We start from the raw sequence: 55,185 nt of genomic DNA, 5'->3' as shown, positions 1-55,185 counted from the left end.
GAGGCCCTGAAGGTGCTGGCGGCAGAGGGCCTGATCGATATCTCGCCCAACCGCGGGGCAACCGTTTCGCGCCTGTCCGGGGCGGAGATCCAGGACACGTTTGAGCTGATGAGCGGGCTGGAAGCGTTTTCCGGCGAACTGGCCTGTGAACGCATCACGACCGTGGAACTGGCCGAGATCAAGGCCCTGCACTATGCGATGCTGGCCTGCCGGGCAAATGACGACCTGCCCGGCTATTACCGCATCAACCACCAGATCCATGACCGCATCAACCTGGCGGCCCGCAATTCGGCGCTGCGCCAGACCTATCTGTCTGTGAACCGGCGACTGCAGGCACTGCGCTTCCGCTCCAACTATCAGAAGCCGAAGTGGGACAGCGCCATCCGCGACCACGAAGAGATGCTGCAGGCACTTGAAGCACGCGACGGCAAGCGGCTTGCGGCCATCCTGCGCCAGCACCTCCTGGACAAGCGCGACGCGGTGCTGCTGATCCAGGCAGGCGATGCCGTTGGCACGCCCCAGGCATAGGACGCTGGCGCCACCCTCACCCCAAGAATCCGAATAGCCCCATCAGCATTCTTTGCCCCGCTGTCACCACGGTGACAACCCCGGTTCTTACTCTGCGAGCGCATTGCGGCAAACGCAATCCGCCATGCGGCACCTGCCGCAGCGCACAACAACGCAGATGAACAGGGGAATCAAAGATGGCAGGGAACCTTGCACCGGACAGGCTGGCGGGGATGTCGCGCGGCCGTGTGCTGGCCGCCACCATGATCGCCGCACTGGCGGCAACACTGGCCGGCTGCGGCGGCGGCGATGACACCGCGCCGACAACCGCACCGAACGACACCACCATCAAGACCCCGCCGCCTGCCGGTGCCGGCGGCCCGCGCGTGCTGCTGGTCGGCGTGGACGGTGCCACCTATGCCCAGGTGCAGGGCGCGCTGCTGCGGCGCGAGCTGCCCAACCTGGCCCGGCTGAACCTGGTGCCCACCGCCACCGGCGGCATGCCCGGCACCATCACCGCGCAGCCGCCGCTGGACGCGCCCAGCTGGGCCACGGTGCTGACCGGCGCCTGGGCCAACCGCCACGGCATCGAAGACGATACCGGCAGCACCGCACTGCAGGCCCCCACCGTATTCCGCTACCTGCGCGCGGCCGGCAAACCCGGCCTGCAGCAAGGCGCATCCACCAGTTCGGGGGTGCTGCCGGGCCTGCTCAAGGCCGAGCAGGAAGCGGGCATGCTCGATACGCTGGTTGACTGCGCCGGGGTCGACAGCTGCGTCACGCAGAACGCCGTGCGGCAGGTGCAGTCCGGCTATGGCGTAGTGTTTGCGCAATACAGCGCGCCGGCACAGGCGGCAGAAGCCGGCGGCTTCGGCAACGGCGCCTATGCCACGGCCCTGGCCGGCATCGACAAGGCGCTGGGCGAGCTGCTCGGCGCCGTCGCAGCGCGCAGCCAGGGGCAGCCGGGTGAAGACTGGCTGGTGATGGTCACCACCAGCCACGGCCTGGATGCCACCGGCGCCACCACCACGGTGCCGACGGTGGAGAACCGCACCGCCTTCCTCGCCACCAACAAGGCGCTCAACGGCGCGCTGGCCAAACCTGGCGCAGCAGCGCCGGACACCCCGGCGGACCTGTCGGCGCTGCCGACCGAAGCCGATCTCGTCCCGACCGTGCTGGCCCACGCCGGCGTGGCGCTTGACCCGGCCACCACGCGGCTGGACGGTTCGGCGCTGACCACCGCCAACGCAGGCGTGCGAGCCATCGGCGCCAGCATCAGCCAGTACAACGACGCCATCACGCTGAGCTGGCAGAACCCGACCGAAGCCTTCGGCGTCACCCGCGTGCTGCGCGACGGCGTGCAGATCGCCTCGCTGGGACCTGAGGTGCGGCAGTTCACCGACAAGGCCTTCAACATGGCCACGGGCCTGTACCAGTTCAACTACACGCTGGTGCGCAATGACGTGCCGGTGTCGTACCTGGCGCAGATCCACTACGTCAAGCCGGTCATGCTGGCGCCGACGCTGCTCAATGGCCTGGCCACGTACTTCAGCCTCGACAGCAAGCCGTTCGCCGATGCGAAGAACGCCGCCACGCTCGGCCCGTGGGCGGCAAGCCTTGACGGCGGCACGCTGGCTGCCGACAACTTCAGCGGCCAGTCGCTGCAGCTGGACTCGCGTGTCGACAGCTACAAGCTGGCGTACAACGCTGCCGCCGATATCACGCAGAGCCCGCAGTTCACCATCGGCTTCTGGTTCCGCACCGACTGCGCCCAGGGCAACGGCACCGGCGAGCCCATCCTGTCCAACAAGAACTACATCTCGGGCGGCAACCCCGGCATTGCCGTGGCGCTGTTCGGCAGCTGCGAGATCCGTTTCAACCTGGGCAGCGGCAGCGGCAAGCGCGACGACATCAACGGCATGAAGGTGTCGGCCAACCAGTGGGCCTACCTGGCGCTGTCGGTCGACGCGGCAGCCAGGCGCTTCAGCGCCTATGTCATCGATCCGGTGCTGGGCCTGCAGAGGACCGAGAACAAGGCGATCACCAATACCGACGTGACCAAGCTGGCCGGGCTCGGCACCGGCTGGGGCGTGAACGACGATGCCACGCACAACTACGTGGGCAACAACCCCGGCGCGCTCAAGGGCGTGATGGGCTTCAACGACCTGGCGATGTGGACGCGCGTGCTGTCGCTGGACGAGCTGAAGGCCATCACCGGCGCACGCCAGCCGCTGTCCACGCTGAATCCTTAAATCCGGCCGGAGCCCGTTTCGTCACGGAACGGGTTCCTCACCGACCCTTCCCCCCCGCCCGATCCCCTGCAGGAGATTGACACCATGACTTTCCGACCTTCCACCCTGGCGCGGCCGCACTGGCTCGCCGCCGTGCTGATGTGCGCAGCGCTCGCCGCCTGCGGCGGCGACTCCGGCGACAGCCCCACCGGCTCGCCCAACGCGGCACCGATCACGCCGGGTGCCCCGGGTACCGGCGGCAACCCCGGCCAGGGGAATGGCAGCGACCAGCCTGGCGAGACGCCCGCCGTGAAGCCGCAGCTGCGCTGCGCACCCTGAAGCCGGGCCTGGCCCGTCTCCCCTCCAGAAACCACCCGGCACAGAATCCATGAACCCGCAAAGCAGACGCAACTTCCTCAAACTCGCCGGCGGCAGCGCCGCCGCCACCGCCGCGCTGGCGGCCTTCCCGCCGTCCATCCGCCGCGCGCTGGCAATCCCGGCCAACAACGCCACCGGTACCATACGCGACGTCGAGCACGTGGTCATCCTGATGCAGGAAAACCGCTCGTTCGACAATTACTTCGGCACGCTGCGCGGCGTGCGCGGCTTTGGCGACCGCTTCCCGATCCCGCTGGCGGGCGGCCTGAACGTCTGGCAGCAGACCTATACCAACGGCAGCACCACCCGCACCGTGCTGCCCTACCACCTCGACAGCAGCGCCGGCAACGCGCAGCGCGTCAGCGGCACGCCGCACTCGTACCCGGATGCGCAGAACGCCTGGGACCTGGGCCGCATGAACAAGTGGCCCACCTACAAGCAGACCCAGTCGATGGGCTACTACACCGAGGCCGAGCTGGACTTCCAGGTGGCGCTGGCCAATGCCTTCACCGTCTGCGACGCCTACCATTGCAGCTTCCACGGCGGCACCAACTCCAACCGCCTGTTCCACTGGACCGGCACCAACGACCCCGGCGGCGCCAACGGCGGGCCGGTGATCGACAACAGCGGCGACTCGTTCACGGGGTCGGCCCCGGCCTACACCTGGAAGACCTACCCGGAGCGCCTGGAAGCCGCCGGCGTGAGCTGGAAGGTCTACCAGAACATGCCGGACAACTTCACCGACAACCCGCTTGCGGGCTTCAAGCAATACCGCGACGCCAACGCCGCGCGCGGCAACCAGGCCAACGGCAGCCCCTACCCGGCATACACCAGCGCCGACGACGCCATCAGCCCGCTGCTCAAGGGCGTGGCCAACACCATGCCTGACGGCGGCTTCCTGCAATCGCTGCGCGACGACGTTGCCGCGGGCAAGCTGCCGCAGGTGTCGTGGATCGTGGCGCCGGCGACGTACTCGGAGCACCCCGGGCCTTCCAGCCCGGTACAGGGCGCGTGGTATACGCAAGAGGTGCTGAATGCCCTGACCGCCAACCCGGCGGTCTGGAGCAAGACCGTGCTGCTGATCAACTTCGACGAGAACGACGGCTACTTCGACCACGTGCCGCCGCCGTGCGCGCCCGCCTACGACGGCGACACGCTGGCCGGCGCCACCACGCTCGACCCGCAACAGGTCAGGCCGGAGTACCACGTCGACAAGCGCCCCTACGGCCCCGGCCCGCGCGTGCCGATGTACGTGGTCTCGCCATGGAGCCGCGGCGGCTGGGTCAACTCGCAGGTGTCCGACCACACCTCGGTGCTGCGCTTCCTGGAAGCCCGCTTTGGCGTGGCCGAGACCAATATCAGCAGCTTCCGCCGCGCGGTGGCGGGCGACCTGACCTCGGCCTTCAACTTCGTCAGCCCGAACACCAACCCGCTGCCCACGCTGCCCAACCGCGACAAGGCCAGCGCCGATGCCATCCGCACCGCGCAAGGCGTGCTGCCGCAAGTGCCGCTGCCTTCGGCCAGCAGCCAGCAGATGCCGCAGCAGGACACCGGCACGCGCCCGTCGCGCGCCCTGCCCTATGAGCTGCACGTAAGCGCCCGCGAAGACGCCCGCGACCAGCGCGCGGTGTGGCTGCTGTTCAGCAACACCGGCACCGCGGCGGCGGTGTTCCACGTCTACGACCGCCTGCACCTGGACCGCGTGCCGCGCCGCTACATGGTCGAGCCGGGCAAGGAACTGCATGGCAGCTGGGACGTCTTTGCCAGCGACGACGGCAAGTACGACCTGTGGGTGCTTGGCCCCAACGGCTTCCACCGCGCCTTCCGCGGCAACGTGGGGGCCGTGACTGCGGCGGGTGCCAGCGCGCCGGAGATCCGGGTCTGCTATGACATCGCCAATGCCGCGGTGTACGTGGACATGATCAACACCGGCAGCGCCCCCTGCACCTTCACCGTGCAGCCTAACGCCTACCGCACCGACGGTCCATGGACCTACGAGGTGCCGGCCGGCATGCAGCTGCAGCAGCACTGGCCCGTGGCCCGCCAGGGCAACTGGTACGACTTCACCGTCACCACCGCGCAAGGCGGCTTCACGCGCCGCTTCGCCGGCCGCATCGAGACCGGCAAGGACAGCGTGTCCGATCCGGCGATGGGCCTCAACGGCTGACGCGCAAGTCGCCTGACGGGCAGCGCTGCGCCCGCCCCCGGCCGCTCCGGCCGCGGGCGGGCGTAGCCGTTTTGTCATATTGGCCCGCTAGACTGCGCGGTCGTCCGGGACCTGTCCGGGCTGCCCCCCAACTTTCCTGCGGATAACCATGCTCGGCGACCTGCTGATGACCTTTTTCGAAGTGGCGCGCCAGGGCAGCATCACCATGGCGGCCAGGCAGCTGCGCATCAGCCAGCCCACCGTCACCGGCCGCATCCGCCAGCTGGAAGAGACCTACGGCGTTGAGCTGTTCCACCGCCGCGCCAGCCGCGTCGACCTGAGCGACGTGGGCGTGGCGCTGATGCCGGTGGTCGAGCAGCTGATGCAGCAGGAAGGCAATGCCGACTACCTGCTGCGCAACGCCGGCAACCTGCGCTTCGGCAACCTGCGCATCGGCGCCACCGGCCCCTACTACATCCTGCGCACGATGGCGGCGTTCCGGCAGCGCTACCCGGCGATCGACGTGAGCCTGGACATCGGCAATTCGCAGCAGATGCTGGAGGCGCTGTTCGAGTACCGCATCGACGCCGCGGTATCGTCGCACCCGGTGGACGACGACCGGCTTGCCTGCATCCGGCTGGCGACGGACCCGATGGTGCTGGTGGCCCATCCGGACCATGCGCTGGCGCGGCTGGCGCAGGTCGAGCTGCCGCAACTGCGCGGCTGCCACCTGCTGGTGCGCGAGCACGGCTCGATGACGCGCAAGGCCACCGAGACGGCACTGGCCGCGTGCGGGCTGGAACTGCCGCCGCACACCGTGATCGGCAGCCGCGAGGCCATCTACGAGGCCATCCGCCAGGGCCTGGGCGCCAGCGTGGTGCCGCTGGGCGAGGTGCCACGCGACCCGCTGCTGCGCGTGGTGCCGTTCGCACAAGGCGCGCCGGTGCTGCATGAATACCTATACTGCCTGCAGAGCCGGCGCGAGACCCGGCTGGTCGGCGCCTTCCTGGACTGCGTGGCGCTGGACGAGCCGACCGCCGCCACTCACGCCGCCTGACACCCGCATGCCTGCCGCGCAAGGTAAAGCGCCAATGCCGGTATCGGAAAACTTGGGTCCTTCATCACCGCGCGGTCACCACGCCGCGCCAAGCTTGCCGGTTTCGCCAACTGAGCTATCCCGCATGCCCGCTGCCCCCCGCCTCGCCCTGTTTGACCTCGACCACACCCTGCTGCCGCTCGACAGCGAGTATGAATGGGCTCGCTACCTCGTTGCCGTGGGCGGCGCCGAGGCTGCCGAAATCGATGCGCACAACACGCGCTGGCTGGCGGCCTACCAGGCGGGGCGGCTGGACTTTGCCGCCCATGCGCGCTTTGCCCTGGGCCTGCTGGCGCGCCATCCGCGTGAACGACTGACGCAGTGGCGCGCGGACTTCATGCGCAAAGTGATCGTGCCCGCCATCCAGCCGGCGGCGCGCGACCTGCTGGCCCGCCACCTCTCCGCCGGCGACCTGTGCTGCATCGTCACCGCCACCTGCCGTTTTGTCACCGAGCCGATCGCGCGCCAGCTGGGCGTGCCGCACCTGCTGGCGGTGGAGGCGGAACACGATGCGCACGGCGAGTTCACCGGCGCGCTGGCCGGCGTGCCGGCCTTTGGGCCTGGCAAGGTGCTGCGCGTGCTGGCGTGGCTCGACACGCTGGGCATTGCGCACACGGCGCTGGCACAGGCCACCTTCTATAGCGACTCCCGCAACGATCTGCCGCTGCTAGAAAGCGTTGGCCACCCGGTCGCCGTCAATCCGGATTCGACGCTGCGGGACGCGGCCGAGGCACGCGGCTGGCCGGTCTTGCACCTGTTCGGCACGGCCGGCGTGCCGACCGCCTGAGCCCATGCATCCGCACGCCGGCTTCCCCGAGTACGACCAGCTGCTGGCCTTGCTGGATACGGGCAGCCACGTGCTGGATACGCGGGTGGTCTGCGAAACCATGGTGCAGGGCCATCGCTTCGGCGTCCATGTCGCCACGCTCGGCAGCCGCGATCCGGGCGCGCCGGCGATCGGCATCTTCGGCGGCATCCACGGGCTGGAACGCATCGGCACGCAGCTGGTGCTGGACTACCTGCGCTCGGTGCTGAGCCGGCTGGCGTGGGACGAGCTGCTGCACCGCGAACTGCAGTCGGTGCGGCTGGTATTCATGCCGATCGTCAACCCCGGCGGCATGTGGGCCGGCACCCGCGCCAACCCCAACGGCGTCGACCTGATGCGCAATGGCCCGCAGGACGCCGATGCGCGTGTGCCCTTCCTGGCCGGCGGCCAGCGCATCGGCGCCTGGCTGCCCTGGTACCGCGGCCCGGCGGGCGCGCCGATGGAAGCGGAAAGCCGCGCGCTGCTGCGCGTGGTGCAGGAAGAACTGCTGCCGCGCCCGCTCAGCTTTGCGGTGGACTGCCATTCAGGCTACGGCTGGCGCGACAGTATCTGGTTTCCGTACGCGGGCACGCGCCGGCCGATGGCGCACCTGCCCGAGATGTACCTGCTCAAGACGCTGTTCGAGCAGGCCCACCCGCACCACGGCTACACCTTCGAGCCGCAAAGCCACCAGTACCTGCTGCACGGCGACCTGTGGGACCATGCCTATGACCTGACGCCGCACGGCAACCTGTTCCTGCCGATGACGCTGGAACTGGGCTCGTGGCTGTGGATCAAGAAGAACCCGCGCCAGCTGTTCTCGCGCGAGGGCATCTTCAACCCGATCAAGGCGCACCGCACCGCGCGCGTGCTGCGCCGGCACGTGAGCCTGTTCGACTTCCTGGGCCGCGTGGCCTTTGCGCCGGATCGCTGGCGGCCGCGCGGCGCGCAGCGTGACGACCTGCTGCTGCAGGCACGCGCACACTGGCAGACGGAGCCGCCGCCATGAGCCGATGGGTATTCTTGCGGGGACTGACGCGGGAATCGCGCCACTGGGGAAGCCTGCCGGCGCGTTGGGAAGCGGCCGGGCTGGGCCGGCCGCTGCTGCCCGACCTGCCCGGCAACGGCGCGCTGTCGGCGCAGCCGGCGCCGTGGAGCGTGCCTGAGATGGTCACCGCGGTGCGGCGCCAGTTGTCGGCCACCGGCGCGCACGGCCCCTACCGCGTGCTGGCGATGTCGCTGGGTGCGATGGCCGCGACCGAGTGGGCCAGCGCCTATCCGGAGGAAGTCGGCGGCCTGGTGCTGGTCAATACCAGCATGCGGCCGTTCTGCACGCCCGCACAGCGCCTGCGGCCGCGCAACTGGGGCAAGCTGCTGCGCGTGGCGCAGCGCTGGCAGGACCGCGCGTACTGCGAGCGGACCATCCATGCCATCACCTGTGCCCGCACCGATACGCTGGCACGCGATCTCGAGACCTGGCAGGCCATTGCCGCCGACGCGCCGGTGAGCCGCCAAGCCGCGCTGGCACAGTTGCTGGCCGCTGCCCGCTATCGCGCTCCCGCCAGTGCGCCGCGCTGCCCGGCGCTGCTGCTTGCCTCGGCGGCAGACCGCCTGGTCAACCCGGTGTGCTCGGCGCGCATCGCGCAAGCCTGGGACGCGCAGTTGCTGACGCACCACTGGGCCGGGCATGACCTGCCCCACGATGACCCGCAGTGGCTGTGCAATGCCGTCGCCGGCTCGGTGATACTGACACTAAGCGGCGGCTAAGGCCTGCTCCGCCGGCATGGCGCTGGTCAGCAGCGCCGCCGCGGCATCGAGCCGGTCCGGCGTGCCAAACAGCCGCGCACTGATCAAGCCGTTCTGCAACGCCCCGAACACCACCTGCGCCAGCTGCTGCGGCGGAATCGGATAGGGCGACTTGCGCTGCGCCGCGGCGCGCTCGAACAAGCTGGCCAGCCATTGCTCATTGAGCCGGATAAAGTCCTGCATCGCGGCGCGCACCGCGTCCGGCAGCATCAGCACGTCGGCCGACAGCATGCCCACCAGGCAAGCCTGGTCGGTGCCGGCACCCGCGCGCAAAGGCGCAAGGTATTGCCGCGCCTGCTCCGCGGGCGGCAGGCTGGCGTCGATCGCATCCAGGCGCGCCCGCCTGCGGGTGCCGTATTCGCGCACCGCTGCCAGCACCAGGTCGTCCTTGGACGGGAAGTAATAGTGGATGCTCGAGGTCTTGACCCCGACCAGGTCGGCCAGGTCGCGGTAGCTGAAGCCATTGAACCCCCTGCGGCGGATCAGCACCAGCGCATGTTCGACCAGTTGCTCGCGTACGGATCGGGTGTTCATGGCATCAACTCCATCGTCTTGCTGCCGCGCCGTTCAGGCCGGCAGCGTTTGTGCGATCAGCGTGATGAGGGACCCGCTTGCGAAGCAAAGCCCTACCCATCCGCCAAGGATCAGCGCAGTGTCACGCCAACGCATGATCAACTCCTGAAGACGGGCCGCACCCAGGCGGCCCGGCGGTTTTCAATGGCCGGCATTACGCCGGCCGGCTCTCAGGCGATGGCGCCGTCGGTATAAGGGTCAGCCTTGCCCACGCGCGCACCGTCGGTGTACGGATCGAAGCTGCGCGACGGTTGGGCCGAAACACCGCTGCGGTCCAGGCCGGCTACCGTGCGGGCACCGTCGGTGTAGGGATCAGGCTTGCCAACGCGGGCACCATCGGTGTACGGGTCGAAGCTGCGCGACGGTTGGGCCGAAACACCGCTGCGGTCCAGGCCGGCTACCGTGCGGGCACCGTCGGTGTAGGGATCGGGCTTGCCAACGCGGGCACCATCGGTGTACGGGTCGAAGCTGCGCGACGGTTGGGCCGAGACACCGCTGCGGTCCAGGCCCGCTACCGTGCGGGCACCGTCGGTGTAGGGATCAGCCTTGCCAACGCGGGCACCATCGGTGTAGGGATCGGCCTTGCCAACGCGCGCGCCTTCGGTGAACGGATCAAACTTGCCGGTGCGGGCGCCTTCCGTGAAGGTGTCGAACTTGCCGGTGCGGAAGGTGTAGCCGTACTTGTCGCCGGTGAAGGTGCTGTCCTGCACGCTGGCCGCTTGCGCAACACCGCCCGCGAGCGCGGCGGCAAGGGTGGCGGCGGTAATCAGGGTCTTGGTGATCTTGGTCATGATGGGCTCCAGGGTGCGATGTTTCGGGATCGCGTCAATTCGGTATCAGTGGCTGTGGCAGATCGTTTTTTTCGATTCCGCATCTACTAGTAGATAGATACTCGGCCTCGAAAAAATGACCGCCTCCGGTCATGCAATGGGACCGCCACGTTTTCGCCTTGTCTTGCTTGTTGCCGGCGGTGCAGCGCTTCCATGAGTCAAATACTATCTACTACTAGGTAGAGAGTCAAGGAAAAACATTTCTATCGGCCCGATAGCCTATGCCTTTTCTGGCTCTATCTCGTTGTTTTAAAAGCGCTTATCACCGATTCCGAAGCGCCGGCGGCCGACCGGCTGTCTGCAAATAAAAAAGCCGCCATGCAGCTTGCGCCACATGACGGCTTCAGACGCGCCACTGATATTGCGCGAAAACCTTAGCCGGCGACGGCGGCCATCAGCGTATCCGCAGCGGCTTCCACCCGGTCGGAGGTCCCGAACAGGCGTGCCGCAATCAGCCCGCTCTGCAGCGAGCCAAACACCACCTGTGCCAGCCGCGCCGGCGGCACCGGGAACGGCGTGCTGCGCTGCGGCTGAGCCCGCTCCAGCAGGCCGGCCAGCCATTGTTCGTTCATCAGGAAGAAGCCCTGCAGCAGCTTGTGCACGGACTCCGGCAGGCACAGCGTCTCGGTCGACAACATGCCGCACAGGCAGATCTGGTCCGAGCCGCAGCTGGCGCGGAACGGCGCCAGGTAGATGGCCGCCTGCTCGGCGACCGGCAGACTGGTGTCGATGGAGCGGATGCGCTCGGCCAGGCGGGCGCTGTATTCCTTCACCGCCTCCAGTACCAGGTCCTCTTTGGACGGGAAGTAATAGTGGATGCTGGAGGTCTTGACCCCCACCAGTTCCGCCAGGTCGCGGTAGCTGAAGCCGTTGAAGCCGCGGCGGCGGATCAGGACGAGGGTGTGCTCGAGCAGTTGCTCGCGTACTGATTGCGTTTTCATGAAAGCAGTTTATCTACGCGAAGATAGGCGCTCAAGCCGAAATGCCCCGGGGCTGGGGTAATTCCCTAGCCCGGGGCATCTGAGGCATGTGCTTTAACCAGGCAGGACCTGCGCGGCGAAGGTGATCATCGAGCCACTCGTCACGCAAAGCACCAGCCATCCGCCAAGCAGCAGGACACTGTCACGCAAACTCATGATGGACTCCATCGGACGGCAGTCAGCGTGACCGCCGCCGTAAAGTTGTTGGCCGCCGGCCTCAGCCGGCAGCAATCAAGCCAGGGCGCCGTCGGTGTAGGGGTCAGCCTTGCCGACGCGCGCGCCGTCCGTGTACGGGTCGAAGCTGCGGGCCGGCCCGGCCGACACGCCACTACGGTCCAGGCCAGCTACGGTGCGGTACCCGTCCGTGTAGGGATCGGTCTTGCCGACGCGGGCGCCGTCGGTGTACGGATCAAACTTGCCGACGCGGGCGCCTTCCGTGAACGGGTCGAACTTGCCGGTGCGGGCACCTTCCGTGAAGGTGTCGAACTTGCCGGCGCGGTAGCTGTAGCCGTACTTGTCGCCAGCCGAGGTGTTGTCTTGCACGCTGGCGGCTTGCGCCACGCCACCTGCCAGTGCGGCGGCAAGGGTGGCGGCGGTGATCAGGGTCTTGGCGAACTTGGCATTCATGATGGGCTCCTGGGTGCGATGTTTCGGGATCGCTTCAATTCGGTATCAGTGGCTGTGGCAGGGTCACTCTTTCGAGCCGCATCTACCAGTAGATAGATGACAGGTGCTAAAAAAATGACCATGCCGGTCTTGCGATGGGATCGCCACTTTTCCGCCCGCTCTTGCTTGCTTCCGGCGGTGCAGCGGTGCCATGGACTCAATGCTATCTACTACTAGGTAGATAGTCAAGGCAAAAGTTTTCTATCGGGCCGATAGCCGCCTGCCGACGCTGCACGATATGGCTGCGAATCCACTTAAGGCATGCGTGCGAATGAACTTTTCTTCACCCGGACGCCGATGGCCTGCTAGCCTGAAGGGAACGCCATCCCGAAACTCGCCATGCCTGAAGGCCCCCGCCCCGCTCAGCCGGAATCCCGCCACCGCTGGCTCGCCACCGCCGCGGCACTCGCCGTGGCCGCGGGTGTTGCGCGGCATCTACTGTTTCGTGCGGTAGAACGCAAAGCCTTTGTCACGCCGACGGATGAAACAAAGGACGCGGCAGCACCCGACATTTCAGCCCTGACGGTGCGCCATGCCACGTTCGCCAGCGGCAATCGCATCCTGCACGCCGCCTTCATGCCGGCCGCGGACCCCGAAGCGCCAGCGCTGATGGTGTGCCACGGCGACAATGAGAGCCTGCCCGACTGGGCCCCGGTCCAGGCCATGCTGGCGGGCGCGGGCATCGCCTCCTACGTCTTCGACTACAGCGGCTACGGCCGCAGCAGCGGGCGGCCAAGCGTGCGCCGCCTGCGCGAGGATGCGCTGGCCGCCTACCGGCAATTCCTGGCAGCCACGCCGCAGGCAAAACGGCGCGTGGTGCTGGGGCATTCGCTGGGATCCGGCATCCTGCTGGAGGTGGCGCAGCGCTTCGATCCGCAGCCCGACGGCTATGTCATTGCGGCGGGCTTCAGTTCGGCGCGCCTGGCCGCAGTGCAGACCGGGCGCATACCCGCATGGGCCGCGTGGCTGCTGCCGGATCCGTGGAACAACGCTGCGCGTGCCAGCCGGCTGGAGCGGCCGCTGCTGGTGGTGCACAGCCGGGACGACGCGGTGATCGTCCCACCCCACGCGGAACGCGTGGCCCGTGCGGCCAGGCATCTGCATGCGCTGGTGATGCTGGACGCCATGCCGCATGACGCAGCCATCCTGCCAGAACATATCGAGGCATTCTGGCCGCCGATCCTGCGCTTTGTGCGCGCGCAGGACGGCGATGCCATGCAGGCACTGTTGGCAGGAAACGACGCGAAATATGAAGGCGATCCGCCTGGCAACGCGGATCAGGCAGGCACATCGACCAGTCGCACAGGCACATTGGCGACAGCAAGCGGCGAGCGCAGGCAGTAGGGTCGCGGGACGGCCGGACCATGGCCGAACAATCTACCGCAGACGTCCGCCACCGGCAATCATCCTTGTGGGCGAGGCGCCACGGCGAGATGCCCGAGAGACTTTTTGCCGAATTCTTGTCTATATTGGTCCCCATGGCACGAGCATCGCTATTTCGCCGTTGACAGCACTGGAGGTACTGCCATGCGTTGGCTTGCAAACCTGTTCAGTCCGCCGACCCCGGAGAAAATCGCCGAGAGGGAACTGCAAGACATGAGGCTGACGCTGTTCCAGGCCGAAAGGCGCTTGCTCGAAGCGCAAATGCAGGTGGCCTACTACCGCGACATGGTGGCGTTCCTGGAAGACGTCGCGGCCAAGGGCGTGGAAGACGTGGTCGACAAGCGCCGCGCCACGCCGCCTGCGATGCCGGAGCTGCCGGCACGCACGCCTGGCCTCACCACGGTCCCTATCGTTCCGTCCGCGGCCTGACGCAGCCGGGACAGGCCCCGACCTGTGCGATACTCGCGCTGCCTGGCGCCCGTGCGGCGCGCAGGCGCATATCCACAGGAACCAGCCCCATGAGCGAACTGCTGCCCGCGATCGAATTCGAAACCGCGCCCAATCCCGCCTGCGCCGTCATCTGGATGCATGGGCTGGGCGCCGACGGCAGCGATTTCGCCCCGGTCGTGCCTGAGCTGCGCCTGCCCGCAGCGCCCGGCGTGCGCTTTATCTTCCCGCACGCGCCGGCTATCCCCGTGACCTGCAACGGCGGGTATGTCATGCCGGCCTGGTATGACATTTATTCCCTCGATGAATCCGGGCGACGCGCCGATGAAGCCGGCATCCGTGCCTCTTGCGAAGCCATTCGCGCACTGATTGCGCGCGAGAACGCCCGTGGCATCCCCACGCACCGCATCGTGCTGGCAGGCTTCTCGCAGGGCGGCGCGATTGCCTACACCGCCGGGCTGAGCCATGCCGAGACGCTGGCCGGCATCGTCGCGCTGTCCACCTACATCCCTGCGCCGAAAGCGCTGGCGGCCGAGGTCAGCGCCGCCAACGCCACCACGCCCGTGTTCGCCGCCCATGGCACGCAGGACGACGTGGTGCCGCTGCAGCTGGGCGTCGCCGCCCGCGATTTCGTGCAGGCGCGGCAGCACCCGGTGACCTGGAGCACCTATCCGATGGGCCATTCGGTCTGCCTGGAAGAGATCGCCGCCATCGGCGCCTGGCTGGCAGCGCGCTTTGCGCAGGCAGCCACCGCGCAGTCCTGATCCGCTCCCCGACAAGATGATTGCCGGCCGCTGCGCCGCGCATCGCACCACGCCGCAAGCATGACCCTCGCCCCACTCCCCAGGATCGATTTCAATACCCGCAAGGCACTGCTGTTCGCACTCGCTGCCGAACGGCTGTCGGCCTACTATGAACACCGCCAGTGGATGACCGACGCCCAGGGTGCGACGCTGGCCGGCGAATGGCTGTCGCGCTCGAAGCTGCAGTTGCCGCTGTCCGAGCGGCGCCTGTTGTCGGAACTGAGCGACCAGTTTGCACGCCAGCTGGCTGAGACCCTGTCACGCGAGGCCGGCCTGTACGCCGCGCACGAAATGATGGAAGCCCTCGATCCCAACTACCAGTCTGCGTTTGCCTACGACATGCTGGAAGAATGCGAGCGGCTGCTGCATGAAAACGGCGTGACGGAATAGCGGGCCGGACGGCGGCCGGCGTTTGCAAAGATTGACAATTGCATTGCGCGCGGGCGCGTAAACTTCGCGCACTGATGACGCCCCCCTCCCGCCTACCATGGAACGCAAGCACTGCCTGGCCTGGATCGCGCTGAGCATGATCGCAGCAGCCTTGCTGACACTGCTGTGCCTGATCCTGAATGACCACGCCGAGACCCAGGCCGCCAAAAGGGTCGAGCAAATGGCCGTCCGGGTGAAGCCCGCCGGCGCAGGCCTGATCCAGACCCACGCTGCGTCCCCGGCCGCTCAACAGCCGGAGCGGCTGTCGCAGGCCCTGGGCGCGCGGCGCTGAGCCGCATCGGGTGCGCCCCGGCCCGTAACTTCAGAACGACGACCAGTGGTTAAGAAGAACAACAGCACGTGCCGGAGCGCGGGCTTGAGTGTAGGCGCGGTGTCCACCGACGACTGCAAAGAATTGATAAGAGCGCGGTAGCCGCCTACGCGGCTGCCTCTGCAGGGCCTGTGCCGCCACAAACGCCCCGCAGCAGCGCATCGTGCTGCCGCACCGCCTGGCGCAGGGTGGCCTAAGCCCCTGGCAATGCCGGCCACGCCACGCCGGCCAGCGCGGCGAGCGCCGAGTAGGACGTCGCCAGGTGGTACGGCGAGGTCGAAGGCATTTCGGCGCGTACCACGCTGCCCGAGCGCGCCAGGCATTCATGCCAGCCGTGATCGTGCAGGAAGCGGCTGCGGAACTGCTGCGTCCAGGCTTCCAGCGCCGCCAGCGACTCCGGCGCGCCATGCACGGCGAGCGCGCGCGCATATTCGGTCTGCGCCCAGATGCGCTGGGTATCGTCCAGCATGGAGCCATCGGCGTTCAGTGCCGCGCTGACGCCCTGCGTCGACGGCACCACGCCGTGCCGCTGCGCAAAGGCAAAGGCCTGGCGCAGCGTATCGGCCAGCGGCAGGTCGCCGAGCAGCGACGGCCTGCCTGCCACCAGCGAGAACCACTCGAACTGGTGGCCCGGCTCGATGCGGTTGCCGGGGCTGCCTTGGGGCAGCTCGGCAATGCAGCCGCTGGCCGGATCGACAAAGCGCTCATGCACCGCCATCGCGATCTCGCGCAGGCGTTCGGCATACCATTCGTCCCCGGTCGCATCCAGCGCGGCCAGGTAGGCCTCGGTCAGGTGCATGATGGGGTTCTGCAGCACGCCGGCGCCCTTGGGCCGGAAATGCTCGGTAAGCGCGGCGTGGTACAGGCCCTGTTCGTCGCCGAAGAGGTCCTCGACGACATCGACGGTTTCATCGAGCACGTCGAGCGCATCGGGATTGCCGCGCCGCGCATGATAGTTGGCGCAGGCGAAGATCACGAAGGCATGCGTATAGAGGTCGCGCGTGGCATCGAGCGGCGTGCCGGCCGGGTCGACGCTGTAGAGCCACGCGCCCTCGCCATTGCCGAAGTAGGCCTGCAGCGAGCCGAACAGCGTATCGGCATGCGCATGGTTGCCGGCCAGCGAGAACACATAGAGCTGGCGGGCGCATGCCATGGCGCGATAGCGGGCCGGCGCCAACGGCGCGGCACTGGCGCCGTCGAGTGCCTCGTAGGGCAGCAGCAGGTCGCCGTTCCAGCCGCTGGCGGTCCACAGCGGCAGCACGGTGGCATCGTAATGTGCCGTCAGGGCGGCGACCCCTTGGTTGAGCTCAGGCGAGATGGGCATGGTCTGGCGGAAAGTACAGGCGCGGCGAAGGCCGCAAAGGCCGTATCTTGCCATGCCGCGGCCGCAAGACAGTCATGGCATTTGCGGCGACCTCTTGCTAGCATCAATGGCGCCCACCCGCGAACGGGAGACAGCCATGTCGACTTTGCCCCTCACGCTGACTGACGATCACCGCACATTGGTGCTTCACGTCCTTGAAGATGCACCCGGCCAGTTCACCTGGCGCATCGTCATGGAAGAACGCTGTGGCGCCGCCGACGAGGATTGCACCGTCGCAGCGCCATCCACCTACGGTTCCCGCGCAGAGGCCGAGGCCGCCTGCTGGGCCGCCGGCAACGGCATACTGAACGGTCCGCGCGCCGCAGGCGAGCTGCACGCCACCTGAAGCCCCCACGGCATCGCGCAACACTTGCACTACGTGCCGCGTGTCCTAGTCTGGAAGCGTGGCAGTGGCAACGCAGGGTATGCATTTACCTGCGGTTTTCCGTTCCGGCCACGCCCGGGCAACGTATGCTGCCCGGGGCGCTTCCTGCCACCTGCCTGTCATATTCCTGGCCTTAACTGACCTGGTCGCCATGCCGCCCCTAGAAACGGGCACGGTGGGCAAGGCCGCAGGAGCATGCAATGGATAAGCCGGTCGTCACTCCCCAGCGCTTCGTTGAACTGATGAACGAGCGCCTCACCAAGCATCCCCTCTTCCGCGAGGGCATGCGTGTCTATGCCATCCCGCAGCACACCGACCATCCGCGCAGCCTGGTCTGCGTGGGGCCGCGCGGCACCGAATGCGTATGCGCCACCATTGAAAACATCGTGCGGGGTGAATGTGAGGTGTTCCCGGACATCGACCAGGACTGGCACCGCCCGCCCAAACCCGGCAACCCCGCCGAGATGCGGGCGCGTTGAGTTGCCCCGGCGCGCCTCACGTCTATGCCCAGCGGATGGCATGACCAGAACGTGACATACCGCGGCCACCGCATCCATGTCGCGGCGCTGCGCTATGGCGGCCAGCATGACGGGTGGTGGACGCTGCGCGCGGAGATCTGGCATCACGGCAGCAAGCTGGCGCTGCCCTGCCCGGCCGCGCAGACGCGCTTTGGCTGCGCCACCGACGCCACGCGCGCGGGCATTGCCTGGGGGCGCGAGGCCATCGACACGCACATCGCCGGCCTGCACGATGCCGAGGACGCGGCGCTGCAATAGCGGCGCTGCACCAGCGCCGCTTCAGCCCATCAAACGTCGATCGCCGAATCCGACTTCACCTTGCGGCGCAGCTCGAACTTCTGGATCTTGCCGGTCGAGGTCTTGGGCAGCGGCCCGAAGTAGACCGCCTTGGGCACCTTGAAGCCCGCCAGCAGCGTGCGGCAATGCGCGATCAGTTCTTCCGCGCTGACGCTGGCGCCGTCCTTCAGTTCGACAAACGCGCATGGGGTCTCGCCCCACCTGGCATCGGGCTGCGCCACCACTGCGGCGGCCAGCACCGCGGGATGCCGGTAGAGCGCGTCCTCCACCTCAACGCTGGAGATGTTCTCGCCGCCGGAAATAATGATGTCCTTGCTGCGGTCCTTGATCTTGATATAGCCATCGGGCATGCACACACCCAGGTCGCCGGTATGGAACCAGCCGCCGGCAAAGGCCTCGCGCGTGGCCTTCTCGTTCTTGAGGTAGCCCTTCATGCAGATATTGCCGCGGAACATGATCTCGCCGATGGTCTCGCCATCGGCCGGCACCGGCTGCATGGAATCGGGATCGAGCACCGCCACCTGCGACTGCAGGTGATAGCGCACGCCCTGACGCGCCTTCCTGACCGCGCGGTCTTGCTCGGACAGCGTGCTCCAGTCATCCTGCTCGGCGCAGACCGCGGCCGGGCCGTAGACCTCGGTCAGGCCATAGACATGGGTCAGCTCGAACCCCATCGCCTCCATCTGCGCCAGCACCGCGGCCGGCGGCGGCGCGCCGGCCACCATGCCGCGCACCGGGCCGCGCACGCCCTCGCGCCACGCGGCGGGCGCATTGACCAGCGCGGTATGCACGATCGGCGCGGCGCAGTAGTGGGTCACGCCCTCTTCGCGCATCAGGTCGAATACCAGCCTGGGCTCGAACTTGCGCAGGCACACGTTGACGCCCGCGCGCGCGGCAACGGTCCACGGGAAGCACCAGCCATTGCAGTGGAACATCGGCAGCGTCCACAGGTAGACCGGGTGCTTGGGCAAATCCCACTCGAGGATGTTGGACACGGCATTGATGGCCGCGCCGCGGTGGTGGTAGACCACGCCCTTGGGGTCGCCGGTGGTGCCCGAGGTGTAGTTCAGCGCGATGGCTTCCCACTCGTCGGCCGGCATGTGCCACGCGTAGTCCGAGTCGCCCGAGGCGAGGAAGGCTTCGTAATCGGTGTCGCCGAACGGCGCCTCCTGCGGGCCCAGCACGTCATGCACGGCGATGACCTTCAGGCCGGGGATCTCCAGCGCCATCTGGCGCGCCAGGTCGGCAAACTCGGTATCGGCCAGCAGCACGCGCGCCTCGCCATGGCGCAGCATGAAGACCAGGTTGGCGGCGTCGAGGCGGATATTGAGCGCATTGAGCACGGCGCCCGCCATCGGCACGCCGAAATGCGCCTCCACCATGGCCGGCGTATTGGGCAGCAGCGCGGCCACGGTATCGCCCTTGCCGATGCCGGCACGCGCCAGCGCGCTGGCTAGGCGCCGTGCGCGCGCATAGGTGTCGCGCCAGTTCTGGCGCAGCGGGCCGTGCACGATGGCCAGGCGCTGGCCGTACACCTCGGCGGCGCGGACCAGGAAGTCGATGGGCGTAAGCGGCACGAAGTTGGCCGCGTTGCGGGCCAGGCCGCTGTCGAAATCGGTGGGCATTGCTTGTGTCTCCGCGTATCTGGCGGCGTTGGCGGCAGGGCCGCGCAACAGGCCGCGTGATGCTGTCAATGCGCTGCATGGGTGCAGCGATGTCCGGGGCGAGGTGACCATTGTCCGCGCCATCCGGCGCTGTCACTTTTTCTGGCACAAGGCTATCATCGCACACGCTGGCGCACTGTCGCCGAGACGACAAACCTGCCGCAAACCCGCGCCAGGCAAGGCTTACACGATTCTTACAGGGACCCGGCCCGAGCCGCGCGTCCATGCCATGAGCGAACCTGCAGACCCGATTTCCGCCCCTGCCGCAGTCCTTGCCGGCCATGCCTGGTTCGGTGCCCTGGCGCCGGAACACCAGGCGCTGGCCGCGCGCGAAACGCTGCTCCAGTCCTTTGCCGCGGGCGCCTTCATCGCCCGGCGCGGCGAGCCGTCGCGCCACTGGATCGGGGTGGACAGCGGCCTGATCAAGCTGGCGGTGTACACCCCCGACGGGCGCGGCTGCACCTTCTCCGGCGTGCCCGCCGGCGGCTGGTGCGGCGAAGGCAGCGTGATCAAGCGCGAAGACCGCCGCTATGACGTGATCGCGATCCGTGACTCGCAGGTGCTGCTGGTGCCAGAGCCGGTGTTCAATACGCTGCTGGCGCAGAGCCTGCCGTTCGCCAGCTTTGTCGTGCGCCAGCTCAATGAGCGCATGGGCCAGTTCATCGCCACCGTGCAGAACGACCGCCTGCTGGGCGCCGATGCGCGCGTGGCGCAGGCCATCGCGCAGCTGTTCCACCCGGACCTGTATCCGCGCACCAGCCCCGTGCTGGAGCTGTCGCAGGAAGAGATCGGCCTGCTGACCGGGCTGTCGCGCCAGCGGGTCAACCAGGCGCTGCGCCGGCTGGCCGATGCCGGCATGGTCCACCTGTCCTACCAGAGCATCCGCGTGACCGACCTGCCCCGGCTGCGCCACTTCGGGCTGTCCGAGCTGTAACGCCGCCGTCACCGGGCGCCGTGAACGATCAAACGGACGATGTCCGCGGCCTTGCGCCGCCCGTTGAATCCTGCGACAGTTACCGGCCGCACCCCCGCTCAGCTTCCGGGTTGTCTTCCGCATGCCGCTTGTCAGCCGTCACCACGTCCGCTTTGCCCGCCTGCGCTTCCCCTTTGCCGTGCAGGTACAAGCCCTGCACGGCACGGCCAGCCTGCGCGACGCCAATGCGCGGCGCGAGGTGCGGCCCGGCGACCCGTTCGTGGTCCACGCCTTTGCCCACTTCGACTGCGACCTGCCCGGCACGTGGCAGCACCCTTGCGCCATCGTCCTGACTGCCGTCCCGGACAGTGAATGCCCGCGCCTGGCCGGCAAGCCCGGCGACAGGCCCTGGTCGCGCCGCTTTGCCGGCCTGGTCTTTTCCCGCCCCGATACCGACTGGAATGTCGAGCGCCTGGCCGCGCAATGGCAGGTGCCGGCCCGCCAGGTGCGCGCCCGGCTCTTCGCCGAAGGCGAGGCGCTGCACCCGCTGCTGCGCGAGCAACGCGCCGCCCATGCCCTGCACGCGCTGGCCGCCGCCGGCCCGGTGTCTTCGCTGGACGTGCTGGCGGCGCATGCCGGCCTGCGTTCCGGCAGCGCGCTGGCGCGCAGCTGGCAGAACTGGTTCGGCATCGATGCGGCGCGCCTGGTGGAAGATTGCCGGGCAGGCAGCCGCACCACAGCGCCCACTGCCACCTGGCCCGGCCTTGTGCCGACGGCCGCCTGACGCAGCGGCCTGGGCGTCACATGGCGCGGAGTTTGTCAACCACCGCGCGCAGCAACCAGCAATGCATCGGCAATGATTTCGCTGATCCCGGGCAATACCGCCCTGACCCTCGGCATCGGCGTGAACGGATTGTTCTACGATATCTCGGTCGGCCGCCCGTAACCTCGCCCCCAACCGTGAATCCGGGCACCCCGCGCCCGGACACGAACCAAGCCGGTGCCGCCCTGCGGCACCGGCTTTTCTTTTTTCCGCCAGACCAATGAATGCAACCACGGCAGCCAGGCACGTGACAGCCATCCTGCAGCGTTGCCGCAGCAGCCTCTGCCCACACACTCCCGACAGTTTGTCAATCGCCTGAACTCGGGTTGGCCCCATCCCCCCTATCACGCAGACTCGCCTCGCGGGGCGGGTCAGCCACCCTGCGGGCGGGGCCTGCATGAGCCGGATATCGACCACCGCAGGACTCCGCCAGAACAAAAACCATACAGGGCGAAACGGGATGAAAACAAAACAACTGTTCTTGACGGGTCTGGCGACGGCGGTCCTGTCTGCATGCGGAGGCGGCGATGGCGGTTCGACCGCGCCGACCACCACCACGGCGGCACCTGCCGCCACCAGGATCAGTGGCACCGCCGCAGTTGGCGCCGCACTGGGCAATGCCGCCGTGCAGGCCAAGTGCGCATCGGGCAGCGGCACCGCCACCACCGCGGCGGACGGCAGCTTCACCATCAGCATCGAAGGCGCGACGCGTCCCTGCGTGCTCAGCGTCACGGCGCCTGACGGCACCACGCTGCATTCCGTGGTCGAAGCCGGCACCGGCACCACCGCGACGGCCAACATCACGCCGCTGACCGAGCTGGTCACCGCTTCACTGGCACAGGGCAACACCGATGCCTTCTTCGAGCAGTTCGATGCGAACGCGCAAGCCAGGCTCACCTCCGACAACGTAACCAGTGCCATCGGCGCCGTGCGCCTGGTGCTGACGGGCGTGGTCGACCTTTCCAGCATCGACCCGGTCAAGGATCCGCTGGTGGCCGCCAACGGCGCCAACGCGGGCAATGCGCAGGACCAGCTGCTGGACCAGTTGGGCGATCGCCTGGAGGCATCCAAGACCACGCTGGCTGAGCTTTCTTCAGCAGTCGCTGCCAATGCCGGCGCAGCGGCAGTCCAGACCGCACTGCAACCGGCAGCGGCCACCTGCGCCGGGTTGAAGACCGGCAAGTACCACGTCGTGGAACTGGGCACGCCGATTGGAGAAGCCGGCGAAATGGACGCCGCCACGTTGCAGTTCAAGCTGGGCACCGACGTGACCACCTTCACCGCCGACGCATCGGAAGCCTGCCGCTTCACCGCAGGCACCGACACCGTGCTGGTCTCCAAGTCGGGCCTGAGCGTGGTGCTGCCTCCGGCTGGCACGGTCAACCGCCTGCCCGCCCTGCTGATTCCTGCCCAGGCACTGGCCCTGGCCGACCTGGCTGGCGACTGGAATGGTCTTGGCTATGAGCGCGATGGCCCGTCGCCGTACGCGGCGTCGCGCGTGAACTTCAGCCTGGATGCCGCGGGCAAGGTGACCGCCGGCGCAGATTGCTCGGGCCTGGATTCGTGCTCGGCATGGCTGCCGGATGAATTTCCCACCATCACGCTCAACCCCGATGGCGGGCTGAACCTCACCGAACAGGACGGTGGTGTTGAGCGGGCCTACGCGTTCAAGGGCACCGACGGGCAACTGGTCATCGTCTTCACCCACGGTGACGGATTCACGATGGCCACCAGACGGATCGCCCGTGCGCTGCCTGCCGTGGGCGCGACCAGTTCGTTCTGGGACACGAGCATTCTTCCGGTGGACAGCAACTCCGCCACGGCCGATGGCATCAGCACGACGACGGCCTCCACGGTCAAGGTCACCGCGGTGGATGCCCAGGCAAACACGTACACGCGCGAGCGCGACGACGGACGGGTGGACACCTGGAAGGTGAACACCCCGCTCGACGGGCTGCGCTACCGTGCCCCGACGCCCAACAACAGCGGCGGTAGTGAGGCCATCAGCATGTCGATTGGCAACACGGGCCTGAATGTGGCGATCGGCGTGAATACGGCTCGCCGGTTCTTCAGCATCTCGGTCAACCGTCTGTAACTCCGCTGCAAGTCGCCGGACTGCTGCGTCCGGACAGCGATTCAAGCCGGTGTCGCCTTGCGGCGCCGGCATTTTTTTCGTTGGGCTGCACAACCGGTGCTACCGCAGGACTTGCCGGCAGCGATCGATACGCTGCCGCGCGACTCGATCACGCAGGGCGAAGGCAACCCCGACCGTCAGGCGGCGGCCGCGGTAGAATCAGCAGAACCCCCGCTCAGCCGGGGGCCGGCGGCATCAGCCGCCCGAGTGCAGCGGGGACAGCGAATAGGCGAGCACCAGCCCCGCAACGATCGCCGGGGAACCCAGCCGGATCGCCGTGCTGCGGGACAGCACGCCCAGATACACATACAAACACACCAGCACCATCGCAGTCACATACAGCAGGCTGTCATAGACTTGCATGGATGTCTCCCTTGCCATTGTTCTTATTGCTTTACTTCGGTGGGCTGCCGACGGGGCGTGATGCGGGGGTCTTCCGGGAATGCGTGGGGGCGCTCCGTCGCCAGCATGCTATGGCTGTCTGTTGAAATGATAGTCACCACTTCGACGGAGCGTGGCAATCATGGAAATCCCTTTGCGGCACTGCACCAGTCATGATGCAGCGCCGCAAGGCAAGGTCTTGATAGAAGGAACGGGGCGTGCGCAAGGCGCGCATCGCGCCGGTCCTTAATCCGCGGGCAACATCTCAGGATTCCAGGCGATTTCCCACAGATGCCCGTCGGGATCCTGGAAATAGCCGGCGTACCCGCCCCAGAACGTATCCTGCGCCGGCTTGACCACGCTGGCGCCCGCGGCCAGCGCCTGGGCCATCACCGCATCCACTTCCGCCTTGTCGCCGACGTTATGCGCCAGCGAGAAATCCGTCTGCGCGCGCGGTGTCAGCTGCAGTCCGGTGTCATGCGCAAGACTGGTGCGCGGCCAGACCGCGAGCTTCAATCCGGCCTGCAGGTCGAAGAAGGCCACGGCGCCGTGCTCGAACTGCTCGCCGACAATGCCTGCGGTGGGCAGTCCCAGGCCGTCGCGATAGAAGCGCACCGCACGCTGCAGGTCATCGACACCCAGCGTGATCAGCGTAATCCGGGGTCTCATGGCGGGTTCCTCCTGTATCGACCGGCAGCCTAGCGCTGCCCGAAAGCCGCATCGGCAAACAGGTCTTTCAGTTCGCGCGGCTGCGACCGCCAGTATTGCTTCGGCGCCTGCACGCTTGCGCCCAGCCGCGCGGCCGCATGCCAGGGCCAGCGCGGGTCATACAGCATGGCACGGGCCAGCGACACCGCGTCGGCTTCGTGGTTGGCGATGATGGCTTCGGCCTGCTCCGGCTCAGTGATCAGGCCCACCGCAATCGTCGGCAGGCCAACCTCGGCCTTTACGCGCTGCGCGTACGGCACCTGGTAGCCGGGCCCGAGCTTGATCGCCTGCTGCGGCGACACGCCGCCGGTGGTCACATGGATCGCCGCACAGCCGCGCGCCTTGAGAGCCTTCGACAACGCCACCGTGCCTTCGATATCCCATCCGCCCGGCACCCAGTCGGTTGCGGAAATACGCATCCACACCGGACGCTCAGCCGGGAACACCTCACGCACCGCGTCGAACACCTCGATCGGGAACCGCATGCGGTTCTCCAGGCTGCCGCCGTATTCGTCGTCACGATGGTTGGCCAGCGGCGACAGGAACTGGTGCAGCAGGTAGCCGTGCGCGGCATGGATCTCGATCCCGTTCAACCCAAGCCGCGCCGCACGCCTTGCCGCCGCGACAAAGTCGTCGCGCACCTTGTCCATGCCGGCACGGTCCAGCGCGGCAGGCGCGACTTCTTCCGCGCCATGCGGTACCGCGGAAGGCGCCACCGCATGCCAGCCACCAGGCGCATCCGGCGCGATCTGCTGCCCGCCATCCCATGGCGCCTGGCTCGACGCCTTGCGGCCGGCATGCCCCAACTGGATCGCAATGGCGATCGGCGAATGCGCGCGCATCGCCTTGACCACGCGGCCAAGCGCCGCCTCGTTTTCGTCCGAATACAGGCCCAGGTCCTGCGGCGTGATGCGCCCTTCGGGCGAGACTGCCGTGGCTTCCACGATCAGCATGCCGGCGCCGGACAGCGCCAGCGAACCGAGGTGGATCATGTGCCAGTCGCCGGCGTTGCCGTCCCGCGCGGAGTACTGGCACATCGGGGCGATGATGATGCGGTTGGCGAGGGTGAGATCGCCGATGGCGAGCGGTTCGAACAGAAAGCTCATGCGTGCTGCTCCATGCAGGGATCGGACAGGAAATATCGATTCTAGGCCGGCGCCGGAATTGCTGCCGGCCCGGCCGCGCCGCTACGACGCCGCCAACGGATCGCGCGCTGCCAGGCGCAGCCAGCTCGCGATCGCGGCCAGCCCGGCGAAGCCCGCGCCCAGCGCCAGGGCCAACCCCGGCCCGTGGTCCCCGGCAATGCCAAAACACAGCGCCACCAGTGCTGCACCCGTGGCCTGCCCCAGCAACCGCGCCGTGGCCACCACGCCGCTGGCGCCACCGCTGCGCTCGCGCGGGGCGCTCGTCATCAACGCCTTGAGGTTGGGCGACTGGAAGAAGCCGAAACCCGCACCGCAGATGCACATGCGGATGCCGATATCAAGCGCGCTGGGGTCGGCCGGCAGCATGGCCAGCGACAGCATGCCAACGCTAAGCACCGCCAGCCCCACGCCGCCGAGCACGGCCGGCGGGTAGCGGTCAGACAGGCGCCCGGCAAGCGGCCCGATCAGCGCCACCACGACGGACCACGGGGTCAGCAGGAAACCGGTCTCGACCTGCCCGCGCCCGAGCACGTGCTGGAAGTAGAACGGCAGCGAGACGAAGGCCAGGCCTTGCGCGGCGAAGGAGCACACCGCGGTCAGCGTCGACAGCGCGAACATGGGCCGCCGGAACAGGTCCACCGGCAGCATCGGCGCCGGATGGCCGCGCTCGCGCCACAGCAGCAGGCCGAACGTCACCATGAAGATGCCCGCCGCGGCCAGCGACAGATGCAGCGGCGCGCGCTGCGCACCTTCGCCCAGCGCAAGGACCAGCGCGGCAAAGGCAACCACGCTGAGCCCCGCCGCGACGCGGTCGAACCCATGCGCACTGCGCGGCGTCTGCGGCAAGGAGCCGCGCCCGATCGCCAGCGCGAGCAGGCCGATCGGCAGGTTGACGGCGAACAGCCACGGCCACGTGCCGAATGACAGGATCACCGAGGCCACGGTGGGGCCCACCGCGAACGACACGCCCACTACCAGCGCATTGAGCCCCAGCCCGCGCCCGAGCCGGTGCGTGGGGAAGATCGCGCTGATCAGCGCCGTATTGACGCTCATGATTGCCGCCGCGCCGATGCCTTGCAGCACACGCGCCGCCGCCAGCGTCGGCAGCGACCACGCCAGCGCGCACACCACGGAGGCGGCGGTGAACAGCACCACGCCGCCAAGGTAGATGCGCCGGTGGCCCACCACGCCGCCCAGCGCCGCGAACGGCAGCAGCGTCGACACCATGGCCAGCTGGTAGGCATTGATCACCCACACCGACGCGGCCGGCGTGGCGCGCAGGTCCGCCGCGATCGACGGCAGCGCCGTGTTGGCGATCGCGGTATCCAGGGTGGCAAGGGCGACGGCGATGAGGATGGCGGCCATGCCGCGGCGCTCGCGCGAAGTCATCGCGGCGTCCGCGGTGGAAGCGGATTGGAGAGGTGCTGTGCTGGACACTGTCTTTACCGGTTGCCGCCATGCCGGGACTAGTGGTGCGAGGGCTGCACGCAAGGCATGGTGAACGTCAGGTCAAGACGATACGGGAAAACCCTTCAACGTGCTGAAGGCGCGTTCCTATGTATGCACATTTCGCCTCCGCCCGGCCAATGACACTGAGCATCGGCCGCCCGCCACGGCACGGGGTTACTGCGCCGACAGCCCGCCATCCACGCCGATGCTCTGCCCGTGGATAAAGCGCCCGGCCGGTGCCGCCAGCAGGACGGCAAGACCCGCGACATCGCTGGCCTCGCCGATGCGCCGCATCGGCACGCCCGCAGCCAGCCGCGCCTCGCGCTCCGGATCGCCCCACAGCGCGTCGCGCGAGAACTCGGTGCGCACCGGGCCGGGATTGATTGCGTTGACGTTGATGCCGGACGGCCCCAGCTCCAGCGCCAGGCTGCGTACCGCCTGGTCGATGGCGGCCTTGGTCACGCTGTACATCCCCAGGAAGGCAGAGCCACGCTTGGCGGCAATGCTCGACATGAAGATGATGGATCCGTCATGGCGACTGATCATCTGCGGCGCCAGGGCGTTCACCAGCACCAGGTTGCCGCGCACATTGCCCGCCATGGCCGCATCGAACACCTCGGGTCCCTGGCTCAGCATCGATCCGGGCTGGCCGCTCGCGGCGGCATTGAGCACCAGTGCATCGACGCGCCCATACGCGGCCAGCGCCTGCTCCGCGAAGGCGCGCACGCTGTCGACATCGGCGATATCGCAGGCGATGCCGGTGGCGCGGATGCCCTCGGCCTCCAGCTGACTGGCGGCGTCGCGCGCCGCGCCTGCATCGCGCCCGGACACCACCACGGCGGCGCCGGCCGCGCCAAGCGCGCGCGCCATTTCCAGGCCCATGCCACGGGTGGAGCCGGTGATGACGGCAACGCGGCCGCCAAGGTCGAAGAGGTTCTGCATGACTGATCACTCCTGTGAAGATTGGGAGCCGGCACCTGGACACACATCGGCACAAATGCGGCGAAAGGGAGACTGCACATAGATGATGACAATCATCTATTGAATAAAGTATGGGCATCATCTAAACTCCGGTCAAGGCATAAATCCCGAAGAGGTCTTCAGATGGCACGCGCATCACGCGAACAAACCGACAAGAACCGCGAGGCGATCGAACAGGCGTCGTCGCGCCTGTTCCGCGAACGCGGACTGAATGGCGTCAGCGTGGCCGAGTTGATGGCCGACGCGGGCCTGACCCATGGCGGCTTCTATGGCCACTTCGCCTCCAAGGACGCGCTGGCCGCGCAGGCCTGCAAGCGCGCGTTTGAAGAATCGACCGCCCGCTGGGAACGCCGCCTGGCCCGCGCCGATGGCGACCGCAAGGCCATGCTGGCCAACCTGGTTGAGCCCTACCTGACCGCCGCGCATTGCGCCAACCCGGGCGTGGGTTGTGCCGCCGCGGCGCTGGCCGTGGACGTGGCCCGCGAGCCGGCCGGCAAGCCCGTGCGCCAGGCCTACGTGGAAGGCTTGCGCGCGTTGGTGGACGACATGGCGCAGACCGTTGAATCCGATGACCCCCAGCTGCGCCACGATGAAGCGCTGGTGCGCATGGCCCTGCTGGTCGGCGCCCTTACGCTGGCGCGTGCCGCCGACGGCGATCCGCTCTCCGACGAGATGCTGAATGCGGTGCGGAGCCGCCTGCTGGGCAGCACCGCCTAAACCCCGTTTTCCCCAAGGCTGAGACACCCCGCCGCCGTCAGACACGGCGGGGATGGCTTCGCTTTGCCCTTTGCCAACGCCTTCCCGGACCCTGACAACGAGACCCCCATGTTCGCGCAAGCCCTTTCCAGCCGGCTCGACCGGCGCGGCATCCACTACGCGTGGCTGGTCGCCGCCCTGACCTTCCTGGTGATGCTCACCACTTCGGCCGCGCTTGGCCTGCCTGGCGCCTTCCTTAAGCCGCTGACCAAGGAGATGGGTTGGAACACCGACCAGATCTCATCGATCCTGGCCTTTCGCTTTGCGCTGTTCGGGCTGATGGCACCGTTCTCGGCGCTGCTGATGGATCGCTTCGGGGTGCGCAACGTGGTCTGCGCCGCGCTGGCGCTGATTGCCGGTGGCATGGCGCTGGCCACCGTGACGACCGAGTTGTGGCAGCTCTTTGTCGCCTGGGGCCTGATGCTGGGCGTTGGCTCCGGGCTGACCGCGCTGGTGCTGGCGGCCCTGGTTGCCAACCGCTGGTTCAGCGCGCGGCGCGGGCTGGTGATCGGCATCCTGACGGCCAGCGCGGCGACGGGGCAACTGGCCTTCCTGCCGGTGGCCGCCTGGCTGATCGAGCATATGGGCTGGCGCGTGGCCGTGCTGCCGGTGCTGGCTGCCTGCGCGGCGCTGGCGCTGCTGGTATTCGCACTGATGCGCAACCGACCCGCCGATGTCGGCCTGGCGGCGTTTGGCGATATCCCGGCCCATCCAGCCACGCCGCCCGCCGCACAAACCGTCACGCCGTTCACGCTGCGCGGGCCTTTCCTGGTGCTGCGCGATGCCGCCCGTACCCAGACCTTCTGGGTACTGGCCGGCACCTTCTTCATCTGCGGCCTGAGCACTAACGGGCTGATCCAGACCCACTTCATCGCGCTGTGCGGCGACTTCGGCATGGGCCCGGTGCCGGCCGCCTCGGCGCTGGCGATGATGGGTGCGTTCGATTTCATCGGCACCATCCTGTCGGGCTGGCTGTCGGACCGCTACGACAGCCGCAAGCTGCTGTTCTGGTACTACGCGCTGCGCGGCCTGTCGCTGTTCTGGCTGCCGCATTCGACCTTCACGCTGTACGGCCTGTCGATCTTTGCGATGTTCTACGGCCTGGACTGGATCGCCACCGTGCCGCCCACTATCAAGCTGGCGGCCACCGCCTTCGGGCGCGAACGCGCGCCGATGGTGTTCGGCTGGATCTTCGCGGCCCACCAGATCGGCGCGGCCGTAGCAGCGTTCGGTGCGGGGTTGAGCCGTACGCTGCTGCTGACCTATACGCCGGCGCTGTACGCGGCCGGTGCGGCCTGCATGGTTGCAGCATTGCTGGCGCTGATGGTCAGCCGGACACGCGCTGCGGCGGCAACCGAGGCAGCGCGGGCATAACCTGCGCTGCCTCGGTGCCAGCCTCAGCCTGGATGAAGCGCGGGCGCCGCTGATCCAGACGGCGCAGGCCCTGTCGGTGAACCAGGTAGCGGGAGAGAAGGCGTGAAGGGAAAGCCGCCGGTTCAACCGCCCTTTATAGCCCGCCTTGGCGTCCGAGCTTCCTACTGTGTGACGACCACTTCCACCCGCCGGTTCGCCGCGCGGGCGGCGGGGGTCTTGTTGTCCGTCAACGGCTCGGTGTCGCCTTTGCCGATGGCTTCGAGGCGTCTCTTGGCGACGCCCTGGCTGGCGAGGTATTCGCTGACCATGGCGGCACGCTCCTCGGACAGGACCTGGTTGGACGGGTAGCGGGCGCTCTTGATGGGCTGGTTGTCGCTGTGGCCGATCACCTGCACCTTGCCCTGCAACTTATTGATTTCGCCCGCCACTTTGTTCAGCGTCGGCGTCAGCTTCGCATTGACCTCGGCCCGGCCCGCGCCGAACATGTCGTCGCCGCGAAACACTACGGTGCTGCGGTGGTTGTCGTCCCTGACAGCTACCACGCCGCGCGCGATCTCGTCCTTGAGCAGCTCGGCCAGGCGCAACGCCTTCGGTGCGGGGGGTGGAGTCAGGTTGCCAATGGCCCCGATCTGTTGCACTACGTCACGCTCCTGGAGCATCAGCTGGTACTTGTAGTATCCGGCCAGGCCAGCGACGGCCAGAAGGCCCGCTGTGCAGGTCATCCAGACCGGGATGCCGCTCAGGTGATGGAAGCGGCCAGGCGGGGCGGGCTGCGAGTGGGAAGACAGTTCCTTGGGCACTGGCCCGTTGTGCTTGCTGATCGCATCGAGCAGGCGTCCCCGGATCGCGTGCAGTTGCTGGTCACCGTCCGCCATGCCGCGATACCGCCCCTGAAACCCCAGCGAGAGGATGTGGTAGTAGACCTCGATGGTGCCGATGTTCTCGGCCACCGATTCCACCAACCGGCCCAGGATGAGGAACACCTTGGTGCCGCCCTCGCGGTCCTGGTGAAAGGTCGAGGCCAGGGCGCTGCCAGGCCATGCGCCCAGCGAAGCCGCACTGCCGCCGCCCCACTCGGTATGGCTCACGGCCTCATCCAGCGCGGTGCAGAGTGCGTAGTGCGCGGCGGTGGTGTGTTTGCGGTCGATGTTCAGTCGGTCGCACACCGCCTGGAAGGTGCGCAATTCCTGCTCCAGCAGGGTGCGCAGACGTTCCACCTCACCGCGCTTATCCAGCTTGGGCGGGATGTCTGCCAGTGCGCGCAGCAGCGGCCTGGCGGCTTTCAGCAGGGGATTGCGCGCACCGTTGATCTCGGCAATGCGGACCTCGATGGTCTTGGCTGAAGGGAGAAGCTTCGTGGCGGGTTCCTGAGTCTCCTGACCGGTTACGGCCTGCCTGGCAGAGGAGCCTGGTTTCGGCGGCCGTGTCCGTTGCGGCGCGGGATCATCTTTGTCTAGCCATGCTGTCATGTTGGCGTTCCTTCAAGGATTGACGGATGCGGCAAGAGCGGTGCATTTGCCATCATGCGTCCGTCACAGTCTTGGCATCGGGAATCCCGAGGGGATGACTTTTTCCATGGCCTTCCTGCCTTGATCGATGACTGCATCCCGGGCGGCATCCGCTGCGCGCCCTGCTGCGTCGCCCAATGCCCGCATCGCCCTGTCCTTGGCGGCATCGATTTCGCGCTCGACGGCCAGAGCGGTATCTTGCACCTTGTCCAACACGCCCTTTGCGCTCATGCCGAGGTGCCGCACTGCCTTGCTGTCGCCGACAAAGAATGTCCTGGCCCACCCGTAGCCGCCTGGTGCGTATTCGTGGAAATTCGGCACACGGAACCAGGCACGGCTGTCGTGGATGTAGTTATCGAACAACTCAATGGCTGCCTTCTCACGCAAGGCAAAGTCGTCCACGGCCTTGGCAGCGGTCGTGGCCCTCAGGTAGAGGATCATCTCCGGCGCAGGTTCCACCAATACGTCATCGATGGGCCAATAACCGCGAACGGCAGCGCTTTTGGTCAAGATATCGTCGTCGACCATAACGAGCAGCTTCGAATCCGTGCGTGGACGCTCTGCGCGGGGCATCGCCAGGTACTTGAAACCATTGGCGACCCGTTCCGCTGCCCCGATGGGTGAAAAAGCCGGCCGGGCCATCATTTCCTTCCGCACATTCAAGCCGGGCTGAAGTTCAGGGTGCAGGTATCCCAATAGCAACTGGAATTCCTCAGCCGCCTCCAGCAAGTCGGTGCGGTCATTGGTGACAAAGTCATCGGCACCTTCCCCAGGGCGGCAGTCGGCCGGGTTCTTGCCAACCGCCTCCGCCATCAGCTCATTCTCCCGCGCGGCGATGGCGGCATCGTTCGCGGCAATCTTGGCCTCCAGGGCTCGGCGCTTGGTCAAACCCGCCATGTCCTGCGAAGTCGTCTGGGGAAACATTGCGCGGTCTCTGAGCTGCTGGACCTGAAGCTTCAACTGGATGCTGTCCTGTTCCAGCTTCTGGATTACGGGATCGGCCTTCCTTGCCTTATCCACGTCAGTGCGCAGTTGCTGGGGAGTCTTGCTGTCCTCGCGCTTGTTCGCCGGCTCCGCGCAATAGTGGTAGAACCCTTGGTTGGTAATGTAGGTGCCGGTGTGCCAGCGTGCGCGCAAGGCGCGCCATTGCAGGCTTTGCCGCAGGCCAAATTCGAGGGCCTTCTCCACGCCGTCAATGGCGGGCAGGGTTGCCCGCCAATCGTTGAAGGCCTTGGCGACGGCAGGGTCGATGGCGAAATCCTGCATGTTGTTCGCATCCATCCGGTCTTCGTCGTTCTTGGCATCCACCAGCCGCAGCGGCACACCGACCTTCAGTGCCTCGATGTACATGTCGTGCAGCGGAATCTTGCCCAACCGGTGGCCCTCGCCCTTGACCGACTTGCCCTGATCGCCCGGCGCGTAGCTGCCACCCACGTCCGAGTGGACGCCCGGGTAGGGCACTTCCAGCAGCTTGCTGTCGCCTGCCGGGTAGCTCTTCCCCTTCCGGATGGAATCCAGCGGGAAGCTCATGCGTTGTTCATGCATGGAGAAGAAATGCACGCACCGCCGCACCTGGGCGGGAATGTTCAGGGCGCCGCCCCCTGCCGCCCAGAAATGCCCGTCGAAGTATTCCAGATCCACGGCGGATTGAAACGACTCGGGCGGGCCCACCGACGCAACCGTATCGAACAGCCCCAGGAAGTTGACTTCGTAGTCGATCTTGCCCGCCAGCTTCCCGGCCTTGGCCCAGTAGTTGATCAGCTTGCTGACGAACACTCGGGCGCCCGCCGCGCCGCGCGAAAAGCCAAAAACGTTGACGTATGCCTTCCTGACGAGACGATTGCGTTTGCACTGGCGAACCAGCGAGTCGTATAGGCTGCCGAGGTGCTTCTCCTTGGCAGTGAGTAGGGAGGAACCCAGGTTCCAGTCGAGCTTCGCACAAATCTTGGCAGCTTCGTCATCTTTGATGAGACCATTTTCGTCTCCCGGAACCATAGCTTGGTACACGGCGTTCAGCACGCGCGTGTAACCCCAAGCACAGCGTTTGGCAAAGCCGCTCGCAAAAGCCTTGCCACTACTGCTATAGGTGTGTTCGCCCAATTCGGGAAAGAGCGTACCGACTCCCGCAATGTAAGAACTGAAGATCCCCTGCTGCGGGCGGGTAGGGCAGGCCCGGAACAACCGCGCAACATTGGTATGCGTCTTGTAGGTAGAATCCCGCCAGCGGGCAGGAGTTCTGACATCATCATTGTTGTTGGTGCCATCGAAGAACAGGTTGATGTGAATTGTCTGTTCACAGTCGCCATGGGGATCGTCCACGGTGGTCTTGCCATTCTGGTAGGCGCGCTTTCCCTCGGGAAGGCGACCCTTATCCGTTTCCGGCATGGCAATAGGCAGGCGGAAAGCGGTCATCATTGGAACCTCTTCAGTGCTTGCTGGGTCAGGGCCTCGTCACGTACACCTTGAACGACGAAAGGGTCGTCTTCTGTGGGCTTCGTTCTGACGGAATTGTGACCATTCGCATTGCCGTCCATGACCATCACCTTGACACGATCCCCCGGTAGGAATATCGCCCAGAATCCGTAGGTATCCGGACCGTATTCCGGCACGGTGACCGTTGCGGTCAGCACTGCCAGCCCGCTTCTGTCCTTGTAGTCGAAGGGCTTGCGGTCACGCTCCCATTTGATCTTCAGTTGCGTATTTGGCTTCCAGAATTTCGGAATCCCGATACAGCATTTCTCGCCCGCTTCGCCAGGGCCTTCTTTGTATGCAGGCCCCATGTTTGCGCCGCCGCCGTTCATGCCCCGCGGCCCGGTGACGCTGAAGCTATAGATGGCATCTGACGAGTAGTTCAGCCCGCGCACCCCACCCCCATAGATTTCTTCCTTGGCGGCTCCGCCGGCGGTATCGGCCGATAGGTGCTCCTTCTCAATTCCAGCGGTGGCTTTTTCCGCCAAGTCAGTCCGCGATTCCCCCGAGCATGCCGAAAGGGCTCCAAGCGCGCCCAGCAACACCAGCGCGGCGAACCATGAAGGAAGGCGCTTTCGCATCAAGCTACTTGTTCTCATCGTTCTTCTCCGTTTGTTGATCGGCCTGCGTGACGATCACACGGTTCCCCACGTAGTCCGCTATGCAGGCGTTGAAGGTGCGCCCTCGCTCATCATTGGAACCTCTTCAGTGCTTGCTGGGTCAGGGCCTCGTCACGTACACCTTGAACGACGAAAGGGTCGTCATCTGCGGGCTTCGTTCTGACGGAATTGTGACCATTCGCATTGCCGTCCATGACCATCACCTTGACACGATCCCCCGGTAGGAATATCGCCCAGAATCCGTAGGTATCCGGACCGTATTCCGGCACGGTGACTGTTGCGGTCAGCACCGCCAGCCCGCTTCTGTCCTTGTAGTCAAACGGCTTGCGGTCGCGCTCCCATTCGATGCGTAGTTGCGTGCCGGGCTTCCATGGCTGAGGGATGCCGACGCAACACATCTCGCCAGGTTCGGCAGGCCCTTCTTTGTATGCAGGCCCCATGTTTGCGCCGCCACCGTTCATTCCTCGTGGCCCCGTGACGTAATAGCTATAGATGGCATCGGACGAGTAGTTCAGACCGCGAGCGCTGCCGGGACTTACGTGCTCCTTCTCAGCTCCAACCGTGGTTTTTGCCGCCAAGTCAGTCCGCGATTCGCCTGAGCATGCGGAAAGGACACCGAGCGCGCCCAGCAACACCAGTGCGGCTTGCCATCGATGTGCGCGCTTCCGATTCAAGCTATTTCTTGTCATCGTTTCTCTCCGCTTGTTGATCGGCCTGCCTGGCAAGCACGCGCTTCCACACGTAGTCAGGAACATGGGCCATGCAGGCGTTGAAGCTGCCGCCCTCGTGCATCCGTTGTTCCAACGCGCGGTACACGTCTGGATCTTGATCAAAGTCGGCGCCATAGCGGTACGAGTATTGGCAGTACCCAAGGCGGTCGGCGGGCTCGATGAGCCGCCAGGCAGCCACGCGCTTGTAACGCGCAACGAAATCCAGGAAGCGCGGCAGGTAGGGACCATCGCCCGGTACGGTGCCGTCTTCAACGAGGCCCGCCAGCATCTGATCCGGCTCGCAGTGCGCCATGAAGTCATCAACCTGCTGCTCATCGAATGCAATGGCAACTGGTGTCGTCTCGAACTGATTGCCGTTCAGCGGCCCATCCAGTCGCTTCCACTCGGGATCATGGCCGCGGTACTTCCACTGGAGAATGGGTTCCATCAGCTTGTGCGTCGTCTCTTCGCCCCACAGCGTCATGACTGTGCGCAGGTTGCGCGGATCGAAATAACGCACCATGGCGTTCAGCCCGTCGCCGAGGTCGGCGATCAGGAACTGCCGCAGGTGCGTGGCGAGCGCGTCGATCCCGATGCGGCTCCAGATCAGGGTCATGCAGGGGGCGAGCAAGTCCAGTTCATCCAGCCTGGCAAGCCACGGTTCGCCTGCATCTGCAATGTGCGCCAGGAACAGCGAGGCGTCGCCCGCTTCTTCCTCGGGAAGGCCGGCATACACATTACGGTGCTCGGTGGCCTCGCGCATCAGGTCACCAATCAGCAGCGGGTGCTGGGCGCCGTCGGCGAGCGCGTAGATATAGACGGTGTTTGGTTCGGTTGTCATCGCCGGTCTCGGGTCAGCGCAGCAACAGGCCCGTGTTGCGCCTGGCTGCCTTGAGCAGGCATTCCAGGCAGACCTGCTTTGTGCTCAGTTCCGTCGGGATGCTGTTAGGCCCGGTCAGCAGCTTGCTGGCGGCGTGGACGGTGAACCTGCCGTTGGTGCCATGCTCGATGTTGCCGTCCAGTCGCAGGTAGCTGCCGCCGCCTGCCAGCAACAGTTTCTGCCTGGCCTGAATGGTGATCTCGTCGGCGGTCAGGGTGATCTTGAGCTTCGCCAGCAGATTGATATTGTTCTTCAGGGCTTGCAGGTCGATATCGCCCATGTTTGCAACCAGCTTCATGCCAGCCTCATAGGCGAACATGCGCAGCGCCTTGCGCACGCTGGCAAAGAAGCCGCCACCGGCGGTGACGGACAGGTGTTCCCCCGTGGTCAGTGCGGTGTCGCCACCGCTGGCGATGTGGGTCGAACCCGCTGCCGTGGAGACGATGCCGGCGGGGCTGGCCGATACCAGATGGGGGGCGGTAAATTCCTTCAGTTCGCCTCCGCCCTGGATTTGCTCGAGCTGCTTCTCCAGCAGTTTTGCAATGTCGGTCTGTTCGCCGTCCTGGGCCTGGGCTTCAGTCGCCTTCTCTCCCATGGTGGCGGCAATGCCCTGTGCCTGTTCGAGCAACTGGACGACATCCCGCACATTCATCGCGTTGCCTTCAGCGTTCAGGCGCGAAAAGGTGGTGATAAGCAGGCCAAGTGCGGCGCGCAGCGCGCCATGCGCGTCGGTGCGCAGTTCGAACCCTTCTCCCCGCTTGTCCTTGCGTCCCTCCCAACCCCTCACCCGGACAATGTGGCCCAGGGCCAGCAGGCTGTTCTGGTAGTCCGACCCGACTTGCACCTGCTGCTGGCCCTGCGTGTCGTCGTAGAGGGTCTGGTTGCGGCCTTCGCCGAACAGTTCCTTGCTCTGGTAGCCGGACAATGCATGCTGGCTGGGCAACTGCCACGGCGGCAGGTTCAGCCGGTTATTGACAGGCCCGATGATGATTGGCCGATCCGGGTCTCCGCCCTCGTATATGACAATGACTTCCTGGCCGATGCGCGGCAGGTGCGTGTTGCCGAAACGACCGCCCGATGAAAAACCGGTTACGCGAATCCAACAGGAGCTATTCTCGTCAAAACTACCGTAACGATCCCAGACAAACTGGCAGCGCACCCGTCCCAGATCATCGCTCCAGATTTCCTGATTGGCCGGGCCGACGACCCTGGCGATGTGATGCCCGCCGATGTAAGGCTTCTTGACCGACTCGGGCCGGAAGATTTCGCTGGTGGGCTGGGCTTCGAATTCCACCTCGCAGCGCCATTGCTGGTCGCTACCCGCGAACTCGCCCACGTCCTCGATTAGCAGGCGCGTAGCGAAAATCAGGTACTCGCGGTTGGCCTTAGCACGCAGGAAGCGCTTCAGCGTAAAGGTGTGGCCCGGCGCCATTGCGCGCACGTTGCCCTGGCCGCGCACCCGCACGCCGTGTTGCCGCAGGCGTTCCATATTGATGCGCGCCAGCATGTCGCCTTCCTTGCGGGCGTCATTGCCGGACTTGGGCTGAACGTAATCGCCTGGCCAGCTGTACAGTTCATAGGTGGCATGGCTGGTCTCGCGGGGGTCGTCAACGGAGACATTCAGGTCGGCGCGGGGCTGGTTGTAGTCGTAATCCCCGTGCGCCCACGAGCCTGTAATCAGGCAATCGCGTACCTCGAATTGGTGGAGGTGTTCTTCGTCCACCCGGTCCGAGGATGGATACCAGTTGATGGTGTGATACGCGGGGCTGGGGATGTTCTGGAAGGCGCCATTGCCATCCGTCAGCACCATGCGGTGATGGCCGTTCGTGTGCTCCCAATGGAAATTCAGGCCCCACTCTGCGAGCAGCCGGCGCACGAACTGGTAGTCGGTCTCGCCGGCCTGCAATTGATACTGGCGCTTGGGATACTCGATGAGTGAAAGCCGGCGCTCGACCGGAAATGTATATCTGCTCAGCACCACTTCCACGATTTCCAGGACATTCATGTTCTGGAACCGCTTGAAGGTGGAGGTGAGCGTGCCGAGCCAAAACCAGGGGCGCAAGGTCAGGCGATAGCGAATGCGCTCGTTTTCGTGGTAAGGGCCGCGCACATCGGTGACGATCCCTGTTATCTCGCGCTTGCCCCTGCCGAGGCCGCCGTCCAGGCCGCTGCCGGAGCCGTCCAGTTCGATACTGACTGTCAGCTCCTTGCCTTGCATGGCTTCCAGGTCGAAATCGCCCGCCGGACCGTACAGGACATTGCGGTCGTCCGGCGTCTTGAGTTCCAGCTCATACTCGAACAGCGAATTGATACCCTCGGTGCCGGACAGCCTGGAAAATACTAGCAGCGGCTGTCCCAATAGTTCCGGCAACCCATCACCGGATACGGTAACGGTACGGGAGGAAAACGGTAATCGGCTACCCATGCGAAGCACTCCGTGGAGTTGAACGCTTTCGTGCCGAAACAAACTAGTGACTGGATACGCTGCGTCTCGCGGCACGCTATCGCTGCGGCGGTCATTGAATGACGGCGCTGCAACTCAAGATGGATAGTAAAAATGGTGCTGCCGAAAAAATAAATCAGGCGATTCTGATTTTGCTCTTCAAGAAAAATGAAGCCAGAATTCAAAAAAAACCGAATTCACCAGGGACAGCCTGCTCGCAACGGCATGCAAGCCGCGCCGCCGCCGTAAAGAAATGCGACAGCTGCTGGTCGGCCACGAAGAATATGGCGAAGAACACCGACCCCATGCCGTATCCACGGCCACACGGGGCTCCGCAAGCAATGTTTCACCTCGGAACCTGAAAGCGCGGGTTCCGCCCCCTTCAGCCTTTGCCCTTGCCCCTGGTCGCGGCGGCTTTCCCCTGCGTGCGCCCGACGGCCCGTTTTGGCACGGCCTCCGGCTTCGCCGCCTGGGCCGACTTCATCAAGTTGCTTTCGCTGGTGGTCACACCCACGATCCGGGCGAGCTGCCGGCTTACGCTGATGTAGGCGTGGCCCATGCGGGCATCGAAATACAACGCATCGCCCCGCGCCAGGTGCAGCTTCTCGCCGTTGTCGAAATGGATTTCGATCTCGCCGCTGAGCACATAGACAAACTCCTCGCCGGGATGGCGCGAGAAGTCACCGGGGCCCTCGATGCGGCGCGCATGCACGGTGCCGACCACCGGGCTCATCTGCTTGCCGACGGCCTCTGTGCCAAGAAACTCATAGGTCAGCGACGATCCCCGGTAGGTCACGCCCGCGCCGGCCCGGGTCACGACCGGCCCCTGGAACGGTGACGTCTTCGTGCCGGCACCCGCGAACATCGAGCCCATGTCCATCTGCAGCGCCTGGCCCAGCGCGGCAAAATTCTCGTAGCCCAGCGCCAGTTGCCCGCGCTCCGCACGCGAGATGGTGGTGATCGAGACTCCCGACAGTTCGGCGAGGTGCGCCAGCGTCCAGCCAAAGGCCTTGCGCGCCGCGCGCAGGCGCTTGCCAAAGGTTTCACGGTCGAGCGTGCGCGACTCGCCGTCATCGGTCCCGATGCCGCTGCCGCGCCCCTGGGCGGTGTGTGGTTTCAAGCCTGCGTCCTTTTTTCCGTTGGACGGAATGCTAACAGAGCAGACCGCGCCAAGGCTTATCCCCTTGCCGCCCACCTTAGCGCAAGATTTGCGTATCCGCAATTTGCATATACGCAAATTCTTGCCTACACTCACTCCCATTCCGAATGCATGAGCGCCCCGCAGGCGCTCTCCTGCCACCTGATCCATGCACCCGACTCACGCTGCCTCACCGATTCGAGCCGACTATCTCATCATCGGAGGCGGCATTGCCGGTGCTTCCGTCGCGTACTGGCTCGCGCCCCATGGCCGCGTCATCCTGCTCGAACGCGAAGCCCAGCCTGGCTACCACTCGACCGGCCGCTCGGCGGCGTTGTTCATGGAAAGCTACGGCACCACGCAGGTCCGCGCGCTGACGATGGCAAGCCGCGCCTTCCTGCAGGATCCGCCGCCGGGTTTTGCCTCGCACCCGCTGCTCACGCCGCGCGGCGCGCTGATGGTCGCCGGCCCCGGGCAACAGCATTTGCTTGACGCGCACTGGGACGTGGTGCGCGCCGTCGATCCCGACGCCCGCCTGCTGAGTGCCGCGCAAGCGTGCGAGCGCGTACCAGCGCTGCGCGCGGAGCAAGTGATCGGCGGCGTTTATGAGCCCGGCGCCGCGGACATGGATGTGGACGCGATCCACCAGGGCTACCTGCGCGGCATGCGCCAGGCCGGCGGCAAGCTGGTGTGCGATGCCGAAGTCACGGCCATGGCACGCGTGCGGGACCACTGGCGCGTGGAGGCTGGCGGGGCGGTATATGCGGCACCGGTGGTACTCAACGCCGCCGGCGCCTGGGCCGACGTCATCGCGCGGCTGGCCGGCGTGCAGCCGCTGGGGATTGAACCCCGCCGCCGCTCTGCCTTCGTCTTTGCTCCGCCCGCGGATATGGACACCAGCGGCTGGCCCATGGTCTTCGGCGCCGACGAGGACTGGTACATCAAGCCCGATGCCGGCATGTTGCTGGGCTCCCCGGCCAATGCCGACCCGGTCGAGCCACAGGACGTCCAGCCCGAGGAAATGGATATCGCGCTTGCCATCGACCGCATCGAGACCGCGACCTCGCTCAGGATCCGCCGCCCTGCGCGCACCTGGGCCGGGCTGCGCTCCTTCGTCGCCGACGGTGACCTGGTGGGCGGGTTCGACGACGCCGTGCCGGGCTTCTTCTGGGTGGCGGGCCAGGGCGGCTACGGCATCCAGACCTCGGCGGCCATGGGCGAGACCTGTGCCGCGCTGGCGCGCGGCCTGCCGGTGCCGGCGCATCCTGCTTCGTTCGGCCTGAGCGCCGGGATGCTTGGGCCGGCGCGCCTGCGCCGCCTGGCCGCTTCGGCCTGAATCGCGCTTTCCCCCAACCGCTAATCCCCGACTGACCAGGAGCCAACCATCGTGCGTGTCTTCAGTGCCTCCCTCGCTACCGAAACCAACACCTTTGCGCCGATGCCCACCGGCCTGGCGTCCTTCAGGGATCGCGGCTACTTCGCGGCCGGCCAGCATCCTGACCAGATGACGTTTTTCTCAGGGCCGCTGTGGGCTGCACGGATCCGCGGCAAGGAGCGCGGCTGGCAGCTGTGCGAAGGCATGGTCGCCGGCGCGCAGCCCAGCGGCACCACCACCCGCCATGCCTACGAAACCCTGCGCGAGGAACTATTGGCCGACCTGCGCGCGGCGCTGCCGGTGGACATGGTGCTGCTCGGCCTGCACGGCGCGATGGTGGCCGATGGCTATGACGACTGCGAGGGCGACCTGCTGCAGCGTGTGCGCGCCATCGTCGGCCCGGACGTGGTGATCGGCGCGGAGCTGGACCCGCACTGCCACCTGACGCCCGAGATGACGGCATACGCCGACGTGATGGTCGCCTTCAAGGAATACCCGCATACCGACGTGCTGGAACGCGCGCTGGAACTGGTCGACCTGTGCGCGGCCACGGTGGCAGGCAAGGTTCGCCCGGTGGCGGCGGTGGTCGATTGCAGCATGATCGTCACGGTCCACACCTCGCGCGAGCCGGCGCGCGGCTTCATCGACCGCATCCAGTCGCTGGAAGGGCGCGACGGCGTGCTGTCGATCTCGCTGGCGCATGGGTTTTCATGGGGCGATGTGCCGGCGATGGGCACCAAGGTCCTGGTCTACGTCGATGGCAACCAGGCCAGGGCCGATGCGCTGGCGCGGCAACTCGCCGACGAACTGATCGCCATGCGCGACGGGCTCACGGTGCGCTACCCGGACATCGACACCTCGCTTGACGAGGCGCTGGCCTGCGACGGCGGGCCAGTGGTGCTGGCCGACGGCGCCGACAATCCCGGCGGCGGCGCAGCCAGCGACTCCACCTTTGTCCTGCGTCGCATGATCGAGCGCGGCATCGGCAATGCGGCGGTCGGCCCGATGTGGGACCCGATCGCGGTGCGCATCGCCTTCGATGCCGGCGTGGGCGCACGCCTGCGGATGCGCATCGGCGGCAAGATCAGTCCGCTATCGGGCGACCCGTTGGATCTGGACTGCACGGTCAAGGCTCTGCTGCCCGACATGGTGATGACCGGGCTGTCCGACGCGCCGGTGCCGATGGGCGACTGCGCGCTGGTGGAAGCCAACGGCATCGACATCGTGCTGAACACGCTGCGCAACCAGGCCATGGGCACGGACATGTTCACCCAGCTGGGCTGTGACCTGGCGCGCAAGCAGATCATCGTGGTCAAGTCCTCGCAGCACTTCTACGCGTCCTTCTCGAAAGTGGCAAGGCACGTGATCTACGCAGGCGCCCCGGGGGCCGTCACGCTTGACCTCACGACCCTGCCCTATCGCAAGATCCAGCGGCCCAAGTGGCCCCTGGACAGCGCCGCGGCCTGAGCGCCGGCCGCCTGGCTGCGATCACGACAACAACGACAACGAAGAAAGCGGAGACTGCACATGACACCAAACCGATCCCTGTCCGCCGCGCTCGCGGCGGGCGCCCTGGTCCTGGCAGGCGCCAGCCTTCCCGTGCTGGCACAGACCAAGACGCTCAAGGTCGTGGCGCATGCCGACCTGAAGATCCTCGATCCGACCTTCACCACGGCCTACATCACGCGCAACTTCGGCTACATGGTCTACGACACGCTGTTCGCGCAGGACGCCAGGGGCAAGCCGCAACCACAGATGGTCGAGAAGTACAGCAGCTCGAAGGATGGCCGGCAGTGGAGCTTCACGCTGCGTCCCGGCCTGAAGTTCTCGGATGGCAGCGCGGTTACCTCGGCCGACGCGATCGCCTCGCTGCAGCGCTGGGGCGCGCGCGACAGCCTGGGCCGAGCCATGGGCGAAGCCGGCGCCGAGTGGAAGGCGGTCGACGCGCGCACGTTCACGCTGACGCTCAAGGAGCCCTTTGGCATGGTGCTCGATGCGCTGGCCAAGCCCTCGGGCTATCCCCCGGTGATCCTGCCGGAGCGCCTGGCCAGGATGCCCGCCACCGCGCCGCTGCCCGAGGTGCTGGGCTCCGGCCCCTTCATCTTCAAGCGCGACGAATGGGTGCCGGGCAACAAGGCGGTGTTCGTGCGCAACCCGCACTACGTGGCACGCAGCGAGCCCGCGAGCGGCCTCGCCGGCAGCAAGCAGCCCCGCGTGGACCGCGTCGAATGGCTCTACCTGCCGGACGCCAACAGCGCCATCGCGGCGCTCAAGCGCGGCGAGGTCGACCTGATCGAACAGGTACCGCCGGACTACATCACCCCGCTGCGCGGCGACGCCAGCATCAAGATCGGCTCGGGCGGCGCCTACCAGGGCGTGCTGGTGATGAACCAGCTGCATCCGCCATTCAACAACCCGAAAGTGCGCCAGGCCTTCCTGCAGGCGGTCAGCCAGGAACGCTTCACCGCGGCCATGGGCTATCCGCTCGACATGCGCATCAACTACTGCGCCACCTTCTTCATCTGCGGCGGCCCCAATGATACCGCTGCCGGCGCCGAACCGTACCGCAAGGCCGATCCGGCGCGTGCCAGGCAGTTGCTGGGTGCGGCGGGCTACAAGGGCGAAAAGGTGGTGCTGCTGGTGCCGACCGACATTCCCCAGCTCAACGCTGAAGCCCTGATGGCGGCACAGACCATGCGCAGCATGGGCATGAACGTCGACATGCAGAACATGGACTGGGCCTCCATCGGCGCGCGCCGCGCCAAGCGGGATGCGCCCGAGGCCGGGGGCTGGAATATGTACGTGACCGTCGCGGGCGAGTTCGATGCCGATTCCCCGATCACCAATGCCTACCTCAGCGCCCCCTGCGGCACCAGCCTGCCCGGCTGGCCCTGCGACAAGCCGCTCGACGCACTGCGCACGGCCTGGGTCCGCGAGACCGTGCCCGCCAAGCGCAAGGAACTGCTCGATGCCTTCCAGAAGCGCGCCTATGAGGCGGTGCCCTATGTGAACGCCGGCCAGTACTCGTCGGCGTTCGCGGCGCGTGCCAGCCTCAAGGGCATCGACAAGATGTGGGCCGGCATGCCCACGGTCTGGATGCTCGACAAATAACCACGAAGCACGAACCACCGGGGGAAACACGACAATGGGCTACCTGCTCAGACGCCTGGCCGCGACGCTGCCCGTGATGGCAGTGGTGGCCGTGGTGGTCTTCCTGCTGATCCACTTGTCGCCGGGCGATCCGGCGGCGCTGATCGCAGGCGACCTCGCGACCGTTGACGACATCGCCAGGCTGCGCGGCGTGCTGGGGCTGGACCAGCCGCTGTGGCGGCAGTTCTTGCTGTGGCTCGGCCGGCTCGCCACCGGCGACCTCGGCACCTCCATCTTCACCCAGGTGCCGGTGGCGCAGTTGCTGGCACAGCGGCTGGAGCCGACCGTCTCTGTCGCCGCGCTGACCATGCTGCTGACCTTGCTGGTCGCGGTGCCACTGGGAACGCTGGCCGCGTACCGCGCCGGCAGCTGGGTCGACCGGCTGGTAATGCTGTTCGCGGTGCTGGCATTCTCGCTGCCGGTGTTCCTGGTGGGCTACCTGCTGGTCTACGCCTTTGCCATCCAGTTGCCGTGGTTCCCGGTGCAGGGCTATGCGCGCCTCGCCGACGGCGCCGGCGCATGGCTGCGCAGCCTGGTGCTGCCCTGCGTCAACCTGGCGCTGGTCTATATCGCGCTGGTGACGCGCATGACGCGCGCCACCGTGCTGGAAGTGCTGCATGAGGACTACATCCGCACTGCGCGCGCCAAGGGCCTGGGCGTGCTGCCGGTGCTGGGCCACGCGCTGCGCAACGCGGCGATCCCGATCGCCACCACCGTCGGCATGGGCATCGCGCTGCTGATCGGCGGCGTGGTCGTGACCGAGACCGTGTTTGCGATCCCGGGTGTCGGCCGCCTGGTGGTCGACTCGGTGCAGCGCCACGACTACCCGGTGATCCAGAGCGTGCTGCTGGTCTCCGCCGGGGTCTACGTGCTGATCAACCTGATGATCGACCTCAGCTACCGGCTGTTCGATCCGCGCATCAAGTACTGATGGCTTTCGCCGCGAGACACTGCTGACATGACCACTTCCCTGCCCGCGACCGAACCTGCCGTACCGGCACCCGACCATGCGCCTTTCGTGCTGCCGCGCTGGCACTAGGCGCGCAAGCACCCCACGCTGATCTTGGGCGCGCTGCTGCTGGCGGTGATCGCCGTGCTCTCCCTCGGCGCGCCCTGGATTGCCACCGTCGACCCGCAGGACATCGACCCGCTGGCGCGCATGCAGCCGCCATCGGCCGAGCACTGGTTCGGCACCGACGCGCTCGGCCGCGACGTATTCAGCCGCGCGGTCTGGGGCGGCCGCGTCTCCATGATCGTGGGCCTGTCGGTCGGGCTGCTGGCAACCGTGTCCGGCGTGCTGCTGGGCCTGGTCGCAGGCTTCGTGCGCCGGGCGGACTCCCTGGTGATGCGCGTGATGGACGGCCTGATGGCAATCCCGGGCATCCTGCTGGCGATCGCGCTGATGGCCGTTACGCAGGCCAGCCTGGGCGCGGTGATCATCGCCATCGCCATACCCGAGGTCCCCCGCGTGGTGCGGCTGGTGCGCTCGCTGGCGCTGACCCTGCGCGAGCAGCTCTACGTCGAGGCGGCGCATGCGGTCGGCACCCGCCTGCCGGTGATCCTGATGCGCCACGTGGTGCCCAATATGGTGGCGCCGCTGATCGTGCAGGCCACTTTCGTGGCCGCCACCGCCGTGCTCACGGAAGCCGCGCTGTCGTTCCTCGGCGTCGGCGTGCCGGCCCAGATGCCGAGCTGGGGCAACATGATGGCCGAGGGGCGCAATTTCGTGGCCGTGGCCTTCCACATCATCCTGTACCCGGGCATCCTGCTGGCCGCGACGGTGCTGGCCATCAACCTGCTCGGCGACGGCCTGCGCGACGCGCTCGATCCGCGCCTGGCGCGGCAACTCTGAATCCGGGAGCGCAACCATGACCATCACGATGTCGCGCGCGATGTCCCATGTCAGGCCGGCCACGGGCGAGCCGCTGCTCGAAGTGGAGGACCTCCATACGCATTTCGACACGCTCACCGGGCCGGCCCGCTCGGTCAACGGCGTCTCGTACACCGTGCGTGCCGGCCAGACGCTGGGCGTGGTGGGCGAGTCAGGCTGCGGCAAGAGCGTGACGGCGCTGTCCATCATGCGGCTGCTGCCCACGCCGCCGGCACGCATCCGCGGCGCTGTGCGGCTGCGCGGCACGGACCTGTTGCAGCTCAGCGAACGCGAGATGCGCCGCATCCGCGGCAATCGCGTCTCGATGATCTTCCAGGAACCGATGACCTCGCTGAACCCGGTGCTGACGATTGGCCGCCAGATTGGCGAAACCGTGCAGCTGCACCAGGGCGCGAGCCGCTCCGAGGCGCTCAGGCGCGCGGTGGAAATGCTGCGGCTGGTGCAGATCCCAGAGCCCGAACGCCGCGTCAACGAGTATCCGCACCAGCTTTCGGGCGGCATGCGCCAGCGCGTGATGATCGCGCTGGCGCTGGCCTGCAATCCCGAGGTGCTGATCGCCGACGAACCCACCACGGCGCTCGACGTGACCATCCAGGCGCAGATCCTGGACCTGATCCGCCGCCTGCAGCAGGAACTGGGCATGGGCGTGGTGATGATCACGCACGACCTGGGCGTGGTGGCCGAATGCTGCGACCGCGTGATCGTGATGTACGCCGGGCTCAAGGTCGAGGAAGCCAGCGTCACTGAGTTGTTCGACCGCCCGCTGCACCCCTACTCCCGCGCGCTGATGGCATCGATACCGTCGATGAACACCAGCAGCCGCCGCCTGGCCGAAATCCCCGGCCTGGTGCCCTCGCCACAGGAAGCGCGGCGCGGTTGTGCCTTCGCGGCACGCTGCGCGCATGCCAACGCGCGCTGCGCGCGCGAGCTGCCGCAGCTCACACGCCACGGTGGCGACCATGCGGTGGCCTGCTTCGCCGTCGAGGAAGGCCGCATCGAATGCAACCCGCAAGCCCAGGAAGCCATCGCATGAGCACAATCTCCGCCACGCCAGCGCCCCTGCTCAAGGTCGACCGCCTGAAGAAACACTACCTCGCACCGCGGCGCTGGCTGGCACCGGGCAGCCCGCCGATCCAGGCTGTGGACGGCGTGTCCTTCACCGTGGAGCACGGCGAGACGCTATCGCTGGTCGGCGAATCCGGCTGCGGCAAGACCACTACTGCCAAGTCGGTGCTGCGCCTGATCGAGCCGACTTCAGGCTCGGTGCAGCTCGACGGCGAGGAACTGCTGGGCCTGCCGGCAAGCGCCATGCGGCAGCGCCGGCGCGACCTGCAGATCATCTTCCAGGACCCCTATGCCTCGCTCAGCCCGCGGCTGACGGCGGGCGAGATCGTGGGCGAGCCGCTGCGCAACTTCGGCCTGCAGTCGCGTGCCGAGCGCAACGAGCGCGTGCAATGGCTGTTCAGCAAGGTCGGCCTGCGGCCCGAAGCCGTGCGCAAGTTCCCGCACGAGTTCTCCGGCGGCCAGCGCCAGCGGCTGGGCATCGCGCGCGCGCTGGCACTCAACCCGAAGCTGATCGTCTGCGACGAGCCGGTATCGGCGCTCGATGTTTCCGTCCAGGCGCAGGTGGTCAACCTGCTGATGGACCTGCAGGCCGAGTTCGGCATCGCCTACCTGTTCGTCGCGCACGACCTGGCCGTGGTGCGCCATATCAGCCACCGGGTCGCCGTGATGTACCTCGGCCAGATCGTCGAACTGGCCGACCGCGACACCTTGTTCTCGGCGCCGCGCCACCCCTATACCGAGATCCTGCTGTCCGCCGTGCCGGTGCCCGACCCGCGCAGGCCCGCGCGGCGCCTGCTGCTGCAGGGCGATCCGCCCAGCCCGGCCAATCCGCCGGCAGGCTGCCGCTTCCACACGCGCTGCCCGCATGCGCAAGCCCGCTGCAAGGAGCAGGCCCCCTTGCTGACCGAACGTCCCTCCGCCACCGGCATCCACCACGTGGCCTGCCATTTCCGCTGACCGCCACGCTCCAGTCCAGGAAAGGAATCCCATGTCCGACCCCACCTCTGCACACGCCCCGCACTATGACCTGCTGATCGCCGGCGGCACCGTGATCGATGGCAGCAAGGCACCCCGCTTCAGCGCCGATATCGGCGTGCGCGACGGCTGCATCGCTGCGATCGGCGACCTCGCCGGGCACACGGCCGACCGCGTGCTGGATGCAACGGACCTGATCGTCGCCCCAGGCTTCATCGACGCGCACACGCATGATGACCAGGCGGTGCTGTCGCAACCCACCATGCCGTTCAAAGTCTCGCAGGGCGTCACCACCGTGATCGCCGGCAACTGCGGCATCAGCGCCGCGCCGCTGCGCGCCGACATGGATCTGCCGATGCCGCTGAGCCTGATCGACACACCGGCGCAAGGCCGCTTCACCACCTTCGCCGCCTACCTCGACGCGCTGCGTACCATGCCGAGCTCGGTCAATGTAGCCGCCATGGTCGGGCATTCGACCTTGCGCGCGGTCACCATGGCGGCGCTGGACCGGCCAGCCGATGCCAAGGAGATCGCCGCCATGCAGGCGCTGGTCGAGGAGGCCATGCAGGCCGGCGCGATCGGCCTGTCGACCGGCACCTTCTACCCGCCCGCCGCCATGGCGACGACCGAGGAGATCATCGAAGTCTGCCGGCCGCTCAGTGTGCGCAAGGCGCTCTACGTCACCCATATGCGCGACGAGTCCGACCACGTCATGGCCTCGCTCGACGAGACCTTCCGCATCGGCCGAGAGCTCGACGTGCCGGTGGTGGTGTCGCACCACAAGGTGCAGAGGCAGGCCAATTTTGGCAAGAGCCAGGTAACCCTGCCCTTTATCCGCGAGGCCATGAAGCACCAGTGCGTGTCGCTCGACTGCTACCCGTACACGGCCGGCTCCACCATGATCCGCACTGACCGCGGCATGCTCGACGGCCGGGTGCTGATCGCCGCCAGCGAACCGCACCCCGAATGCGCGGGCCGCGATCTCGACGACATCGCCAGGGAATGGGGCGTGCCCAAGGACGAAGCCGCGCGCCGCCTGCAGCCGGGCACCGCGATCTACTTCCAGATGGACGAGGACGATGTCCAGCGCATCCTTGCCTTCGACGAAACCATGATCGGCTCCGACGGCATCCCCGTCGGCGCCAGCCCGCATCCGCGCCTGTGGGGCACCTTCCCGCGCGTACTGGGGCACTACTGCCGCGAGGTCGGCCTGTTCCCGCTGGAGACGGCGGTCTGGAAAATGACCGGACTGACGGCGCGCAACTTCGGCCTGCACCGGCGCGGCACGCTTACCGTGGGCAACCATGCCGACATCGTCGTTTTCGATGCGGCCAACGTGCGCGATGCCGCCAGTTACGAAACCCCCACCCGGCCAGCCGAAGGCATCGACACCGTGATCGTCAACGGCACCATTACCTGGCAGCACGGCGCGCACAGCGGGGCCCGCGACGGGCAGGTCATCACGCGGCCAGCAGGTCCCGAGGCGGGAAATGCGGCGCCTGCCTGAGGCCCGCAGCAAGGGGCCGCCAGAAGCGAAGCCGCCGGCGGCTCAGAACTTGGGAATGCGCAGCGTCTTGCTGACCATCAGCGTGCCCGACAGCGCGAACAGCAGCACCAGCGGATGCAGCACCGCCGGGCCCAGCACCCACGCGCCGCCCGGCAGTTCGCCGCCAAGCTGGCCTTGCCAGGCGCACCATGCCAGCACCGCGGTCAGCAGCACGCTGGTCGGGATCGGCGTGCCTTCGAAGTAGGCGACCTTGCCGCTGTCGCTGCCCTCGGCCAGGGATTCGGCGGTGACGTTGAAGCGCGCCAGCCGGCTGACACCGCAGCAGACAAAGTAGATCAGCACGGCCAGGTCCCAGCCGCCGCGCATGCCGGCGGCAAAGGCCAGCGTGGCCGGCCCGACGCCGAACGAGATCACGTCGGCCAGCGAATCCAGTTCGCGCCCCAGCGCCGAATGCGCATGGCGCCAGCGCGCGATGCGGCCGTCAAGCACGTCGAAAATAAAGGCCAGCGGCGCCAATGCCGCCGCCGTGTAGAAATGCGACAACTGCTGGTCGGCCACGTAGAACATGGCGAAGAACACCGACCCCATGCCGCAGGCCGCATTGCCCAGCGTAAAGACATCGGCCAGCTGCAGCTCGCGCAGCATCGAGAAATGGCGGGGACGTTCCGGCCGGGTGCTCATGGCGTGCGCTTACAGGACCTTGGCCACGTGGTGCACGTCAGGCGGCGCGGCAAAGGTTTCACCGACCAGGGCGCGCCATTGCTGGAACTCGGGCGATTCGCGGAAATGGACCATATGGTCGTCCACCGTCTCCCATTCCACCACTAGCGTGTATTGTTCCGGCTGCTCGATCGAGCGGAACAGCTGCACGCCGTGGCAGCCGCGCGAGCGCAGGAACAGCGGCGTGGCCTGGCTCACGCCCTGCTCCAGTTGCTTGTCCATGCCGGGCTTGATGGTGAGTTGTGCGATTTCCTTGATCATGACGGTTTTACCAATGGAGTAGATGCCGGGGCACCGGCGGGTGTCTGCTACCTTAGCACGATCGCGGGGCCACATGCCTGCTGCAAGCATTCCGTTACACGCGGCGGTTAGCATCGTCCACCCTGCCACTACCTGCCGATAACACCATGCGAATGTCCCTGCGCAAGCGCCACCTCGCCCGGGCCGTCTTGCCCGCCCTCGCCTTGACCTGCCTGGCGGGCGCGCATGCTGCATCGCAACCATGCGGCACGCCGGCGACGTCGATCGCCGAGATCCAGGGTGCCGCGGCGGCGTCGCCGCTCGCGGGCAGCGTGGTGGAGGTAGAGGCAGTCGTCACCGCGGCCTTCAGCGGCGATGGCAGCCTGCGCGGCTTCTTCCTGCAGACCGCGGACGCGCAACGCCTGCACCGGCCCGGCGTGTCGGAAGGCCTGTTTGCTTACGCGCCACGCACCACGGCGCGCGCCGGCGACATGGTGCGCGTGTCCGGAAGGGTCGAAGAGAAATTCGGGCAGACGCAGCTGGTGCTGTCCGGTGCGCTGGCGGTGTGCGCACGCAGCATGGCGGTGACGCCGCAGACGCTGGCCTTGCCGGTCGCGGGCGAATCCGATCTTGCCGCGCGTGAAGGCATGCTGGTGCGCCTGCCCCAGACGCTGACGGTTGCCGATACCCATGAGCTTGGTCGCTATGGCACTCTGGCGCTGAGCGACGGCCGGCCCATCGCGCCGACGCAACAGGCACTGCCGGGAACGGCCGCGCGGCAAGCCGCCGCCGCCAACGCCCGCAACCGGCTGTTGCTTGACGATGGCTCGACGCGGCAGTATCCCGCCGTGGTGCCCTACCCGCCACCGCGCCTGGCCGCGGACCACCCGGTGCGGGCCGGAGACACGGTCAGCGGCGTGCAGGGGGTGCTGGAAAAACGCCACGGGCAGTGGCGCCTGCAGCCGGTGCCCGGAGCGAGCGCGCCGGTATTCCAGGCCACCAACCCGCGCCGCGGTGCCCCGCCGCGGCATCCGGCCACCACGCTGCGCGTGGCCGCCTTCAACCTGCAGAACTACTTCAATGGTGACGGCCAGGGCGGCGGTTTCGATGCCCCCGGCAACCGCGGCGCGCAGGACGCCGCGGCGCTGGCACGCCAGGAAGCCAGGCTGCTCGCCGCGCTGCGGGGACTGGATGCGGACGTGATCGGCGTGATGGAGGTAGAAAACGACGGCTACGGCCAGTACAGCGCGATCCGCCAGCTGGCCACGCGGCTGGGGCCGGACTGGCGCGTGCTCGATCCCGGCACGCCGGCGCTTGGCAGCAATGCCATCGCTGTCGGCCTGCTGTACAACGCCCGCACCGCCGTGCCCGCCGGGCGCACGGCCACCACCTGGCTGGGCGAGCGCAGCCGCCAGCCGCTGGCCGGCACCTTCCGCGCGGCGGCTGGCGGCACGCCGGTCACGGTCGTGGTCAATCATTTCAAGTCCAAGACGTGCACCGAGGCCACCGGCGCGCAAGCCGACCAGGGTGATGGCCAGGGTTGCTGGAATCCCGCGCGCGTGCAGGCAGCCCAGGCGCTGGCCGAATGGCTGGGCACAACGCCGACGGGCGTGGCCGGCGCGGGCGTGCTGGTGATCGGCGACCTGAACAGCTATGCCATGGAAGACCCCGTGCGCGTGCTGGCGCGCCGCGGCTATGCCGACATGGTCGCGGAATTCGCCGGGAAGCCGGCATACAGCTACGTCTACAACGGCCAGGCGGGCTATCTCGATCATGTGCTTGCCGATGCCGCCGCGGCCCGCCATGTCATGGCCGTGCATGCCTGGCATATCAATGCCGACGAGCCTCCGGCCTTCTCCTACGCCCCGGCGCCGGGTGCGCCTGCGGTGCCGGGCCACTACGCGCCCGGCCCCTACCGTTCATCGGATCACGACCCCCTGGTGGTCGACTTCGCCAGCAGCCCCCGCGCCAGGTAAAGCACCACCAGCAGGTTGGCTGCCGCCAGCGTGCCATGCAGCCAGCTGGGGTGGACCAGGGCCTCGTACAGTTCCAGCGGAATGTAGATGCCGCCGGACCACACCCCGATCCAGTTGCCCCATGCAAGCCCGCGCCAGAGCCCGTACGCTTCGGCAAAGCGCATCAGCGTATAGACCACGGCAGAGCCGCCGATTGCCCACAGGCGGGCGTTGTCGGGATGCGCAAGCAAGGACAGGAAGATGGTGGGATAGCGGCTGGCCGGATTGACATGCAGGCGCTGGATGATGGCTTCCGCGAGCGCCTGGGCGTCGCGGTGCAGCAGTGCGGCCAGGCCCAGGCCGGCCACGATCACCAGCAAGCCCTTGGCGGCCTCGAACAATGCGATACCTCTCAGCCCCATTGCGCCCTGCTTTGCCATGCGGTGTCCCCGGTCGATGCAAGAATTGCAAAGCCGGTATTGTGCAACACCGGCAGGCAATGCCGGCATTGCGTGGCGCCGGTGCGCGCTGTCAGCGCCCGTATTCGCGCTCGCGCATGGGCCCGTCGGCATCGATGCCGCCGCTGGCGGCAATGGGGCCGTCCACGGTCAGCGGGCCGGCCACGCTCAGGTCGCCCCTGACCACCATGTCGCCATGCACCGTCACCGGGCCGTTGAAGACCTTGAGATAGCCGCCGCCGTACGGCAGCCCCCGTGCGGTGGCTGGCCCGGTGAAATACGCGGCGGTGAGCGGGCCGCTGGCATAGACGTGGCCGGCGACAACCAGCTTGCCGTGCACCGTCAGCGGCCCCTGCACCTGCGCCGAACCGCCGATGGTGATCGGGCCGGATTCATGCGGCTGGGCACGCAGCGGGCCGGCCACGGCCAGCAGTGACAGCGCCCCGGCCGCCGCCAGCCGCCACCACGGCCAACGAACATCAAGGCGGAGCATTCGGTACGACATGACGTAGCCTCCGGCCGCACCGCGCCTAGCGCTGCAGCTTCTGGTAAGTGCCGATCAACTCTGCGGTGGCCAGGATATGGCCCCGCATCGCCCGCTCCAGCGCCTCCTTGTCAGGCATCCCCAGGTCCGGCAACGCCACGTCCAGCGCATACAGCTTGAAGAAGTAGCGGTGCCGGCCGATCGGCGGACACGGGCCGCCATAACCAGCGCGGTGCCAGTCGTTCAGCCCGTCGCGCGTGCCCGCGGGCAGCCCGGCCTTGCCGATATCCGCCGGCAGCGCCTCGGCATGGGACGGCAGGTTATAGAGCAGCCAGTGGACCCAGGTCATTTTCGGCGCGGCGGGGTCGGGTGCGTCGGGGTCGTCGACGATCAGCGCCAGGCTGGCCGTGCCGGGCGGCAGGCCGGTCCAGGCAAGCGGCGGGGAAATATCGGCGCCTTCGCAGGTGTGCTCTGCGGGAATCTCGCCACCCGGGGCGAATGCGGTCGATTGCAGCTGGAACGGCATACGGGCCTCGCTGGACGCACTGAGGGATGGCTCCAACTTAGGCCGGATCGGTGTCCCACGCAAGGCGTCGCCGCGCGCTATGGCGGCTGCGTCTCCAGCAGCGCCTTGAGCCGGCGCACGGCTTCGGTGGACTCGGCCTGGACGCGCTCGCGCAGCGTCAGGCGGTTGATCAGGGCAAAGAGCAGCGTAGGCGACCGGTAGCGGAATTCCCGCTCAATGCGCGTGCGTTCGGCCGACGGGGTCAGCGACGGCGTCATGGCGGGCGTAAGCCGGTAGGTGATGGTGCCGACCCTGCGCCCTTCGGCCACGCCTTCGATCGACCATGTGCGCGGCCGCTGGCTTTCGATGACGGTCCAGACCACCGCGCCACCGCGCTGCGCCACCATGAAGGTCTCGGTCACGCGCTCGCCCTGCCCCAGCGGATGGTCGGTCGCTCCCGCCACGCCGAGCGAGGCCGGATGCCACTTGGGCCAGTGCAGCGGCGTGGACACGTAGTCGAACACCTGCGCTGGCGGGCGCGCAATCACCACCTCGTCATGGATGGCGGTGCGGTCGGACCATGGCAGCGGCGCCAGCAGCATGCCTACGGTGATCGCGGCGAAGATCAGTCCCCAGAACGGTTTCCTGTGTCGAACAAGCATGGCGGCGGGACAGGATGCATCCGGGGCGCCCCCGTGCATCCTGTACGCATGGCGCGATGCTTCCAGTGTAGTGACTGGGAAGCATCGCGCCAGTCCCGCGCTGCTTAGCGGGCCTGGGATGCCGGCGC

The 55,185-nt window shown here is 67.1% G+C and carries 55 protein-coding genes and 1 pseudogene (2 of these 56 cut by a window edge); 31 read left to right on the top strand and 25 right to left on the bottom strand.

Translation table 11 applies throughout. From position 1 onward, the window contains the following. The 8 genes from I6H87_RS24680 to I6H87_RS24645 form a co-directional block, all read left to right on the top strand. Positions 1 to 528 carry the 3' portion of a GntR family transcriptional regulator gene (locus tag I6H87_RS24680; protein ID WP_011617054.1) on the top strand. It extends 192 nt beyond the left edge of the window, so only the last 528 of its 720 coding nucleotides appear in the window; its start codon lies off the left edge, out of view; it ends in the stop codon at positions 526 to 528. 176 nt (positions 529 to 704) lie between these two features. Continuing rightward, positions 705 to 2,759 carry a LamG-like jellyroll fold domain-containing protein gene (locus I6H87_RS24675; RefSeq protein ID WP_041688070.1) on the top strand — a complete coding sequence of 685 codons (2,055 nt, stop codon included), beginning with the start codon at positions 705 to 707 and terminating at the stop codon, positions 2,757 to 2,759. 84 nt (positions 2,760 to 2,843) lie between these two features. Next, entirely contained in the window at positions 2,844 to 3,077 is a 234-nt protein-coding gene (locus I6H87_RS24670; protein WP_011617052.1) for a hypothetical protein, read from the top strand. 49 nt (positions 3,078 to 3,126) lie between these two features. Beyond that, positions 3,127 to 5,283, top strand: coding sequence for a phosphocholine-specific phospholipase C (locus I6H87_RS24665; protein ID WP_011617051.1), 2,157 nt, complete (start codon positions 3,127 to 3,129; stop codon positions 5,281 to 5,283). A 148-nt stretch (positions 5,284 to 5,431) separates the two neighbouring features. Beyond that, positions 5,432 to 6,319 (top strand): LysR substrate-binding domain-containing protein, encoded by an 888-nt coding sequence (locus tag I6H87_RS24660; RefSeq protein ID WP_041688068.1) that lies wholly within the window; start codon positions 5,432 to 5,434, stop codon positions 6,317 to 6,319. A 124-nt stretch (positions 6,320 to 6,443) separates the two neighbouring features. Continuing rightward, a complete protein-coding gene (locus I6H87_RS24655) occupies positions 6,444 to 7,145 on the top strand; it encodes an HAD family hydrolase (RefSeq protein ID WP_010814090.1) in 702 nt (233 codons plus the stop codon). A 4-nt stretch (positions 7,146 to 7,149) separates the two neighbouring features. Further along, positions 7,150 to 8,172 (top strand): M14 family zinc carboxypeptidase, encoded by a 1,023-nt coding sequence (locus I6H87_RS24650; protein ID WP_011617049.1) that lies wholly within the window; start codon positions 7,150 to 7,152, stop codon positions 8,170 to 8,172. Further along, positions 8,169 to 8,930: an alpha/beta fold hydrolase gene (locus I6H87_RS24645; RefSeq protein ID WP_010814088.1), complete on the top strand. Its 762-nt coding sequence runs from the start codon at positions 8,169 to 8,171 to the stop codon at positions 8,928 to 8,930. Before I6H87_RS24650 ends, I6H87_RS24645 begins: the two co-directional genes overlap by 4 nt. On the opposite strand, the gene I6H87_RS24640 is transcribed toward I6H87_RS24645, so the two are convergent. The 4 genes from I6H87_RS24640 to I6H87_RS24625 form a co-directional block, all read right to left on the bottom strand. Beyond that, complete coding sequence (locus tag I6H87_RS24640) at positions 8,916 to 9,503, bottom strand: TetR/AcrR family transcriptional regulator (protein ID WP_011617048.1); 588 nt, start codon at positions 9,501 to 9,503, stop codon at positions 8,916 to 8,918. The genes I6H87_RS24645 and I6H87_RS24640 overlap by 15 nt on opposite strands. A 209-nt stretch (positions 9,504 to 9,712) precedes the next feature. Next, positions 9,713 to 10,333, bottom strand: a complete 621-nt coding sequence (locus I6H87_RS24635) for a hypothetical protein (protein ID WP_011617047.1) — start codon at positions 10,331 to 10,333, stop codon at positions 9,713 to 9,715. 413 nt (positions 10,334 to 10,746) lie between these two features. Further along, the gene (locus I6H87_RS24630; RefSeq protein ID WP_010812504.1) at positions 10,747 to 11,313 is read right to left on the bottom strand and encodes a TetR/AcrR family transcriptional regulator; all 567 of its coding nucleotides are present in this window, start codon (positions 11,311 to 11,313) and stop codon (positions 10,747 to 10,749) included. A gap of 270 nt (positions 11,314 to 11,583) precedes the next feature. Further along, the gene (locus I6H87_RS24625) at positions 11,584 to 11,979 is read right to left on the bottom strand and encodes a hypothetical protein (protein WP_010812502.1); all 396 of its coding nucleotides are present in this window, start codon (positions 11,977 to 11,979) and stop codon (positions 11,584 to 11,586) included. A gap of 378 nt (positions 11,980 to 12,357) precedes the next feature. Here I6H87_RS24625 and I6H87_RS24620 point away from each other — a divergent pair, with 378 nt between their 5' ends. The 5 genes from I6H87_RS24620 to I6H87_RS24600 all read left to right on the top strand — a co-directional run bounded on the left by I6H87_RS24620 (position 12,358) and on the right by I6H87_RS24600 (position 15,372). After that, positions 12,358 to 13,362, top strand: a complete 1,005-nt coding sequence (locus I6H87_RS24620) for an alpha/beta hydrolase (protein WP_011617046.1) — start codon at positions 12,358 to 12,360, stop codon at positions 13,360 to 13,362. Positions 13,363 to 13,545: 183 nt separating this feature from the next. Continuing rightward, positions 13,546 to 13,830 carry a hypothetical protein gene (locus I6H87_RS24615; protein WP_010812500.1) on the top strand — a complete coding sequence of 95 codons (285 nt, stop codon included), beginning with the start codon at positions 13,546 to 13,548 and terminating at the stop codon, positions 13,828 to 13,830. An 89-nt stretch (positions 13,831 to 13,919) separates the two neighbouring features. Further along, entirely contained in the window at positions 13,920 to 14,612 is a 693-nt protein-coding gene (locus I6H87_RS24610; RefSeq protein ID WP_011617045.1) for an alpha/beta hydrolase, read from the top strand. Positions 14,613 to 14,672: 60 nt separating this feature from the next. Next, the gene (locus I6H87_RS24605) at positions 14,673 to 15,041 is read left to right on the top strand and encodes a hypothetical protein (protein WP_010812498.1); all 369 of its coding nucleotides are present in this window, start codon (positions 14,673 to 14,675) and stop codon (positions 15,039 to 15,041) included. A gap of 97 nt (positions 15,042 to 15,138) precedes the next feature. Further along, complete coding sequence (locus I6H87_RS24600; RefSeq protein ID WP_010812497.1) at positions 15,139 to 15,372, top strand: hypothetical protein; 234 nt, start codon at positions 15,139 to 15,141, stop codon at positions 15,370 to 15,372. A gap of 232 nt (positions 15,373 to 15,604) precedes the next feature. Here I6H87_RS24600 and I6H87_RS24595 read toward each other — a convergent pair whose 3' ends face one another. After that, on the bottom strand, positions 15,605 to 16,735 hold the full coding sequence (locus I6H87_RS24595) for an AGE family epimerase/isomerase (protein WP_011617044.1): 1,131 nt from the start codon (positions 16,733 to 16,735) through the stop codon (positions 15,605 to 15,607). A 136-nt stretch (positions 16,736 to 16,871) separates the two neighbouring features. On the opposite strand from I6H87_RS24595, the gene I6H87_RS24590 reads away from it, so the two are divergent. The 3 genes from I6H87_RS24590 (at position 16,872) to I6H87_RS24580 (ending at position 17,935) form a co-directional block, all read left to right on the top strand. Beyond that, positions 16,872 to 17,120, top strand: coding sequence for a hypothetical protein (locus I6H87_RS24590; RefSeq protein WP_010812495.1), 249 nt, complete (start codon positions 16,872 to 16,874; stop codon positions 17,118 to 17,120). Positions 17,121 to 17,359: 239 nt separating this feature from the next. Further along, the gene (locus tag I6H87_RS24585; protein WP_010812494.1) at positions 17,360 to 17,638 is read left to right on the top strand and encodes a hypothetical protein; all 279 of its coding nucleotides are present in this window, start codon (positions 17,360 to 17,362) and stop codon (positions 17,636 to 17,638) included. 51 nt (positions 17,639 to 17,689) lie between these two features. Further along, positions 17,690 to 17,935, top strand: coding sequence for a DUF6566 family protein (locus tag I6H87_RS24580; protein WP_231881500.1), 246 nt, complete (start codon positions 17,690 to 17,692; stop codon positions 17,933 to 17,935). A 29-nt stretch (positions 17,936 to 17,964) separates the two neighbouring features. On the opposite strand, the gene I6H87_RS24575 is transcribed toward I6H87_RS24580, so the two are convergent. Further along, positions 17,965 to 19,599, bottom strand: coding sequence for an acyl-CoA synthetase (locus I6H87_RS24575; protein WP_011617043.1), 1,635 nt, complete (start codon positions 19,597 to 19,599; stop codon positions 17,965 to 17,967). Positions 19,600 to 19,867: 268 nt separating this feature from the next. Between I6H87_RS24575 and I6H87_RS24570 the strand changes: the two genes are divergently transcribed. The 3 genes from I6H87_RS24570 to I6H87_RS24560 all read left to right on the top strand — a co-directional run bounded on the left by I6H87_RS24570 (position 19,868) and on the right by I6H87_RS24560 (position 23,469). After that, a complete protein-coding gene (locus tag I6H87_RS24570; RefSeq protein ID WP_041688066.1) occupies positions 19,868 to 20,572 on the top strand; it encodes a Crp/Fnr family transcriptional regulator in 705 nt (234 codons plus the stop codon). Positions 20,573 to 20,693: 121 nt separating this feature from the next. Continuing rightward, positions 20,694 to 21,335, top strand: coding sequence for a hypothetical protein (locus I6H87_RS24565; protein WP_010812490.1), 642 nt, complete (start codon positions 20,694 to 20,696; stop codon positions 21,333 to 21,335). Positions 21,336 to 21,834: 499 nt separating this feature from the next. After that, positions 21,835 to 23,469 (top strand): hypothetical protein, encoded by a 1,635-nt coding sequence (locus I6H87_RS24560; protein ID WP_037025481.1) that lies wholly within the window; start codon positions 21,835 to 21,837, stop codon positions 23,467 to 23,469. Between the two features lie 234 nt (positions 23,470 to 23,703). Here the strand turns inward: I6H87_RS24560 and I6H87_RS24555 are convergent, their stop codons facing one another. The 5 genes from I6H87_RS24555 to I6H87_RS24535 all read right to left on the bottom strand — a co-directional run bounded on the left by I6H87_RS24555 (position 23,704) and on the right by I6H87_RS24535 (position 28,133). Next, complete coding sequence (locus I6H87_RS24555; protein WP_010812488.1) at positions 23,704 to 23,871, bottom strand: hypothetical protein; 168 nt, start codon at positions 23,869 to 23,871, stop codon at positions 23,704 to 23,706. Between the two features lie 264 nt (positions 23,872 to 24,135). Then, positions 24,136 to 24,558, bottom strand: coding sequence for a VOC family protein (locus I6H87_RS24550; RefSeq protein WP_011617040.1), 423 nt, complete (start codon positions 24,556 to 24,558; stop codon positions 24,136 to 24,138). A gap of 29 nt (positions 24,559 to 24,587) precedes the next feature. Then, complete coding sequence (locus I6H87_RS24545; RefSeq protein WP_010812486.1) at positions 24,588 to 25,703, bottom strand: NADH:flavin oxidoreductase/NADH oxidase; 1,116 nt, start codon at positions 25,701 to 25,703, stop codon at positions 24,588 to 24,590. Positions 25,704 to 25,784: 81 nt separating this feature from the next. After that, positions 25,785 to 27,131, bottom strand: a complete 1,347-nt coding sequence (locus I6H87_RS24540; RefSeq protein ID WP_010812485.1) for an MFS transporter — start codon at positions 27,129 to 27,131, stop codon at positions 25,785 to 25,787. Between the two features lie 234 nt (positions 27,132 to 27,365). After that, a complete protein-coding gene (locus I6H87_RS24535; RefSeq protein ID WP_011617039.1) occupies positions 27,366 to 28,133 on the bottom strand; it encodes an SDR family NAD(P)-dependent oxidoreductase in 768 nt (255 codons plus the stop codon). Between the two features lie 162 nt (positions 28,134 to 28,295). Here I6H87_RS24535 and I6H87_RS24530 point away from each other — a divergent pair, with 162 nt between their 5' ends. Both I6H87_RS24530 and I6H87_RS24525 read left to right on the top strand, forming a co-directional pair. Continuing rightward, a complete protein-coding gene (locus I6H87_RS24530) occupies positions 28,296 to 28,889 on the top strand; it encodes a TetR/AcrR family transcriptional regulator (RefSeq protein ID WP_011617038.1) in 594 nt (197 codons plus the stop codon). 108 nt (positions 28,890 to 28,997) lie between these two features. Beyond that, positions 28,998 to 30,302 (top strand): MFS transporter, encoded by a 1,305-nt coding sequence (locus I6H87_RS24525; protein ID WP_011617037.1) that lies wholly within the window; start codon positions 28,998 to 29,000, stop codon positions 30,300 to 30,302. Positions 30,303 to 30,463: 161 nt separating this feature from the next. Here the strand turns inward: I6H87_RS24525 and tssL are convergent, their stop codons facing one another. The 6 genes from tssL to I6H87_RS24495 form a co-directional block, all read right to left on the bottom strand. Continuing rightward, entirely contained in the window at positions 30,464 to 31,771 is a 1,308-nt protein-coding gene (gene tssL / locus I6H87_RS24520; RefSeq protein ID WP_011617036.1) for a type VI secretion system protein TssL, long form, read from the bottom strand. A gap of 63 nt (positions 31,772 to 31,834) precedes the next feature. Beyond that, on the bottom strand, positions 31,835 to 34,225 hold the full coding sequence (locus I6H87_RS24515) for a T6SS phospholipase effector Tle1-like catalytic domain-containing protein (RefSeq protein ID WP_011617035.1): 2,391 nt from the start codon (positions 34,223 to 34,225) through the stop codon (positions 31,835 to 31,837). Continuing rightward, entirely contained in the window at positions 34,222 to 34,878 is a 657-nt protein-coding gene (locus I6H87_RS24510; protein ID WP_011617034.1) for a DUF3304 domain-containing protein, read from the bottom strand. Before I6H87_RS24510 ends, I6H87_RS24515 begins: the two co-directional genes overlap by 4 nt. 92 nt (positions 34,879 to 34,970) lie before the next feature. Further along, on the bottom strand, positions 34,971 to 35,588 hold the full coding sequence (locus I6H87_RS24505; protein WP_081225781.1) for a DUF3304 domain-containing protein: 618 nt from the start codon (positions 35,586 to 35,588) through the stop codon (positions 34,971 to 34,973). Beyond that, positions 35,575 to 36,450, bottom strand: coding sequence for a DUF4123 domain-containing protein (locus I6H87_RS24500; protein ID WP_011617032.1), 876 nt, complete (start codon positions 36,448 to 36,450; stop codon positions 35,575 to 35,577). The genes I6H87_RS24505 and I6H87_RS24500 overlap by 14 nt, the downstream gene beginning before the upstream one ends. Positions 36,451 to 36,463: 13 nt before the next feature. Then, positions 36,464 to 38,914 (bottom strand): type VI secretion system Vgr family protein, encoded by a 2,451-nt coding sequence (locus I6H87_RS24495; RefSeq protein ID WP_011617031.1) that lies wholly within the window; start codon positions 38,912 to 38,914, stop codon positions 36,464 to 36,466. 98 nt (positions 38,915 to 39,012) lie between these two features. On the opposite strand from I6H87_RS24495, the gene I6H87_RS24490 reads away from it, so the two are divergent. Next, positions 39,013 to 39,294, top strand: coding sequence for a hypothetical protein (locus I6H87_RS24490; protein WP_155737077.1), 282 nt, complete (start codon positions 39,013 to 39,015; stop codon positions 39,292 to 39,294). A 20-nt stretch (positions 39,295 to 39,314) separates the two neighbouring features. Here I6H87_RS24490 and I6H87_RS24485 read toward each other — a convergent pair whose 3' ends face one another. Next, complete coding sequence (locus I6H87_RS24485) at positions 39,315 to 40,052, bottom strand: helix-turn-helix domain-containing protein (protein ID WP_011617030.1); 738 nt, start codon at positions 40,050 to 40,052, stop codon at positions 39,315 to 39,317. A gap of 187 nt (positions 40,053 to 40,239) precedes the next feature. Between I6H87_RS24485 and I6H87_RS24480 the strand changes: the two genes are divergently transcribed. The 8 genes and pseudogenes from I6H87_RS24480 to I6H87_RS24445 all read left to right on the top strand — a co-directional run bounded on the left by I6H87_RS24480 (position 40,240) and on the right by I6H87_RS24445 (position 50,033). Continuing rightward, complete coding sequence (locus I6H87_RS24480) at positions 40,240 to 41,406, top strand: NAD(P)/FAD-dependent oxidoreductase (protein WP_011617029.1); 1,167 nt, start codon at positions 40,240 to 40,242, stop codon at positions 41,404 to 41,406. A 51-nt stretch (positions 41,407 to 41,457) separates the two neighbouring features. Then, entirely contained in the window at positions 41,458 to 42,912 is a 1,455-nt protein-coding gene (locus I6H87_RS24475) for a M81 family metallopeptidase (RefSeq protein WP_011617028.1), read from the top strand. A gap of 60 nt (positions 42,913 to 42,972) precedes the next feature. After that, a complete protein-coding gene (locus tag I6H87_RS24470; protein WP_011617027.1) occupies positions 42,973 to 44,556 on the top strand; it encodes an ABC transporter substrate-binding protein in 1,584 nt (527 codons plus the stop codon). A 34-nt stretch (positions 44,557 to 44,590) separates the two neighbouring features. Beyond that, positions 44,591 to 45,526: an ABC transporter permease gene (locus I6H87_RS24465; protein WP_010812471.1), complete on the top strand. Its 936-nt coding sequence runs from the start codon at positions 44,591 to 44,593 to the stop codon at positions 45,524 to 45,526. A gap of 27 nt (positions 45,527 to 45,553) precedes the next feature. Beyond that, a pseudogene (locus I6H87_RS24460) lies at positions 45,554 to 46,447 on the top strand (ABC transporter permease). Between the two features lie 16 nt (positions 46,448 to 46,463). Continuing rightward, the gene (locus I6H87_RS24455) at positions 46,464 to 47,519 is read left to right on the top strand and encodes an ABC transporter ATP-binding protein (RefSeq protein WP_011617025.1); all 1,056 of its coding nucleotides are present in this window, start codon (positions 46,464 to 46,466) and stop codon (positions 47,517 to 47,519) included. Next, a complete protein-coding gene (locus I6H87_RS24450) occupies positions 47,516 to 48,508 on the top strand; it encodes an ABC transporter ATP-binding protein (RefSeq protein ID WP_010812468.1) in 993 nt (330 codons plus the stop codon). The genes I6H87_RS24455 and I6H87_RS24450 overlap by 4 nt, the downstream gene beginning before the upstream one ends. Positions 48,509 to 48,539: 31 nt before the next feature. Then, positions 48,540 to 50,033 (top strand): N-acyl-D-amino-acid deacylase family protein, encoded by a 1,494-nt coding sequence (locus tag I6H87_RS24445; protein ID WP_011617024.1) that lies wholly within the window; start codon positions 48,540 to 48,542, stop codon positions 50,031 to 50,033. A gap of 42 nt (positions 50,034 to 50,075) precedes the next feature. Here I6H87_RS24445 and I6H87_RS24440 read toward each other — a convergent pair whose 3' ends face one another. Together I6H87_RS24440 and I6H87_RS24435 are read right to left on the bottom strand one after the other, a co-directional pair. Next, a complete protein-coding gene (locus I6H87_RS24440) occupies positions 50,076 to 50,714 on the bottom strand; it encodes a CDP-alcohol phosphatidyltransferase family protein (protein WP_011617023.1) in 639 nt (212 codons plus the stop codon). Positions 50,715 to 50,723: 9 nt separating this feature from the next. Continuing rightward, entirely contained in the window at positions 50,724 to 51,014 is a 291-nt protein-coding gene (locus I6H87_RS24435) for an antibiotic biosynthesis monooxygenase family protein (RefSeq protein WP_010812465.1), read from the bottom strand. A gap of 146 nt (positions 51,015 to 51,160) precedes the next feature. Here I6H87_RS24435 and I6H87_RS24430 point away from each other — a divergent pair, with 146 nt between their 5' ends. After that, positions 51,161 to 52,969: an ExeM/NucH family extracellular endonuclease gene (locus tag I6H87_RS24430; RefSeq protein ID WP_081225780.1), complete on the top strand. Its 1,809-nt coding sequence runs from the start codon at positions 51,161 to 51,163 to the stop codon at positions 52,967 to 52,969. Here the strand turns inward: I6H87_RS24430 and I6H87_RS24425 are convergent. The 5 genes from I6H87_RS24425 to I6H87_RS24405 all read right to left on the bottom strand — a co-directional run. Continuing rightward, positions 52,921 to 53,388, bottom strand: coding sequence for a DUF2127 domain-containing protein (locus I6H87_RS24425; RefSeq protein WP_011617021.1), 468 nt, complete (start codon positions 53,386 to 53,388; stop codon positions 52,921 to 52,923). The two genes, I6H87_RS24430 and I6H87_RS24425, sit on opposite strands and share 49 nt — an antisense overlap. Positions 53,389 to 53,479: 91 nt before the next feature. Then, the gene (locus I6H87_RS24420; protein ID WP_011617020.1) at positions 53,480 to 53,911 is read right to left on the bottom strand and encodes a hypothetical protein; all 432 of its coding nucleotides are present in this window, start codon (positions 53,909 to 53,911) and stop codon (positions 53,480 to 53,482) included. A gap of 25 nt (positions 53,912 to 53,936) precedes the next feature. After that, the gene (locus I6H87_RS24415; RefSeq protein ID WP_010812461.1) at positions 53,937 to 54,416 is read right to left on the bottom strand and encodes a YbhB/YbcL family Raf kinase inhibitor-like protein; all 480 of its coding nucleotides are present in this window, start codon (positions 54,414 to 54,416) and stop codon (positions 53,937 to 53,939) included. A gap of 77 nt (positions 54,417 to 54,493) precedes the next feature. Beyond that, positions 54,494 to 55,057, bottom strand: a complete 564-nt coding sequence (locus I6H87_RS24410; RefSeq protein WP_010812460.1) for an SRPBCC family protein — start codon at positions 55,055 to 55,057, stop codon at positions 54,494 to 54,496. Positions 55,058 to 55,161: 104 nt separating this feature from the next. Then, a protein-coding gene (locus I6H87_RS24405) for an efflux transporter outer membrane subunit (RefSeq protein WP_037025558.1) crosses the window boundary here: on the bottom strand, positions 55,162 to 55,185 show its 3' portion. Its footprint extends 1,509 nt past the window's final position; only the last 24 of its 1,533 coding nucleotides appear in the window; its start codon lies beyond the right edge, outside the window — the gene reads right to left on this strand; the stop codon is at positions 55,162 to 55,164.

Source organism: Cupriavidus necator (assembly GCF_016127575.1).
Classification (GTDB): Bacteria; Pseudomonadota; Gammaproteobacteria; order Burkholderiales; family Burkholderiaceae; genus Cupriavidus; species Cupriavidus necator_D.
The sequence above is the reverse complement of the archived record's forward strand: the minus strand, read 5'-3'. Positions and strand labels throughout refer to the sequence as shown.

Excerpts from the sequence above, each read along its gene's own strand:
- I6H87_RS24675 (WP_041688070.1), top strand. The coding sequence starts at position 705 with ATGGCAGGGAACCTTGCACCGGACAGGCTGGCGGGGATGTCGCGCGGC.
- I6H87_RS24670 (WP_011617052.1), top strand. The coding sequence starts at position 2,844 with ATGACTTTCCGACCTTCCACCCTGGCGCGGCCGCACTGGCTCGCCGCC.
- I6H87_RS24665 (WP_011617051.1), top strand. The coding sequence starts at position 3,127 with ATGAACCCGCAAAGCAGACGCAACTTCCTCAAACTCGCCGGCGGCAGC.
- I6H87_RS24660 (WP_041688068.1), top strand. The coding sequence starts at position 5,432 with ATGCTCGGCGACCTGCTGATGACCTTTTTCGAAGTGGCGCGCCAGGGC.
- I6H87_RS24655 (WP_010814090.1), top strand. The coding sequence starts at position 6,444 with ATGCCCGCTGCCCCCCGCCTCGCCCTGTTTGACCTCGACCACACCCTG.
- I6H87_RS24650 (WP_011617049.1), top strand. The coding sequence starts at position 7,150 with ATGCATCCGCACGCCGGCTTCCCCGAGTACGACCAGCTGCTGGCCTTG.
- I6H87_RS24645 (WP_010814088.1), top strand. The coding sequence starts at position 8,169 with ATGAGCCGATGGGTATTCTTGCGGGGACTGACGCGGGAATCGCGCCAC.
- I6H87_RS24640 (WP_011617048.1), bottom strand. The coding sequence starts at position 9,503 with ATGAACACCCGATCCGTACGCGAGCAACTGGTCGAACATGCGCTGGTG.
- I6H87_RS24635 (WP_011617047.1), bottom strand. The coding sequence starts at position 10,333 with ATGACCAAGATCACCAAGACCCTGATTACCGCCGCCACCCTTGCCGCC.
- I6H87_RS24630 (WP_010812504.1), bottom strand. The coding sequence starts at position 11,313 with ATGAAAACGCAATCAGTACGCGAGCAACTGCTCGAGCACACCCTCGTC.
- I6H87_RS24625 (WP_010812502.1), bottom strand. The coding sequence starts at position 11,979 with ATGAATGCCAAGTTCGCCAAGACCCTGATCACCGCCGCCACCCTTGCC.
- I6H87_RS24620 (WP_011617046.1), top strand. The coding sequence starts at position 12,358 with ATGCCTGAAGGCCCCCGCCCCGCTCAGCCGGAATCCCGCCACCGCTGG.
- I6H87_RS24615 (WP_010812500.1), top strand. The coding sequence starts at position 13,546 with ATGCGTTGGCTTGCAAACCTGTTCAGTCCGCCGACCCCGGAGAAAATC.
- I6H87_RS24610 (WP_011617045.1), top strand. The coding sequence starts at position 13,920 with ATGAGCGAACTGCTGCCCGCGATCGAATTCGAAACCGCGCCCAATCCC.
- I6H87_RS24605 (WP_010812498.1), top strand. The coding sequence starts at position 14,673 with ATGACCCTCGCCCCACTCCCCAGGATCGATTTCAATACCCGCAAGGCA.
- I6H87_RS24600 (WP_010812497.1), top strand. The coding sequence starts at position 15,139 with ATGGAACGCAAGCACTGCCTGGCCTGGATCGCGCTGAGCATGATCGCA.
- I6H87_RS24595 (WP_011617044.1), bottom strand. The coding sequence starts at position 16,735 with ATGCCCATCTCGCCTGAGCTCAACCAAGGGGTCGCCGCCCTGACGGCA.
- I6H87_RS24590 (WP_010812495.1), top strand. The coding sequence starts at position 16,872 with ATGTCGACTTTGCCCCTCACGCTGACTGACGATCACCGCACATTGGTG.
- I6H87_RS24585 (WP_010812494.1), top strand. The coding sequence starts at position 17,360 with ATGGATAAGCCGGTCGTCACTCCCCAGCGCTTCGTTGAACTGATGAAC.
- I6H87_RS24575 (WP_011617043.1), bottom strand. The coding sequence starts at position 19,599 with ATGCCCACCGATTTCGACAGCGGCCTGGCCCGCAACGCGGCCAACTTC.
- I6H87_RS24570 (WP_041688066.1), top strand. The coding sequence starts at position 19,868 with ATGAGCGAACCTGCAGACCCGATTTCCGCCCCTGCCGCAGTCCTTGCC.
- I6H87_RS24565 (WP_010812490.1), top strand. The coding sequence starts at position 20,694 with ATGCCGCTTGTCAGCCGTCACCACGTCCGCTTTGCCCGCCTGCGCTTC.
- I6H87_RS24560 (WP_037025481.1), top strand. The coding sequence starts at position 21,835 with ATGAAAACAAAACAACTGTTCTTGACGGGTCTGGCGACGGCGGTCCTG.
- I6H87_RS24555 (WP_010812488.1), bottom strand. The coding sequence starts at position 23,871 with ATGCAAGTCTATGACAGCCTGCTGTATGTGACTGCGATGGTGCTGGTG.
- I6H87_RS24550 (WP_011617040.1), bottom strand. The coding sequence starts at position 24,558 with ATGAGACCCCGGATTACGCTGATCACGCTGGGTGTCGATGACCTGCAG.
- I6H87_RS24545 (WP_010812486.1), bottom strand. The coding sequence starts at position 25,703 with ATGAGCTTTCTGTTCGAACCGCTCGCCATCGGCGATCTCACCCTCGCC.
- I6H87_RS24540 (WP_010812485.1), bottom strand. The coding sequence starts at position 27,131 with ATGACTTCGCGCGAGCGCCGCGGCATGGCCGCCATCCTCATCGCCGTC.
- I6H87_RS24535 (WP_011617039.1), bottom strand. The coding sequence starts at position 28,133 with ATGCAGAACCTCTTCGACCTTGGCGGCCGCGTTGCCGTCATCACCGGC.
- I6H87_RS24530 (WP_011617038.1), top strand. The coding sequence starts at position 28,296 with ATGGCACGCGCATCACGCGAACAAACCGACAAGAACCGCGAGGCGATC.
- I6H87_RS24525 (WP_011617037.1), top strand. The coding sequence starts at position 28,998 with ATGTTCGCGCAAGCCCTTTCCAGCCGGCTCGACCGGCGCGGCATCCAC.
- tssL (WP_011617036.1), bottom strand. The coding sequence starts at position 31,771 with ATGACAGCATGGCTAGACAAAGATGATCCCGCGCCGCAACGGACACGG.
- I6H87_RS24515 (WP_011617035.1), bottom strand. The coding sequence starts at position 34,225 with ATGATGACCGCTTTCCGCCTGCCTATTGCCATGCCGGAAACGGATAAG.
- I6H87_RS24510 (WP_011617034.1), bottom strand. The coding sequence starts at position 34,878 with ATGAGAACAAGTAGCTTGATGCGAAAGCGCCTTCCTTCATGGTTCGCC.
- I6H87_RS24505 (WP_081225781.1), bottom strand. The coding sequence starts at position 35,588 with ATGACAAGAAATAGCTTGAATCGGAAGCGCGCACATCGATGGCAAGCC.
- I6H87_RS24500 (WP_011617032.1), bottom strand. The coding sequence starts at position 36,450 with ATGACAACCGAACCAAACACCGTCTATATCTACGCGCTCGCCGACGGC.
- I6H87_RS24495 (WP_011617031.1), bottom strand. The coding sequence starts at position 38,914 with ATGGGTAGCCGATTACCGTTTTCCTCCCGTACCGTTACCGTATCCGGT.
- I6H87_RS24490 (WP_155737077.1), top strand. The coding sequence starts at position 39,013 with ATGACGGCGCTGCAACTCAAGATGGATAGTAAAAATGGTGCTGCCGAA.
- I6H87_RS24480 (WP_011617029.1), top strand. The coding sequence starts at position 40,240 with ATGCACCCGACTCACGCTGCCTCACCGATTCGAGCCGACTATCTCATC.
- I6H87_RS24470 (WP_011617027.1), top strand. The coding sequence starts at position 42,973 with ATGACACCAAACCGATCCCTGTCCGCCGCGCTCGCGGCGGGCGCCCTG.
- I6H87_RS24465 (WP_010812471.1), top strand. The coding sequence starts at position 44,591 with ATGGGCTACCTGCTCAGACGCCTGGCCGCGACGCTGCCCGTGATGGCA.
- I6H87_RS24455 (WP_011617025.1), top strand. The coding sequence starts at position 46,464 with ATGACCATCACGATGTCGCGCGCGATGTCCCATGTCAGGCCGGCCACG.
- I6H87_RS24450 (WP_010812468.1), top strand. The coding sequence starts at position 47,516 with ATGAGCACAATCTCCGCCACGCCAGCGCCCCTGCTCAAGGTCGACCGC.
- I6H87_RS24445 (WP_011617024.1), top strand. The coding sequence starts at position 48,540 with ATGTCCGACCCCACCTCTGCACACGCCCCGCACTATGACCTGCTGATC.
- I6H87_RS24440 (WP_011617023.1), bottom strand. The coding sequence starts at position 50,714 with ATGAGCACCCGGCCGGAACGTCCCCGCCATTTCTCGATGCTGCGCGAG.
- I6H87_RS24435 (WP_010812465.1), bottom strand. The coding sequence starts at position 51,014 with ATGATCAAGGAAATCGCACAACTCACCATCAAGCCCGGCATGGACAAG.
- I6H87_RS24430 (WP_081225780.1), top strand. The coding sequence starts at position 51,161 with ATGCGAATGTCCCTGCGCAAGCGCCACCTCGCCCGGGCCGTCTTGCCC.
- I6H87_RS24425 (WP_011617021.1), bottom strand. The coding sequence starts at position 53,388 with ATGGCAAAGCAGGGCGCAATGGGGCTGAGAGGTATCGCATTGTTCGAG.
- I6H87_RS24420 (WP_011617020.1), bottom strand. The coding sequence starts at position 53,911 with ATGTCGTACCGAATGCTCCGCCTTGATGTTCGTTGGCCGTGGTGGCGG.
- I6H87_RS24415 (WP_010812461.1), bottom strand. The coding sequence starts at position 54,416 with ATGCCGTTCCAGCTGCAATCGACCGCATTCGCCCCGGGTGGCGAGATT.
- I6H87_RS24410 (WP_010812460.1), bottom strand. The coding sequence starts at position 55,057 with ATGCTTGTTCGACACAGGAAACCGTTCTGGGGACTGATCTTCGCCGCG.